Origin of the sequence: Kitasatospora phosalacinea, from assembly GCF_000716545.1 — a bacterium.
GTDB classification, from domain to species: Bacteria; Actinomycetota; Actinomycetes; order Streptomycetales; family Streptomycetaceae; genus Kitasatospora; species Kitasatospora phosalacinea.
Genome location: NZ_JNWZ01000026.1, coordinates 1 through 56,173 on the forward strand (window position 1 = coordinate 1; position 56,173 = coordinate 56,173).

Annotated in this window: 52 protein-coding genes, 2 tRNA genes and 2 pseudogenes (1 of these 56 cut by a window edge); 26 read left to right on the forward strand and 30 right to left on the reverse strand. The window is 74.2% G+C overall.

What is annotated here, in order from left to right:
* A pseudogene (locus OO48_RS39820) lies at positions 1–155 on the forward strand (5'-methylthioadenosine phosphorylase); the annotation flags it as partial.
* Here the strand turns inward: OO48_RS39820 and OO48_RS15105 are convergent.
* Positions 127–534: a hypothetical protein gene (locus tag OO48_RS15105; protein ID WP_033216312.1), complete on the reverse strand. Its 408-nt coding sequence runs from the start codon at positions 532–534 to the stop codon at positions 127–129. The pseudogene OO48_RS39820 and the gene OO48_RS15105 sit on opposite strands and share 29 nt — an antisense overlap.
* A gap of 1 nt (position 535) precedes the next feature.
* On the reverse strand, positions 536–1,711 hold the full coding sequence (locus OO48_RS15110) for a molybdopterin-dependent oxidoreductase (RefSeq protein ID WP_081952146.1): 1,176 nt from the start codon (positions 1,709–1,711) through the stop codon (positions 536–538).
* A 197-nt stretch (positions 1,712–1,908) separates the two neighbouring features.
* On the opposite strand from OO48_RS15110, the gene OO48_RS15115 reads away from it, so the two are divergent.
* Genes OO48_RS15115 through OO48_RS15125 form a run of 3 tightly spaced genes read left to right on the forward strand, consistent with a single transcriptional unit; the run spans position 1,909 to position 4,640 of the window.
* Complete coding sequence (locus tag OO48_RS15115) at positions 1,909–3,246, forward strand: MptA/MptB family glycosyltransferase (RefSeq protein ID WP_051732152.1); 1,338 nt, start codon at positions 1,909–1,911, stop codon at positions 3,244–3,246.
* 52 nt (positions 3,247–3,298) lie between these two features.
* Entirely contained in the window at positions 3,299–4,051 is a 753-nt protein-coding gene (locus OO48_RS15120) for a molybdopterin-dependent oxidoreductase (protein WP_033216413.1), read from the forward strand.
* Positions 4,035–4,640 carry a cytochrome b/b6 domain-containing protein gene (locus OO48_RS15125; RefSeq protein WP_033216314.1) on the forward strand — a complete coding sequence of 202 codons (606 nt, stop codon included), beginning with the start codon at positions 4,035–4,037 and terminating at the stop codon, positions 4,638–4,640. The genes OO48_RS15120 and OO48_RS15125 overlap by 17 nt, the downstream gene beginning before the upstream one ends.
* Before the next feature lie 7 nt (positions 4,641–4,647).
* Here the strand turns inward: OO48_RS15125 and OO48_RS15130 are convergent, their stop codons facing one another.
* The 3 genes and pseudogenes from OO48_RS15130 to OO48_RS39830 all read right to left on the reverse strand — a co-directional run.
* Positions 4,648–5,346, reverse strand: a complete 699-nt coding sequence (locus tag OO48_RS15130; RefSeq protein ID WP_051732153.1) for a methyltransferase domain-containing protein — start codon at positions 5,344–5,346, stop codon at positions 4,648–4,650.
* 56 nt (positions 5,347–5,402) lie between these two features.
* A complete protein-coding gene (locus OO48_RS39825) occupies positions 5,403–6,083 on the reverse strand; it encodes a TIGR04282 family arsenosugar biosynthesis glycosyltransferase (RefSeq protein WP_425338543.1) in 681 nt (226 codons plus the stop codon).
* Positions 6,057–6,713 (reverse strand): annotated as a pseudogene (locus tag OO48_RS39830) (glycosyltransferase family 2 protein); the annotation flags it as partial. The gene OO48_RS39825 and the pseudogene OO48_RS39830, both read right to left, overlap by 27 nt.
* Before the next feature lie 181 nt (positions 6,714–6,894).
* Between OO48_RS39830 and OO48_RS15140 the strand changes: the two are divergent.
* Both OO48_RS15140 and OO48_RS15145 read left to right on the forward strand, forming a co-directional pair.
* A complete protein-coding gene (locus OO48_RS15140; protein ID WP_063830679.1) occupies positions 6,895–7,647 on the forward strand; it encodes a response regulator transcription factor in 753 nt (250 codons plus the stop codon).
* Positions 7,644–8,810 carry a sensor histidine kinase gene (locus OO48_RS15145; RefSeq protein WP_033216316.1) on the forward strand — a complete coding sequence of 389 codons (1,167 nt, stop codon included), beginning with the start codon at positions 7,644–7,646 and terminating at the stop codon, positions 8,808–8,810. The genes OO48_RS15140 and OO48_RS15145 overlap by 4 nt, the downstream gene beginning before the upstream one ends.
* Positions 8,811–8,927: 117 nt before the next feature.
* Here the strand turns inward: OO48_RS15145 and OO48_RS15150 are convergent, their stop codons facing one another.
* Positions 8,928–9,983 carry an NAD-dependent epimerase/dehydratase family protein gene (locus OO48_RS15150; protein WP_033216318.1) on the reverse strand — a complete coding sequence of 352 codons (1,056 nt, stop codon included), beginning with the start codon at positions 9,981–9,983 and terminating at the stop codon, positions 8,928–8,930.
* 191 nt (positions 9,984–10,174) lie between these two features.
* Between OO48_RS15150 and OO48_RS15155 the strand changes: the two genes are divergently transcribed.
* Both OO48_RS15155 and OO48_RS15160 read left to right on the forward strand, forming a co-directional pair.
* A complete protein-coding gene (locus tag OO48_RS15155; RefSeq protein WP_033216320.1) occupies positions 10,175–12,487 on the forward strand; it encodes a molybdopterin-dependent oxidoreductase in 2,313 nt (770 codons plus the stop codon).
* Between the two features lie 68 nt (positions 12,488–12,555).
* A complete protein-coding gene (locus tag OO48_RS15160; RefSeq protein WP_033216322.1) occupies positions 12,556–13,107 on the forward strand; it encodes an EF-hand domain-containing protein in 552 nt (183 codons plus the stop codon).
* 86 nt (positions 13,108–13,193) lie between these two features.
* On the opposite strand, the gene OO48_RS15165 is transcribed toward OO48_RS15160, so the two are convergent.
* Positions 13,194–13,913: a carbohydrate-binding module family 20 domain-containing protein gene (locus OO48_RS15165; protein WP_033216324.1), complete on the reverse strand. Its 720-nt coding sequence runs from the start codon at positions 13,911–13,913 to the stop codon at positions 13,194–13,196.
* A gap of 511 nt (positions 13,914–14,424) precedes the next feature.
* On the opposite strand from OO48_RS15165, the gene OO48_RS15170 reads away from it, so the two are divergent.
* Both OO48_RS15170 and OO48_RS15175 read left to right on the forward strand, forming a co-directional pair.
* A complete protein-coding gene (locus OO48_RS15170) occupies positions 14,425–14,640 on the forward strand; it encodes a hypothetical protein (RefSeq protein ID WP_033216326.1) in 216 nt (71 codons plus the stop codon).
* Positions 14,641–14,892: 252 nt separating this feature from the next.
* Complete coding sequence (locus OO48_RS15175) at positions 14,893–15,405, forward strand: hypothetical protein (protein ID WP_033216328.1); 513 nt, start codon at positions 14,893–14,895, stop codon at positions 15,403–15,405.
* Positions 15,406–15,472: 67 nt separating this feature from the next.
* Here OO48_RS15175 and OO48_RS15180 read toward each other — a convergent pair whose 3' ends face one another.
* Complete coding sequence (locus tag OO48_RS15180) at positions 15,473–16,297, reverse strand: SAM-dependent methyltransferase (RefSeq protein ID WP_033216329.1); 825 nt, start codon at positions 16,295–16,297, stop codon at positions 15,473–15,475.
* Between the two features lie 388 nt (positions 16,298–16,685).
* On the opposite strand from OO48_RS15180, the gene OO48_RS15185 reads away from it, so the two are divergent.
* The 4 genes from OO48_RS15185 (at position 16,686) to OO48_RS15200 (ending at position 20,954) form a co-directional block, all read left to right on the forward strand.
* Positions 16,686–17,234: an RNA polymerase sigma factor gene (locus OO48_RS15185; protein ID WP_033216418.1), complete on the forward strand. Its 549-nt coding sequence runs from the start codon at positions 16,686–16,688 to the stop codon at positions 17,232–17,234.
* Positions 17,231–17,863, forward strand: a complete 633-nt coding sequence (locus OO48_RS15190) for a hypothetical protein (RefSeq protein ID WP_051732155.1) — start codon at positions 17,231–17,233, stop codon at positions 17,861–17,863. Before OO48_RS15185 ends, OO48_RS15190 begins: the two co-directional genes overlap by 4 nt.
* A gap of 528 nt (positions 17,864–18,391) precedes the next feature.
* Positions 18,392–19,582 carry a lytic polysaccharide monooxygenase gene (locus tag OO48_RS15195; protein WP_033216330.1) on the forward strand — a complete coding sequence of 397 codons (1,191 nt, stop codon included), beginning with the start codon at positions 18,392–18,394 and terminating at the stop codon, positions 19,580–19,582.
* 100 nt (positions 19,583–19,682) lie between these two features.
* Entirely contained in the window at positions 19,683–20,954 is a 1,272-nt protein-coding gene (locus tag OO48_RS15200) for a cellulose-binding domain-containing protein (protein WP_081952141.1), read from the forward strand.
* Positions 20,955–21,129: 175 nt separating this feature from the next.
* On the opposite strand, the gene OO48_RS15205 is transcribed toward OO48_RS15200, so the two are convergent.
* The 4 genes from OO48_RS15205 to OO48_RS15220 form a co-directional block, all read right to left on the reverse strand.
* Positions 21,130–21,408: a DUF7336 domain-containing protein gene (locus OO48_RS15205; RefSeq protein ID WP_033216331.1), complete on the reverse strand. Its 279-nt coding sequence runs from the start codon at positions 21,406–21,408 to the stop codon at positions 21,130–21,132.
* Positions 21,409–21,432: 24 nt separating this feature from the next.
* Positions 21,433–21,517, reverse strand: a tRNA-Gly gene (locus OO48_RS15210).
* 14 nt (positions 21,518–21,531) lie between these two features.
* A tRNA-Arg gene (locus OO48_RS15215) sits at positions 21,532–21,595 on the reverse strand.
* A gap of 294 nt (positions 21,596–21,889) precedes the next feature.
* Entirely contained in the window at positions 21,890–22,507 is a 618-nt protein-coding gene (locus OO48_RS15220) for a TetR/AcrR family transcriptional regulator (RefSeq protein WP_033216333.1), read from the reverse strand.
* Positions 22,508–22,571: 64 nt separating this feature from the next.
* On the opposite strand from OO48_RS15220, the gene OO48_RS15225 reads away from it, so the two are divergent.
* Positions 22,572–23,528 carry an NADP-dependent oxidoreductase gene (locus OO48_RS15225; RefSeq protein ID WP_033216335.1) on the forward strand — a complete coding sequence of 319 codons (957 nt, stop codon included), beginning with the start codon at positions 22,572–22,574 and terminating at the stop codon, positions 23,526–23,528.
* A gap of 38 nt (positions 23,529–23,566) precedes the next feature.
* On the opposite strand, the gene OO48_RS38320 is transcribed toward OO48_RS15225, so the two are convergent.
* Positions 23,567–25,060, reverse strand: coding sequence for a hypothetical protein (locus tag OO48_RS38320; protein WP_051732156.1), 1,494 nt, complete (start codon positions 25,058–25,060; stop codon positions 23,567–23,569).
* Between the two features lie 143 nt (positions 25,061–25,203).
* On the opposite strand from OO48_RS38320, the gene OO48_RS34430 reads away from it, so the two are divergent.
* Positions 25,204–25,686 (forward strand): hypothetical protein, encoded by a 483-nt coding sequence (locus OO48_RS34430; RefSeq protein WP_209439488.1) that lies wholly within the window; start codon positions 25,204–25,206, stop codon positions 25,684–25,686.
* A gap of 10 nt (positions 25,687–25,696) precedes the next feature.
* On the opposite strand, the gene OO48_RS15245 is transcribed toward OO48_RS34430, so the two are convergent.
* The 4 genes from OO48_RS15245 to OO48_RS15260 all read right to left on the reverse strand — a co-directional run bounded on the left by OO48_RS15245 (position 25,697) and on the right by OO48_RS15260 (position 31,082).
* On the reverse strand, positions 25,697–26,659 hold the full coding sequence (locus OO48_RS15245; RefSeq protein ID WP_033216338.1) for a glycoside hydrolase family 11 protein: 963 nt from the start codon (positions 26,657–26,659) through the stop codon (positions 25,697–25,699).
* A gap of 447 nt (positions 26,660–27,106) precedes the next feature.
* Positions 27,107–28,129 (reverse strand): polysaccharide deacetylase family protein, encoded by a 1,023-nt coding sequence (locus OO48_RS15250; RefSeq protein ID WP_033216339.1) that lies wholly within the window; start codon positions 28,127–28,129, stop codon positions 27,107–27,109.
* 488 nt (positions 28,130–28,617) lie between these two features.
* Entirely contained in the window at positions 28,618–29,877 is a 1,260-nt protein-coding gene (locus tag OO48_RS15255; RefSeq protein ID WP_051732157.1) for an FAD-binding protein, read from the reverse strand.
* Positions 29,878–30,056: 179 nt separating this feature from the next.
* On the reverse strand, positions 30,057–31,082 hold the full coding sequence (locus OO48_RS15260) for a LacI family DNA-binding transcriptional regulator (protein ID WP_033216341.1): 1,026 nt from the start codon (positions 31,080–31,082) through the stop codon (positions 30,057–30,059).
* Between the two features lie 155 nt (positions 31,083–31,237).
* Between OO48_RS15260 and OO48_RS15265 the strand changes: the two genes are divergently transcribed.
* From OO48_RS15265 to OO48_RS15280, 4 genes are read left to right on the forward strand one after another with little or no spacing between them, the layout of a single operon-like run.
* Complete coding sequence (locus OO48_RS15265; RefSeq protein ID WP_033216343.1) at positions 31,238–32,527, forward strand: ABC transporter substrate-binding protein; 1,290 nt, start codon at positions 31,238–31,240, stop codon at positions 32,525–32,527.
* Positions 32,528–32,538: 11 nt separating this feature from the next.
* Entirely contained in the window at positions 32,539–33,474 is a 936-nt protein-coding gene (locus OO48_RS15270) for a carbohydrate ABC transporter permease (protein WP_033216345.1), read from the forward strand.
* Positions 33,474–34,292, forward strand: coding sequence for a carbohydrate ABC transporter permease (locus OO48_RS15275; RefSeq protein ID WP_033216347.1), 819 nt, complete (start codon positions 33,474–33,476; stop codon positions 34,290–34,292). The genes OO48_RS15270 and OO48_RS15275 overlap by 1 nt, the downstream gene beginning before the upstream one ends.
* A gap of 8 nt (positions 34,293–34,300) precedes the next feature.
* Complete coding sequence (locus OO48_RS15280; protein WP_051732162.1) at positions 34,301–36,667, forward strand: beta-xylosidase/alpha-l-arabinosidase; 2,367 nt, start codon at positions 34,301–34,303, stop codon at positions 36,665–36,667.
* A gap of 206 nt (positions 36,668–36,873) precedes the next feature.
* Here the strand turns inward: OO48_RS15280 and OO48_RS15285 are convergent, their stop codons facing one another.
* The 5 genes from OO48_RS15285 to OO48_RS15305 all read right to left on the reverse strand — a co-directional run bounded on the left by OO48_RS15285 (position 36,874) and on the right by OO48_RS15305 (position 43,920).
* Complete coding sequence (locus tag OO48_RS15285; protein ID WP_033216349.1) at positions 36,874–38,034, reverse strand: endo-1,4-beta-xylanase; 1,161 nt, start codon at positions 38,032–38,034, stop codon at positions 36,874–36,876.
* A 359-nt stretch (positions 38,035–38,393) separates the two neighbouring features.
* Positions 38,394–41,141 (reverse strand): bifunctional YncE family protein/alkaline phosphatase family protein, encoded by a 2,748-nt coding sequence (locus tag OO48_RS15290; protein ID WP_033216351.1) that lies wholly within the window; start codon positions 41,139–41,141, stop codon positions 38,394–38,396.
* Positions 41,142–41,147: 6 nt separating this feature from the next.
* Positions 41,148–42,566 (reverse strand): ABC transporter permease, encoded by a 1,419-nt coding sequence (locus OO48_RS15295; protein ID WP_033216353.1) that lies wholly within the window; start codon positions 42,564–42,566, stop codon positions 41,148–41,150.
* Complete coding sequence (locus tag OO48_RS15300) at positions 42,563–43,531, reverse strand: ABC transporter ATP-binding protein (protein ID WP_033216359.1); 969 nt, start codon at positions 43,529–43,531, stop codon at positions 42,563–42,565. Before OO48_RS15300 ends, OO48_RS15295 begins: the two co-directional genes overlap by 4 nt.
* 149 nt (positions 43,532–43,680) lie before the next feature.
* Positions 43,681–43,920: a hypothetical protein gene (locus tag OO48_RS15305; protein ID WP_033216360.1), complete on the reverse strand. Its 240-nt coding sequence runs from the start codon at positions 43,918–43,920 to the stop codon at positions 43,681–43,683.
* A 367-nt stretch (positions 43,921–44,287) separates the two neighbouring features.
* Here OO48_RS15305 and OO48_RS15310 point away from each other — a divergent pair, with 367 nt between their 5' ends.
* The 3 genes from OO48_RS15310 (at position 44,288) to OO48_RS15320 (ending at position 48,495) form a co-directional block, all read left to right on the forward strand.
* On the forward strand, positions 44,288–46,477 hold the full coding sequence (locus OO48_RS15310; RefSeq protein WP_033216361.1) for an MMPL family transporter: 2,190 nt from the start codon (positions 44,288–44,290) through the stop codon (positions 46,475–46,477).
* Between the two features lie 82 nt (positions 46,478–46,559).
* Positions 46,560–47,807 carry a sensor histidine kinase gene (locus tag OO48_RS15315; protein WP_033216428.1) on the forward strand — a complete coding sequence of 416 codons (1,248 nt, stop codon included), beginning with the start codon at positions 46,560–46,562 and terminating at the stop codon, positions 47,805–47,807.
* A 16-nt stretch (positions 47,808–47,823) separates the two neighbouring features.
* Positions 47,824–48,495: a response regulator gene (locus tag OO48_RS15320; RefSeq protein ID WP_033216362.1), complete on the forward strand. Its 672-nt coding sequence runs from the start codon at positions 47,824–47,826 to the stop codon at positions 48,493–48,495.
* A gap of 4 nt (positions 48,496–48,499) precedes the next feature.
* Here OO48_RS15320 and OO48_RS15325 read toward each other — a convergent pair whose 3' ends face one another.
* The 6 genes from OO48_RS15325 to OO48_RS15350 form a co-directional block, all read right to left on the reverse strand.
* The gene (locus OO48_RS15325; protein ID WP_033216366.1) at positions 48,500–49,159 is read right to left on the reverse strand and encodes a LuxR C-terminal-related transcriptional regulator; all 660 of its coding nucleotides are present in this window, start codon (positions 49,157–49,159) and stop codon (positions 48,500–48,502) included.
* Positions 49,144–50,391: a sensor histidine kinase gene (locus OO48_RS15330; RefSeq protein ID WP_209439489.1), complete on the reverse strand. Its 1,248-nt coding sequence runs from the start codon at positions 50,389–50,391 to the stop codon at positions 49,144–49,146. The genes OO48_RS15325 and OO48_RS15330 overlap by 16 nt, the downstream gene beginning before the upstream one ends.
* 312 nt (positions 50,392–50,703) lie before the next feature.
* Entirely contained in the window at positions 50,704–51,159 is a 456-nt protein-coding gene (locus tag OO48_RS15335; protein WP_033216368.1) for a VOC family protein, read from the reverse strand.
* Between the two features lie 54 nt (positions 51,160–51,213).
* Positions 51,214–51,429 (reverse strand): hypothetical protein, encoded by a 216-nt coding sequence (locus tag OO48_RS37425; RefSeq protein ID WP_033216370.1) that lies wholly within the window; start codon positions 51,427–51,429, stop codon positions 51,214–51,216.
* A gap of 71 nt (positions 51,430–51,500) precedes the next feature.
* A complete protein-coding gene (locus tag OO48_RS15345; RefSeq protein ID WP_033216373.1) occupies positions 51,501–51,710 on the reverse strand; it encodes a hypothetical protein in 210 nt (69 codons plus the stop codon).
* 39 nt (positions 51,711–51,749) lie between these two features.
* Positions 51,750–52,268, reverse strand: a complete 519-nt coding sequence (locus tag OO48_RS15350; protein ID WP_033216375.1) for a hypothetical protein — start codon at positions 52,266–52,268, stop codon at positions 51,750–51,752.
* Positions 52,269–52,413: 145 nt separating this feature from the next.
* Between OO48_RS15350 and OO48_RS15355 the strand changes: the two genes are divergently transcribed.
* Positions 52,414–53,478 (forward strand): Scr1 family TA system antitoxin-like transcriptional regulator, encoded by a 1,065-nt coding sequence (locus OO48_RS15355; protein ID WP_051732158.1) that lies wholly within the window; start codon positions 52,414–52,416, stop codon positions 53,476–53,478.
* 789 nt (positions 53,479–54,267) lie between these two features.
* Positions 54,268–54,795, forward strand: coding sequence for a ferredoxin family protein (locus OO48_RS15360; protein WP_033216376.1), 528 nt, complete (start codon positions 54,268–54,270; stop codon positions 54,793–54,795).
* 107 nt (positions 54,796–54,902) lie between these two features.
* Here the strand turns inward: OO48_RS15360 and OO48_RS15365 are convergent, their stop codons facing one another.
* Positions 54,903–55,109: a hypothetical protein gene (locus OO48_RS15365; protein ID WP_033216377.1), complete on the reverse strand. Its 207-nt coding sequence runs from the start codon at positions 55,107–55,109 to the stop codon at positions 54,903–54,905.
* The gene (locus OO48_RS15370) at positions 55,084–55,818 is read right to left on the reverse strand and encodes a hypothetical protein (protein WP_245194657.1); all 735 of its coding nucleotides are present in this window, start codon (positions 55,816–55,818) and stop codon (positions 55,084–55,086) included. The genes OO48_RS15365 and OO48_RS15370 overlap by 26 nt, the downstream gene beginning before the upstream one ends.
* 111 nt (positions 55,819–55,929) lie before the next feature.
* Here OO48_RS15370 and OO48_RS15375 point away from each other — a divergent pair, with 111 nt between their 5' ends.
* Positions 55,930–56,173, forward strand: partial view of an Hsp20/alpha crystallin family protein gene (locus OO48_RS15375; RefSeq protein WP_033216379.1) — the 5' portion only. It continues 191 nt past the right edge of the window; the window shows 244 of its 435 coding nt (coding positions 1–244); it begins with the start codon at positions 55,930–55,932; its stop codon lies beyond the right edge, outside the window.

Sequence of the window (56,173 nt, forward strand, 5' to 3'; positions counted from 1 at the left end):
CCCACGCCGAAGTGCTCGAAGTCTTCGCCCGCAACGTCGACCGGCTGCGCACCGTCCTGTTCAAGGCCCTGGAGGCGCTGCCCACCACCCGCGACTGCACCTGCTCGCACGCCCTGGACGGGCTCGTCACCGGCCTCGCGGGCGTGCCTTCCTGACGCTCCGCCGGACGAGGGCGGCGAGCGCGGCCGCGGCGGCGGTCACGGCCAGGAACAGCAGCCAGTGGCGCAGGTAGGGCAGCGGCAGCAGGGTCGGGTTGCCGTGGTCGTCCCCGGCCCGCAGCACCGCCGGGACGGCCACCGCGCCCACGGCGGCCGCGACCACCAGCCAGCCGCGCAGCACCGGCCGGCCGGTCGTGGCCGCGCCGAGCGCGCACACCAGCGGCAGCCACAGCCCGTCGTGCAGCGCGACCAGCCCGGCGGCCCACAGCAGGACGCCGAGCGGGCCGGTGACGTACGGGTCGGTCAGCAGGCCCACCAGGCCGCAGGCGAGCAGGGCGAGGCCGCCGAGCAGCAGGGCACCGCGCAGGATCCGCACCTCAGACCGCCTCGATCCGGGCGACCCACTTGGTCTGCAGCACCCCGGGCCGGTTCGGCGCGACGATCCGCGCCGGGAAGCCGTGGTCGGGCGTCAGCGGACGGCCGTCCAGGTCGAGGGCGAGCAGGGTGAGCGGGTCGTCGGCGTACGGGGCGGGCATCTCGGTGACCCGGTAGGGGCCTTCGGCCTCCAGCGAGGTGATCCGCACGGCCGACCCGGCCGGGATCCCCGCCCGGCGCAGCAGGTCGGACAGGCGCACGCCCGTCCACCGGGCGTCCGCGCTCCAGCCCTCGACGCAGGCGATCGGCAGGTCGGCGGTGGTCTGCGGCAGGCCGCGCAGCCCGCCGAGGCCGATCAGGTAGCCGGCCGGGCCGTCGACGGCCAGCCGCCAGTCGGCGGGGACGGCGGTGGTGCCGGCCTGCGCGGCGGTGCGGTTCACGGGGAGCCCGCCGGTGCCGGGGCGGCGCGGGGCGAACAGGTCCAGGGCGCGCAGCCAGGGCACGGACTGGCCCGCGGTGGTGAGGGTGACCGCCCCGACGGCGGCCGCCGTCGCCGCGAGCACCGCCCGCCGCCCGGACGGCGGGACGGACGGCGGGACGGGCGGCGGGACGGGCGGCGGGACGGACGGCGGCACCGCCCCGGCGCGGCGCCAGTGCGCGGCGATCACCGGGGCCTTGACGGCGAGGTGGACCAGCAGCGCGCCGACGGCCGTCCACGCCGTCCAGTAGTGGGTCTGCCGGAACGGGAACGGCCACGGGTACCACTGCAGGGTGTTCAGCAGGCCGGTGAACAGCTCCAGCAGCACCGCCGCGACCAGCAGCGCGATCGACAGCCGCTCCAGCAGGTGCAGGACGCCGCGCGCGGGCGGCCACTCGAACAGCCGCGGGTACACCGTCCACAGCTTCGCGCCCGCCAGCGGGACCGCGGCCAGCCCGGCGATCACGTGCAGGCCCTGGGTGGTCCGGTAGCCGTTCACCGGGCGGGGCGGCAGGTGCGGCGCCAGCCACCCGGGCGGGTCCTGGAGCAGGTGGCTGATCAGCCCGGTGGCGAAGCACAGCAGCAGCGCCGCGCCCAGCCACCGGCCGAGCACCACGGCGGTGCGCGGCCCGTGCGCGGGGGAGCGGAAGGCGCCCGGCCGGAACGGGCCGCGCCGCAGCGCGGCGGGCGGGGCGGGCAGTGGCGGGTCGAAGCGCCGCCGGGCGGGGGAGGGGTCGCGGTCCACGGGCCCATCGAAGCGCGCCCGGCCGCCGCACCGGCGCTGCGACGTGCTTACGGAATCCGAACGGCGCCGCGGCCCGGGCGAACTGCTTACGGAACCCGGACGGCGCACCGCGCCACCGCCGCGCGGGCGCCCGCCGGTGCGAGGGTGGGCCGGTGACCGCACGCCCCGTCCCGTCCTGCGTCCTCGCCGTCACCGCGCTGGCCGGCTGCCTCGCGCTGACCTTCACCACCGGCGGCACCCTCGGCGACCGCCTCCCGCTGTACGGCTGGTACACCGCCGACGCCGCCCTGTTCGCCCTGTCCCTGCTCGCGCTGCGCCGGGTGCCGGACCGGCAGGTGGCCCGGCTGGTGCTGGCCGGCGGCGTGCTGGTCGCCGCGGCCGGGCTGCTCGCCCCGCCCCGCACCAGCGACGACGCCTACCGCTACGGCTGGGACGGCAAGGTGCAGGCGGCAGGCGTCTCCCCGTACGCGCACGCCCCCGAGGACCCGGCGCTGGCCCGGCTGCGCGACCCGGGCCGCTTCCCGGCCGGCGACGGCTGCGCGGGATGGGACGAGCGGCGCACCGCCGACGGGGCCTGCACCCGGATCAACCGGCCCGCCGTGCACACGATCTACCCGCCGCTGGCCCAGGTCTGGTTCCTCGTCCAGCGCCCGTTCGGCGACGGCGTGCGGGTCGCCCAGGCGGCGGGGGCGGTGCTGGCGGTGGCGACCACCGGCGCGCTGCTGGCCGTGACGGGCGGGCGGCGGCGGGCCGCGCTGTGGGCCTGGTGCCCGGGCGTCGCGGTGTGGGCGGTCAACGACGCGCACGTCGACGCCCTGGGCGCGCTGCTGACGGTGGCCGGCCTGGGCTGGGCGGCCCGCGGCCGGTCCGCGGCGGGCGGCGCCGCGCTGGGCGCGGCGACGGCGGTGAAGCTGCTGCCCGCGCTGGCCCTGCCGGGCGCGCTGTCCGGAGTGCTGTCCCGCCGCCCGACCCGCGCCGACCTGGGCCCGCTCGCAGCCGCCGCCGGGGTGTTCGTCCTCTCCTACCTGCCGTACCTGGCGGCCTCCGGGGCCGGGGTGCTCGGCTACCTGCCCGGCTACCTGCGCGAGGAGGGCTACCAGCAGGACCGTCCGGAGCGGTTCGGGCTGCCGCGCCTGGTGCTGCCCGACCGGCTCGCGCCGTGGGCCGGGGCCGCGGTGCTCGCCGTCCTGGTGTGGCGGGTGCTGCGGCACGGCGACCCGGCCCGGCCGTGGCGGGGCGCGCTGCTGGTGACGGGCGGCGCGCTGCTGCTGGCGGCGCCCGCCTACCCCTGGTACGGGTTGCTGGTGGTGGCGCTGGTGGCGCTGGACGGCCGCTGGGAGTGGCTGGCGGTGCCCGCTGCCGGGCAGCTGCTGTACCTGGCGGGCGGCGGCCGGGTGCAGCAACTCGCATACGGAGCTGCTCTGTTGGTGATCGTGCTGCGGGCCGTCCGGCGGGTCCGGGCACCCCGCGCACAGATGACGGAAGTCTGACGGCGGCCCCGTGCCCCTGGGCAACGGGCGCTCCGACTGGTCGAATCACCCCGTGGACGACAACGGCAACGGCAACGGCAACGACAACGACGGCGATAGCGACGACGGCGACGCCCGCGGCGCCCCGGTCGGCCGCCGGGTGGTGCTCGGGCTGCTCGGCCTCGGCGCCGCCGGGGTGGCGACCGGCCCGTGGCTGCAACGGGCCCAGGACGCGGTGGCGCGCAACGACCCGACCGGGCTGAGCGGGCTGCTGCCCGGCGGGGGAGGGTTCCGGTACTACTCGGTGACCGCCTCCGTGCCCGAACGCGGGGAGGCCGACTACACCCTCACCGTCGACGGCCTGGTGGAGCGGCCCGCCACGCTGCGGCTGGCCGACCTGCGGGCGCTCGCGCAGCGCCGCCTCGTCCACGACGTGCAGTGCGTCACCGGCTGGCGGGTGCCCGCCACCCCGTTCGAGGGCGTCCCGCTGTCCGCGCTGCTGGACGCCGCCGGAGTCCGGCCGGAGGGCCGCGCGGTGAGCTTCGGCTGCTTCGACGGCGCCTACACCGAGAGCCTGACGCTGGAACAGGCCCGCCGCGACGACGTCCTGGTGGCCCTGCGGATGCAGGACCGGCCGATCGGCCACGCCCACGGCGGCCCGGTGCGCCTGTACGTCGCCCCCATGTACTTCTACAAGTCGGCCAAGTGGCTGTCCTCGATCACCGTCACCGACACCGTCCGCCCCGGTTACTGGGAACGGCTCGGCTACGACGTGGACGCCTGGGTCGGCCGGTCGAACGGACGCGACGATGAACCCACCGGCTGACCGCCGCCCCCGCTTCGCGCCCGCCCAGCGCTGGGCCCACCGCGCCACCGCCGCGCTGATGCTCACCTGCCTGGCCACCGCCGCCTGCCTCTACCTGCCGCCGCTGGCCCAACTCGTCGGCCGCCGGAGGCTGGTGGCCGGACTGCACGAGTGGTGCGGCCTGCTGCTGCCCGTCCCGCTGCTGCTCGCCCTCGCGACCCGCGCGATGCGCCGCGACGCCGCCCGCCTCGGCCGGTTCACCACCGCCGACCGCGCCTGGCTGCGCGCCGCGCGCCGCCGCCGTCCCGGGCCGCGCCCGGCCGGGAAGTTCAACGCCGGGCAGAAGCTGTACGCGCAGTGGACGCTCGGCACGATGCTGGTGATGCTCGGCACCGGCCTGCTGATGTGGTTCACCGGCCTCGCGCCCGCCGTGTGGCGCACCGGCGCGACCTTCGTCCACGACTGGTTCGCGCTCGCCGTCGCCGCGGTGGTGCTCGGCCACCTGCGGATGGCGTACCTGGACCCGGAGGCGCGGCGCGGCATGCGCACCGGAACCGTCGACCGCGAGTGGGCCGGGCGCGAGCACCCGCAGTGGGTCGAGCCGGACTGACGCCCCGTCAGGCGCGGCGCAGGGCGAGGAAGGCGCGGCCGTGCGAGACCCAGCGCTCGGCCCGCTCCAGCCCGCCGGCCCGGGCGTGCCGCAGCGTCGCGGCGGGCCCGCAGCGCGCCCAGCGGAACGGCGGTCCGGCGCCGTCCGGTCCCTCCACCCGGACGTCCGCCACCTCGTCGACCTCCTGCGCCGCGGTCTCCACCAGCAGCAGGCCGCCCGGGGCGAGCAGCCCGCCCGCCCGGGCCAGCAGGGCGGCCGGGTCGCCGCCGATGCCGAGGTTGCCGTCGGCCAGCAGCACGCCGCCCCAGCGGCCCTCGGCGGGCAGCCGGTCGAACACCGAACGGCGCAGCGCGAGGCCGCCCAGGTGCGCGGTGCGCTCCACCGACGCCGCGCAGACGTCCACCCCGAGCGCGGGCACGCCCGCCTCCAGCAGCGCCGCCACCAGCCGCCCGGGGCCGCAGCCCAGGTCCAGCACCGGCGCGGGCAGGCCCAGGCAGCGCAGCACCAGCCCGTGGTCGGCCCCGGCGGCGGGAGCGCACCAGCGCTCCACCTCCAGCGCCAGCCGCGAACCGTCCGCCCGGCGCAGCCACAGCGGGCCCCGCCCGGCCCGCACCGCCCGCCCGAACGGGTCGTCGACCCAGGGCTCGCCGGTGCCGGTGCCCGTGCGGGTGCCGGTGCGGGGGCGGAGGGCGGCGGGAAGGTTCACGGGCTCACCTGTCGTGCGGGGCGGAGAGGGGGCGTCGAGCCGCGGCGCGGGGCGGCTCACCGGGCCGGGCCGGGCGCGGGCGCGAACTCCCGCAGCCGGGCGGCGAACCGGCTGCCGGGCGCCAGCGCGGCCACCCGGGCGGCGTCCTCCGGTCCGTCCACGTCCAGCAGCGTCGGCAGCTCGCGGACCGCCAGGCCGTTCGACGCCAGCCGGTCCAGGAGGCGGCGGCCGGTGCCGGCGGTCGACATCGGCACGCCGTGCAGCAGCCGGGCGGCGAGGCCGGCCTCCGGCCGGGCCAGGCCGAGCGCCCAGAAGCCGCCGTCCTCGGCGGGGCCGAACCAGGCGTCGGCGCCCGGGCGTTCGGCCGCGGACAGCGGCGCGGCGAGGGCGGCCGGGTCGAGCTGCGGGGTGTCCATGCCGACCAGCAGCGCGGGGGCGCGCGGGGCGAGCCGGGCGGCGTGGGCGAAGGCGGCGGCGATCCGGCGGTCCAGGCCGCCCGCGCACTGCGGCACCACCTCCCAGCCCGGCGGCAGCCAGCGGCCCGGCTCGCCGTCCAGCACCAGCAGGCGCCGGCCGGCCGGGACCAGGGCGAGCGCGGCCAGGGTGTCGGCGAGGGCCGCCTCGGCCAGGCCGGCGGCCTGGCCGGGGGTGAACGCCGGGGTCAGCCGGGTCTTCACCCGGCCCGGCACCGGCGCCTTCGCGATCACCAGCAGGGTCGGCGGCGGGGCCGCGAGCACCCCGCGCATGTCGCGCACCGCCTGCCGGGTGCCGCGCACCGTCCCGGTCACCTTCGAGCGGCCCGCCCGGGGCCGGTAGTCGACCGGCACCTCGGCGATCCGCATGCCGGCCGCCGCCGCCGACAGCACCGTCTCCAGCGGGTAGCCCGAGCGCCGGTCGCCCAGCCCGAGGGCCAGCAGCCGCTCCCGGCGCGCCGCCCGCATCGGCCCCAGGTCGTGCAGGGCGGCGCCGGTCAGCGCGCGCAGCCGCCGGGCCAGCACCAGGTTCGCCAGCCGGGCGTGCGGCGGCCACGCCCCGAACGAGACCGGCCGCCGCCGTCCCAGCACCAGGTCGGCCGTGCCCGCCGCCACCGGTCCCACCACCCGGGGCAGTTGCGCCGGGTCCAGCGACCCGTCGCAGTCCAGGAAGCACACCAGTTCGGCGTCGGCGGCCAGCAGCCCGGCGTGGCAGGCCGCGCCGAACCCCCGGCGCGGCTCCGCGACCACCGTCGCGCCCAGCGCGGCGGCCAGCTCCGCCGAGCCGTCCCGCGAACCGTTGTCGACCACGATCGCCCGCCAGCCGGCCGGCACCCGGCCCAGCACCCAGGGCAGCGCCCGCGCCTCGTCCAGGCAGGGCAGCACCACGTCCACCGAGGACGGGAGAAGAGGAGGAGTCACGACCGCCACGCTAACCACGCCCGGCCCCGCCCCGGCCGAGCCGCGCCCTTACGGAAGTCGTACGGCGCACCCGCCCGGGCCGCGGATCTTACGGAACCCGAACGCGGGCCCGGACCGGAGCCGCCGACGGCCCCGCGCTCGTATCCTCGGGCGGGTGAACCACAGCCCCGCCCCGGCCGAGCCGCCGGCGCCCGCCCGCATCCTGGTCGTCGACGACGACCCGACCGTCGGCGAGGTCGTGGCCGGCTACCTCACCCGGGCCGGCCACCTGGTCGACCGGGCCGAGGACGGGCAGCGCGGCCTCGACCTGGCCGAACGCCACCGCCCCGACCTGCTCGTCCTCGACCTGATGCTGCCCGGCCTCGACGGCCTCGAGGTGCTGCGCCGCCTGCGCGCCCGCCCCGACCGGTCCGACCTGCCGGTGGTGCTGCTCACCGCCAAGGGCGACGAGGCCGACCGCGTGCTGGGCCTCGAACTCGGTGCGGACGACTACGTCACCAAGCCGTTCAGCCCGCGCGAACTCGTCCTGCGCGTCCAGTCGATCCTGCGCCGCGCCCGCACCGCCGCGTCGGCGGCCCCGGAGCGGCCGCTGCGCTCCGGCGACCTCGCCCTCGACCCGCGGGCCCGCCGGGCCCACCGCGCCGACCGCGAACTGGCGCTCACCAGCCGCGAGTTCGACCTCCTCGCGTTCCTCCTCCGGCACCCCGGGACGGTGTTCTCCCGGCAGGAGCTGATGCAACGCGTGTGGGGGTGGGACTTCGGCGACCTGTCGACCGTCACCGTCCACGTCCGCCGGCTGCGCGAGAAGATCGAGGACGACCCCGGCGCGCCCGAACTGATCAGCACCGTCTGGGGCGTCGGCTACCGCTACGACCCGGCCGCCCCGGCGCGGGACGGTGCGGCGTGAAGGACCTGCTGCTGATCGCCCTGTTCGCCGCGCTCGGCGCCGCCGCCGCCGGGCTGCTCGGCCTGGCCGCGCTGCGGCTGCTGCGCCGCCGCTCGCTGGCGCTCACCCTGTTCGCCGTCGCGGGGGTCAGCGTCCTCGCCGTCACCTCCGGGACGCTCGCCGTCGCCCAGGCGATGTTCCTCTCCCGCCACGACCTCGGCGTGGTCGTCACCGTCCTGGCGATGGCCTCGGTGGTCGCGCTGCTCACCGCCGCGCTGCTGGGCCGCCAGGTCACCGCGGGCGGCCGGGCGCTGGCCGTGGCCGCCCGCACCGTCGGCGGGGACGCCGGGTTCACCCCGCCGGACCGGCCGCTCGGCCGGGAACTCGCCGCGGTCAGCGCCGAACTCGCGGCCACCAGCGCCAGGCTGGCCGAGTCCAGGGACCGCGAACGGGCCCTGGACGCCTCCCGGCGCGAACTCATCGCCTGGATCTCGCACGACCTGCGCACCCCGCTGGCCGGCCTGCGCGCGATGGCCGAGGCCCTGGAGGACGGCGTCGCCGAACAGCCCGAGCGCTACCTCGCCCGGATCCGCACCGAGGTGGAGCGGCTCACCGGCATGGTCGACGACCTGTTCGAACTCTCCCGGATCCAGGCCGGCGCGCTCTCCCTCACCGTCTCCCGGGTCTCCCTGCACGACCTGGTCGACGACGCGCTGGCCGGCGCCCACCCGCTGGCCCGGCAGCGCGGCGTGCGCCTGGAGGGGCGCCGCGTCGAGCCCGCCCCCGTCGAGGCCGACCCCCGGGAGATCACCCGGGTGATCGGCAACCTGCTGGTCAACGCGATCCGCGCCACCCCGCCCGACGGCGTCGTCGCCGTCTCCACCCGCCGGGAGGCCGACGCCGTCGTGCTCGCCGTCACCGACGGCTGCGGCGGCATCCCCGAACCCGACCTGCCCCGGGTCTTCGAGACCGGCTGGCGCGGCACCCCCGCCCGCACCCCCCGCCCCACCTGCCCCGAAGGCCCCGGAGCCCCCGGAGCCCCCGACACCGCCGACAGCGGAGCCGGCCTCGGCCTCGCCATCGTCCGCGGCATCGTCGAGGCCCACGCCGGCCGCGCCCGCGTCCACAACGTCGACGGCGGCTGCTGCTTCGAGATCACCCTCCCGGCGTCCCGCCGGGCCTGACGACCCGCTGCGCGCGGGGGGCCGGAGATGGGCGGGGGGATCGGCGGTGGGGGTCCGCCCCGGCCCGTTCGGTCCGCAGGTCTCCCGGCGGCCCGCTCGCCCCGCTCCGGCCGGCCGTCAGGCGCGTTGCGGTGCCACCGCGAACTCGGCCATCCCGGTCTCGAACGCCGTCCCGGGCCGCCAGCCGAGTTCCGCGCGCAGCCGCCCGGAGTCGGCGGTCACGTGCCGGACGTCGCCGAGCCGGTACTCGCCCGTCACCACCGGTGCCGGGCCGCCGTGGGCCGCCGCCAGCACCCGCGCCATGTCGCCCACGGTGCGGACCTCCCCGCTGCCCACGTTGTACGCCCGCGCGCTGCCCGCCGGGCGGTCGGCCAGCGCGGTCAGGGCCGCCGCGTTGGCCGAGGCCACGTCCGCGACGTGCACGAAGTCGCGGCGCTGGCCGCCGTCCTCGAACACCCGGGGGGCCTCGCCGCGCGCCAGCGCCGAGCGGAACAGCGAGGCCACCCCCGCGTACGGGGTGTTCCGGGGCATGCCCGGCCCGTACACGTTGTGGTAGCGCAGCGTCAGGACCCGGCCGCCGCACGCCCGGGCCCAGGCGGACGCCAGGTGCTCCTGGGCCAGCTTGGTCGCCGCGTACACGTTGCGCGGGTCGGGCGGGGCGTCCTCCGCCACCAGCCCGGGCAGCAGCGGCTCGCCGCACACCGGGCACGGCGGTTCGAAGCGTCCCGCGTCCAGGTCCGCCGCCCGGCGCGGCTCGGGCGCGACCGGCCCGTGCGCCCCGCAGCGGTACGCGCCCTCGCCGTACACCACCATCGATCCGGCCAGCACCAGTTCCCGCACCCCGTGCCGGGCCATCGCCGACAGCAGCACGGCGGTGCCCAGGTCGTTGCACCCGGCGTACGCGGGGGCGTCGTCCAGGTCCACGCCCAGCCCGACCATCGCCGCCTGGTGGCAGACCGCCGACACCCCGTCCAGGGCGGCCTCCACCGCCTCGGCGTCCCGCACGTCCCCGTGCCGGAACTCCGCGCCCTCCGGCACCGCGGACGGCACCCCCGAGGGGTGCACCGCCGGCAGCAGCGCGTCCAGCACCCGCACCTCGTGGCCGTCCGCGAGCAGCGCGCCGACCACCGCCGAGCCGATGAAACCGGCCCCGCCCGTCACCAGGATCCTCATGCCGGCCGACGCTACCCACCCGCTCGCCCGGAACCCGGCAACCGGACGGCGGCGTCACCGACCGGTAAGGAACCGGGTGCGCACCGGCGCGGCCCCGCATGGCGGAGCGCCGGGGTGGGGAGACTCGTACGCGGCGGCGCGACGAGTGGCGCACGAAGTCGAACAGCCGTCCCGGGGAACGAGGTTGACGCATGGTGGAACGACGCGTGCCGGTCGCGACGCACTGGGGCAGTTTCACCGCGGTGGTCGACTCCGGCCGCCTGGTGCGGATCGAACCGAGGGACGACGACCCCGCTCCCTCGCCCATCGGGCCCGGCATGGTGCGGGCCGCCGAGGACGGCGCCCGGGTGCTGCGCCCCGCCGTGCGCAAGGGGTGGCTGGACGGGCTGCCGAGGGTGGGGGACCGGGCCCGGGGCGCGGACGCCTTCGTGGAGGTGAGCTGGGACGACGCGATCGCGCTGGTGGGCGACGAACTGCTGCGGGTGCGGGCGCGGCACGGGGACGGCGCGGTGTTCGGCGGGTCCTACGGCTGGGCGAGCGCGGGCGGCTTCCACAACGCGCAGGGGCAGTTGCAGCGGTTCCTGGCACTGGGCGGCGGCTACACCGACTCCCGCAACACGTACAGCACCGCGGCCCTGGAGGTCGTCCTGCCGCACGTGATCGGCGGGCACCCGTGGAGCTACCAGTCCCGGATGCCGATGTGGGACGAGATCGCCGAGGGCTGCGAACTCGTGGTGGCGTTCGGCGGGTTGGCCCTCAAGAACAGCCAGATCAACCCCGGCGGCCTGGCCAGGCACCGGACGCGGGACCTGCAGCGCCGGTGCCGCGAGGCCGGGGTGCGGTTCGTGAACGTCAGCCCGATCCGCAGCGACACCGCCGACTTCCTCGACGCCGAGTGGCTGCCCGTCGTCCCCAACACCGACACCGCCGCGATGCTCGGCATCGCGCACACCATGCTGGTCAACGGCTGGCACGACGAGGACTTCCTGCGCCGGTGCTGCACCGGGTTCGACCGCTTCGCCGACTACCTGCTCGGCGGGGCCGACGGCGTCCCCAAGGACGCCGCCTGGGCCGCGCGGATCACCGGCATCGACCGGGACGCGCTCACCGGCCTCGCCCGCCGCCTCACCGAGCGGCGCTCCCTCGTCATGGTCAACTACGCGGTGCAGCGGGCGGACCACGGCGAACAGCCGATCTGGATGTCCGTGGTGCTGGCCGCGATGGCGGGCTCGATGGGACGGCCGGGCTGCGGCTGGGGCGCGGGCTACGCGACGATGGACGCGACCGGCGTCGCCCCGGGACGCCCCGCCGTGGCGTCCTTCCCCCAAGTGCCCAACCCCGTGGCGGACTTCATCCCGGTCGCCCGGATCGCCGACACCCTGCTGCACCCGGGCCGGACCATCGACTACGACGGACGGCGCCTGACCCTGCCCGAACTCCGCCTGGTCTACTGGTGCGGCGGGAACCCGTTCCACCACCACCAGGACCTGCACCGGCTGGCCCGGGCCTGGCAGGCCCCCGACACGGTGGTGGTCCACGAGGCCTGGTGGAACACCACGGCCAAGTTCGCGGACGTCGTCCTGCCCGTGGCCACCGGCCTGGAGCGCGACGACTTCGCCGCCGGGTTCTCCGACCCGCACCTCACCCCGATGCCGAAGGTCCGCGAACCGGCGGGGGAGTCGCGCACCGACCACCGGATCTTCGCCGCCCTGGCCGCCCGGCTCGGGTACGAGCGGGAGTTCACCGAGTCGCGCTCCGAGACCGAATGGGTCCGGCACCTCTACGAGCAGACCAGGGCCGCCCTCGGCGAGGCCGCCGCGCTGCCGGACTTCGACGAGTTCTGGCGCCGCTCCGGCGTCGAACTGCCCGCGCTGACGGGGCCGTTCCCCGGCAGCTTCGCGGCGCTCCGCGCGGACCCGCGGCGCTTCCCGCTGGCGACGCCCTCGGGCCGGATCGAGGTCTTCTCCGCGGAGATCGACTCGTTCGGCTACGACGACTGCGCCGGGCACCCGGCCTGGTACGAGCCGGCCGAGTGGCTCGGCGGCGACCTGGCGGACCGCTTCCCGCTGCACCTGGTCTCCAACCAGCCCGCCTCCCGACTGCACAGCCAGTACGACAACGGCGGCCGGAGCCTCGCCTCGAAGATCCACGGCCGCGAGCCCGTGACGCTCAACCCGGCGGACGCCGCGGCGCGCGGCATCGAGGACGGCACGGTCGTGCGGGTCTTCAACGACCGCGGCAGCTGCCTCGCCGGCGCGGTCCTGTCGGAGGACGTCATGCCGGGCGTCGTGCAGCTCTCCACCGGAGCCTGGTGGGACCCGGTGCGGCCGGGGGCGGGCGGCACCCTGGACCGCCACGGCAACCCGAACTCCCTCACCGCGGACCGGCCGTGCTCGCGCCTGTCCCAGGGGCCGAGCGCCCTCAGCGCACTGGTCGAGGTCGAACCCCATGGCGACCCGCTGCCCGATGTGCTCGCCTTTGCCCCACCGGCGCTCGAACGCTGATCCGAGCGCCCGGCGCCCCCGGCCCACCCGTTTGCCCCTGCGTGACCGGATGGGTACGGTGCGCAACCGTGACTGCACTTCGAGACCTCAAGTACGGCCAGTGGTTCAGGGGCGCCGACGTCGACGGCGACGGGTTCATCACCCAGCGGGACGTCCGGATGATGAGCGAGCGCTACATCGCCGCCCGCGGCGCCGCCCCCGACTCCGCGACCGCCCGGCTGCTCACCGAGCGGATGGACGGGTTCTGGGCGAACGTGATCGCCCCGATGGACCAGGACGGCGACGGGCGGGTCGACCTGCGGGAGATGACCGAGGGGTTCCGGCGCGTCCTGGCCGACCCCGCCCTGTACCCGCAGCAGGTCGCGCCGGTGACCGAGTGCTTCTTCGACCTGGTCGACCTCGACGGGGACGGCAGGATCGACCGGGCCGAGTTCCAGCTGATGTTCGACGCGGTCGCGGGCGTTCCCGGCGAGGACTGCGCCGCGGTCTTCGCCGCCCTGGACCTCGACGGCTCCGGCGCCCTGGACCGCGCCGAGTTCCACCGGGCGGTCACCGAGTTCTTCTACGGCGACGACCCCGGCGCCCCCGCCAACCACCTGTTCGGCCGGATCCACGGCTGACGCGGGCGGGGCCGTCGGCGGGCGGGGGCGGGCGGCGCGGGGCCGCCGGGCGCGTGCGGTGCCCGGCGGCCTTCGCGGGTCCTCCGTCAGCGCCAGGTGTCGTTGGTGGTGAAGGTGCCGGTGGCCGGGGTGACGGCGGTGCGGTTGCCGCCGTTCTCCCAGACCACGGTGCCGTCGGGGTTCTTGATGAGGTACTTGTACTCGATCGGGGTGTTGGGCGGCAGCTGCAGGCCGGCGGTCCAGAGCGGGTAGTGGGCGCCGTCGGTGCTCAGCGGGACGGCCTTCGCCGGGTCCCAGCCGCCGAGTTCGGCGAGGTTGCCCGCCAGGTAGAGGTTCTGCCCGTAGGCGGTGGTGGCGGTGGCGCGGAAGACCGCGGTCACCGGGGCGCCGCTGCCGACGTTCCAGCGGTCGTTGATCGCGACGGGCACGGTGGTCGAGTGGGTGACCGTGCGGTTGGGGACGCTCTCCCAGGTCACGGCGCCGGTGCTGCTGCGGATCAGGAACTTGTACTGGGCGGTGCTGCCTTCGATGATCTGGATGTAGCCGCTCCAGGCCGGGTACGTCTGGGCGGTGGTGTGCAGCGGGACGGCGGCGGCCGGGTTCCAGTTGCCCAGCTCGGCGGTGTTCCCGCTGATCAGGACGGTGTCGCCGGGCTTGGTCGCGGCGGTGACCGTGACCGGGATGGTCGCCTCGGCGGTGGCGGCGCCCGCGGGCGCGACGGCGCCGAACAGGCAGGCCAGCAGCGCGGCCACCAGCAGGATCGGACGCCAGGCGCTGGCTGCGGTGCGGGGCGGTGCGGTCGTCATGGCTCTTCCCGTCTCTTCGTCATGGGAGCTGACACGGTGTCAGCGCCGCTTGATCACAACACAAAATCAACGGAGTGGGCCGGGAAGGCCGCTTTCTGTCGCTGACTCCTGTCACTTTCAGGTCATTCGAAGGGGCGACACCGAGTTTTGAATTCAAGAGGTGAACGCATGGCGTTGCGTGCTGGTCGCCGGGGCGGCGGGCGGCCCTAGTGGCGGCGGCGTTACCCGGCCGTCAGACGGAGGGCATGCGGATGTCATGAAAGGCGCTCTGCAAGATGGCGCAAAACTTTTCATGTTCAAGAGGGTGAGAGGGGGAGTCCGGAGGGGTGGACCGCGCCGAGCGTGCGCCGGATGCCGAGATTTGCGGAGAATATCCGGTTTGCTAGACCCTGTAGCCACTTGAAAGTTTCAGCAATACTTTCCAGTTGATCGTCCGTGGCGCCAGGTCCGGCCGAGCAGGCGTGGACCGCGCCGTGCCGGGCATCCGCGCGGGGACCGGAAGGAGAGCGCCGTGACCGAACCCGATCGGACACCCAAGACACCCGACCTGCCTCCCCCCGAGGGGGCGCGGGCACCCGACATCACCCCGATCGCCGACCAGGACCGGGAGGACCGGCCCCCGACCGGGGCCCGGACCGGGGCTCCGGCCGACGCCCCCGCCCCCGGGCGGGACCGCCCGGCCGCGGAGACCACCGAGGCGCAGGCCGAGGACGAACCGCCCGACTGACCGCCCGACTGACCGCCCGACTGACCGCCCCGGCCGACCGGGACGATCGGACGGGCATGTCTCGCGGCCGAGCGGGCAGCCGCCCCACCAGGAGGTTTTCACGGCGGGGCGGAGCGGCGGGGCGGCGACCGTCCCCGCCGCCCGGCCCCCGCGTCCGCCCCGTCGGGGCGGAGCCGCGGCCCGGGGACGCCTCCCCGACAACCCGTCCGACCCGCGCCCGACCGGGCGCCCGACGCGAGAGGAGGAGCCGCCATGGCCGCAACGCCCACCCGGCACCACATGCTCACCGTCTACCTGAACGACCACCTCGCCGGCGCCGAAGCCGGCACCCGGCGGGCCCGCCGGTTCGCCGATGCCAGTTCCGCCGCCCGCTCCGATCCGGAGGAGCGGCGGCTGCTGCGGCAGTTGGCCGCCGACATCGCCTGCGACCTGGCGTCGCTGCGCCGGGTGATGCGGGAGCTCGGCGTCCCCGAGCGGCGCCCCTACGCCTGGCTGGGGCGGATCGGCGAGCTGGCGGGCCTGCTCAAGCCGAACGGTGCTCTGCTGCGCCGCTCCCCGCTGACCGATCTGGTCGAGCTGGAGGCCCTTCGGCTCGGGGTGCTGGGTAAGCGGCAGCTCTGGGCCGTCCTGGCCGAGCGCTTCGGCGGCGACTCCCGGGTCGACCGGGCCCGGCTCGACGAGCTCGCCGACCGGGCCGACCGGCAGGCCCGGCTGCTGGAGGAGCTCCGGCTGCGGGCCGCCGGGGTGCTGACCGACCGGCCGTGACCACGGCGGTGCCGGCGCCGCTGCACGGGGAGGCCGGGGCGCGGTCAGACTGGAGGTGTCGGGCGGGTCAGCGGAGTCTGGCGACGGCGGCGTAGCAGGAGGCCTGTTCGTCGGTGATGGCGGGGGTGCCCGGGTCGGGGCGCCAGCGGGGGGTGGAGACGATGCCGGGGTCCAGGAGGTGCCAGCCGTGGAAGAGGGCGGCGAGCTCGGCGTGGGTGCGGGCCTGGGCTTCGGTGCCGGAGCTGCGGTAGACGTGGACGAGGCGGGCGGTAGCCTCGGGTTCGAAGTCGGGGGTGAAGTGGCTTATGGCGAGGTAGCTGCCGGGGGCGAGGCGGGCGGTGAAGGCGGCGACGATGTCGGCGGCGCCGTGGCCGGGGCGGTCGGCGATGAAGTGCAGCAGCGCGTTCATGCTGAGCGCGACGGGGCGGTCGAGGTCGAGCGTCTCGGCGGCGGCGTCCAGGATGGTGCCGGGGTCGCGGACGTCGCCCTGGACGTAGGCGGTGCGGCCCTCGGGGGTGCTGTCGAGCAGGGCCTCGGCGTGGGTGAGGACGATGGGGTCGTTGTCGGCGTAGACGGCCCGCACGGCGGGGTTGACCTGCTGCGCGATCTCGTGGAGGTTCGGCGAGGTGGGGATGCCGGTGCCGACGTCGAGGAACTGGTCGATGCCGAGCGCGGCGATCGCGCGGGTGGAGCGGTGCATGAAGCCGCGGTTGGCGTGCGCGGCGATCCGGGCGTTCGGGAAGGCGTCCAGGGCGCGGCCGGCGGCTTCGCGGTCGGCGGGGAAGTTGGTCACGCCGCCGAGGTAGTAGTCGTACATGCGGGCCGAGTGGGCCCGGTGGATGTCGAGGTTGATCCCGTGCTGCGCTGCCTGCTGGGCGGTGCCGTCGGGCATCGCGTCCCCCCTGGTCGCTGAGTCCTTCGTCGGCCGTGTCGGGCCGGGGGTGGCGCGGGCGGTGGCGCACCCCTGGCGCGGAACTCATCAGATCATGCCCTGCGGAGGCGGCGGGCAACCGGTTCGGCGGCGTGCGCCGGAGCCCGCGCGCCCGGCCGGCGCGGGCCGTCCGGAGCTGTTCGGACGTGCCGTCAACTGTCTTCTGGGTAACGCTTCTTGATCGAAGAGCGTTCGTGGGATTCCGTTTTCATCGGAGGGGCTCGAATGCGCTCCAATATAAATACGAGGGGACGTCAGTCCTCCTCGACGGAGCATCGGCATGCGGTTCGGGGGCGCGGGCCGGGATCGGTCGGCGCGGGAGGCGTGCTCCCGCCGGAAGGGACGTACGGTGGACCCGGATCTCGGGTTGGTGGTGGGGCAGCGGCGTGACCAGCTGACCTTCGACGCGTTCTGCGAGACGCACCAGCGGGCTTGGCTCGCGGCGGCGCGGGCGCGGCGGTTGTCCGAGGAACAGTCGCGTGCGGTGGTCGGCGCCCTGCGCCACTGGCTGCGCGGCGAGTGGCAGATGCTGTTGCGGGAGCCGGTGCCGGCGGCCGAGGCGTGGAAGGTGCTGAAGGTCGAGATCGCGGCGGCGGTGGCGGCGGCCGAGGCGAACGGGGGCGCGGGCGAGCCGCAGGAGCAGTGGCGCCTGGCGATCCGGGCGGCCGCGCACCGCATGCGGCTGACGATGAGGATCGCGGAGGACGCGAGCGGGATCTACGCCGCGATCCTGGCACTGCCCGAACGCCAGCAGGACGTCGTCGTCCTGCACTACGCGCTGGACCTGCCGGAGGAGACGGTGGCGGACTACCTGGGGTCGACGATGGCGACGGTGCGTTCCAACGCCCGCCACGCCAGGAACCGGCTCCGGGAGAAACTGGGACGGGAGGGCGCATGACCGGGACGTTCGCCGCGGTGTGGTCGGTGGGGGCGCCGGCGAAGGTGGTGCTGGAGCGCAACCGGGAGGCGGCGCCCGCGCCGCTGCGGCTGGCGCACCGCCAGGCCCGCCACGAACTGGCGCTGCTGTGCTCGCTGATCCTGGCGAACCCGGCGTCCGCCACGACGCTGGCCAAGCTGGTGGACAGCGACGTGGAGCGGCCCGAGGGGGCGCTGGTGCTGGGGGTGCTGCTGAACCTGGCCGACTACGAGGAGGGCGCGCGCTTCTGGTGGGAGTTCGCGGCCGGCGGCGGCAGCCACCTCGCGGCGTCGTGCCTGTGGTTCTGGCACCAGTCGCGGGGCGAGCCGCGGGACGCGCAGTTCTGGCGGTTCCAGGCGGAGGGGCTGGCCCGCCAGCCGCAGCCGCAGTGGCGGATGCCGTCGTCCGACCGGCCCCTGGTGCCGCGCAGCGTGCGCGCCGACATACTCGCCCGCTGCCGGCAGGGGCTGGCGCCCCGGCTGCCCGCCCGGATGGCGGCGGTGCTCAAGTCCCTGCCGGCGGACGACGACCGCGGCGACTGGCCGGAGGTCCCGCACTGGAGCCCGGACGTCGTGTGCCACCTGAAGGCCGCCGCGGCCGAAGGGCGCTGAACCCGGGCCGCCGAACGCGCGGCCGCCGCCGGGAGATCCGGTGCGGTCGGTACCGGGTGCCCGGGTGCGCGGTACCGGATGCGGGTGCTGCCGGAGGTCGAACCGGCCCGTCGACCGGCCGTCCAGAGGATTCGAGGAAGCCGTGGGGGCGGGCCGCCTCCGGCGCTGCCGCGATCTTGAACCGGAAGCAGGCGCCGTCCGGATCGAGGATCGCATCCGGGGGCGCGTCGTTCCCACCCCCACCCCCGCCCCCGCTCCCACTCCCGGCCCCGGAACGCCGTGCGCGAGCTGCTTCCGGGGGGTCCAGAGCCTGCCCCGGAGCCCGCGGGCGGGAGCCCGTGCCGCGGCGGTCGGGCGGGGCTGGCGGGGGGTTCGTTTACAGGGGCTTGACAGGTCGTTACTTTGGGGCTTGGGAGCGCTCCCAGAAATCCCTCCGCTCATGGCATGAGCATGGCTTTTCCCCAGTCAGACGGCCTGCCCGGCCGGGACGTTCGGGCGGGTCCCTTCCACCGAGGTGGTGAAAGTTTCATGTCTCGACGCAAGACCTCGACGATCGCCGCGGCCCTCGCGACCGCGGCCGTGACGATCTGCGCGCTGCTGCTGGGGCTGTCCCCGGCGCACGCGCACGGTGTGGCGATGGTGCCGGGTTCGCGCACGTACCTGTGCTACCAGGACGCGATCACCGGGAACGGCGCGCTGACGCCGACCAACCCGGCCTGCAAGGCGGCCGTCGCGCAGAGCGGGACGACGCCGCTCTACAACTGGTTCGCGGTGCTGGACTCCAACGCGGGCGGGCGCGGCCAGGGCTACGTTCCGGACGGGACGCTGTGCAGTGCCGGCAACAAGTCCCCGTACGACTTCTCGGCCTACAACGCGGCCCGGAACGACTGGCCCAAGACGCACCTGACCTCCGGGGCCGGCATCGAGGTCGACTACTCCAACTGGGCCGCGCACCCGGGGGAGTTCCGGATCTACCTGACCAAGCAGGGGTGGTCCCCGACCACCCCGCTGGCCTGGGCCGACCTGAGCCTGCTCACCACCGTCGCCAACCCGGCGCAGGTGGGCAGCCCCGGGGCGGACGGCGGCCACTACTACTGGAACCTGACGCTCCCGTCGGGGCGCAGCGGGGACGCCGTGATGTTCATCCAGTGGGTGCGTTCGGACAGCCAGGAGAACTTCTTCTCCTGCTCGGACGTGGTCTTCGACGGTGGCAAGGGCGAGGTGACCGGCATCCACCTGCCGGCCTCCTCGTCCTCTCCGAGCCCGGGCTCCAGCCCGAGCCCCAGCCCCAGCCCCAGCCAGAGCGCGAGCCCGAGCCCGAGCGCGTCGCCGTCCGCGAGCCCGTCCGCGAGCCCGAGCCCGTCGTCCTCGCCCTCGCCGTCGCCCTCGTCCAGCGGTACGACGATGCCGGGCAGCGGCTGCATGGCGACGTACAGCGTGGTTGGCTCCTGGAGCGGCGGGTTCCAGGCGTCGGTCGAGGTGATGAACCACAACTCGACGCCGATCAACTCCTGGACGCTGAGCTGGCGGACGGGCTCCGGCACCACGATCGCCAGTGTGTGGAGCGGGGTGCTGACCGCCTCCGGCAGTGACGTGACGGTGAAGAACGCGGCCTACAACGGCACCATCGGCGCGAACTCCAGCACCACGTTCGGCTTCGTCGCCAACTCCACCGGCAACAACTTCCCGACCGGCTCCATCTCCTGCACCGCCGCGTGACCCCCGCGCCCCGGGTCCGGGCCCGTCGCGAACCGCGGCGGGCCCGGACCCGGGGCCCGCACGACCCACAGACGGAACCGACGACGCAAGGAGGTTCGACATGGTGCGCAACGGAGCGAGAACGTACGGAGCGAGAACGTACGGGAGTCGGCGCGGGCGGGGGGCGCTGCTCGCCGTGCTCGCGGTGGTGCTCGGACTGCTGGCCGGGTTCGGCCACGGGACGGCACCGGCCTGGGGTGCGGGCGGTGCGGCCTGCCAGGTCTCCTGGACGGGCAACGAGTGGACCGGTGGCTTCACCGCGCAGGTGGTGGTCACCAACTCGGGTGCGGCGGTGAACAGTTGGAAGCTGAGCTGGACGTTCGCGGCCGGTCAGCAGCTGACCTCGGGCTGGAACGCGCAGCTGAGCCAGAGCGGCACCGCCGTCACGGCGAGCAGCCTGAGCTACAACGGCGCGGTGACGAGCGGGGGTTCGGTGTCCTTCGGGCTCCAGGGCACCTGGTCGGGCAGCAACCCGGCTCCCACCGACTTCGCCTTCAACGGGGCTTCCTGCCAAGGGGGTTCGGGCACCTCCTCGCCGACACCCTCCCCGACCCCGTCCCCCACGCCGTCCTCGTCCCCGTCTTCATCCCCGTCTTCATCCCCGTCCTCGTCCCCGACGTCGTCCCCGTCCCCCACGCCCACCGCCGGCTGCTCCGGGACCGTGGTCTGCTCGGGCTTCGAGGACCAGAGCGGCAGCACCCTGACCGGTGACTGGACGCTCGCCGCCCCCGACTGCGCGGGCGCCGGTGCGGTGACCGTCGACACCTCGGTCGTCCACGGCGGCAGCCGCGCGCTGCGGGTCGACGGCCGGGCCGGTTACTGCAACCACGTGTTCGCGGCGACCACCAAGGACGTCTCCGCCGTCGGGCCCGTGGTGTACGCCAGGTACTGGGTGCGCCACACCACCGCGCTGCCCGCCGACCACATCGCCATGGTGACCATGGCGGACTCCCGCGACGGCGGCAAGCACCTGCGCCTGGGCGGCCAGAACGGCGCGCTGCAGTGGAACCGGGAGTCCGACGACGCCACGCTGCCCGCGCAGAGCCCGGTCGGCGTCGCGCAGAGCGTGCCGCTGCCGGTGAACCAGTGGGTCTGCGTCCGCTTCGCCGTCGACACCACCAAGCAGTCCATGGACACCTGGCTGAACGACCAGCAGGTCCCCGGCCTGCACGACGACGGCGTCCCCACCGCCGACATCGACCAGCAGTGGCTCAGCCGCACCACCGCCCCGCGCCCGGTCACCCTGTACCTCGGCTGGGAGGCGTACGGCAACGGCGCCGACACCCTCTGGTACGACGACGTGGCCCTGGGTTCCGCGCCGATCGCCTGCTGAGCCGTCGATCGTCGGTCGTCGGTCACTGACCGGCACTCGGCGCAGACGAGTGGACGCACCGCGGTCGCGGACCGCCGCCGACCGGACGACCGGCGGCGGCGGTCCGCGACCGGCCGGGCCGGGCCGGCCCGGCCACCGGACACTCCCGGCCCACCGTCCGGACCTGATCGGAGGTCTAGACCGGCAGGCGGACGAAACCCTCGGTCCAGTGGTCCTCGTCCAGCTCGAACTCGCCGATCTGGAAGCAGTCCGGCTCACCGGCGAAACCCGGCAGGAGGCGCGCGCGGCGGATCCGTTCCTCGGCCGCGGCCTCGGAGGAGTAGACGCCGAGCAGCTTGACGTCGTCGCCGTCCTGTTCGTCGACGAACACGACCCCGTCCTCGAGGTGGACCGTTCCGCCGTCGGGGCCGGCTTCGTTCTGGTGGCCGACGTGCCAGAGGGGGTAGACCTTCACGCCCGCAGGCTACCCCGGGCCCTGCGGAGAGTGCGCGGATCGAACGCGCGCGGGCTTTCACCCGACCACGGCTTGGCAAGCCGCTGCCTTGCCACTCGACCGACTCTCCAGGTGCTGCGCTGCCGGACGAGGATCCGAACCCCGAACTTCCTGATCCGGAGTCAGGCGTGCTGCCGGTTGCACCCCCCTCGCTGCGGGAGGGCGGCAAGCGCGAAGGCCGCCCGGACGGGGAACCCTCCCACGGGCGGCCGGGTGCTGTGGGGCCCGGCTACCGCGAGGGGAGCCCCCGGCGCTGCCGGCAACTCGAAGAACGCTGGTACGACCGGCTGTTGCTCATCCCGCGTTCCTCCCTGCCGGGCGGTGGTGTCGGGCCGATGCCCGTACTCCGCGCCGGGGGCGCGACCGTGGGCGACGGGTTCTCCCGGTCGGCCCCGTCCGCGGGAGGCGGCTGCGCCGGCGTGCCGAGGGGGCGGAACCGGCCTCAGGACGGCCGGGTAGCGGGCCGGAGGCCGTCCATCAGCAGGTTCAGCAGGCGGTCGGCCTGGGCTTCCTGCGCGGGGCGGGGGGCCACCGTGAAGATGCCGATGAGGGCGGCGGCGACGTCTTCGGCCGTGACGTCGGCGCGCAGGTCGCCCGCCGTGCGGCCCGCGTCGAGGATCGTGGAGATGGCGGTCAGCAGTTCGGTCCGGGTCTGCGCGTGGGCGATCCGGCCCGAGTCGACCATCGCCCGCAGCGTGTCGAGCATGCCGTTCTTGGTCGCCGTCCATTCCCCGAACAGGTCCATCCAGCGCCGCAGCGCCGCCGCCGGGGGCAGTCGGCCGAGCAGTTCGCGGGCGCCGCTCGTCAGCCGCACGACCTGGTCCTCGTAGACCGCGTCGACCAGGGACTCGCGGGTCGGGAAGTGCCGGTAGAGCGTGGCGATGCCGACCCCGGCCTCGCGGGCGATCGCGCGCATCGAGGGCTCGTCGTCGGCCGACATGAACACGCGGGTCGCCACCGTGAGCAGCTGGTCGCGGTTGCGCGCGGCGTCCGCCCGCGGCGTGCGGGTCTCCGACCCGCCGGAAACGGAGCGCGCTCCGGTTGTGTTACGGTCGTCCATGTAAACGGAGCGTAGTCCGTTTCGTTGCTCCCTCCACCACGAGGAGACAGAGGAGGCAGGCGCCATGCAGACGCGGAACGATCGATCGCCCGCGGCGGGCGGCCGGGCGGTGCGGATGGATTCCTTCGGCGGCCCCGAGCGGCTGGAGGTCCAGGAGGTCCCGCGACCGCAGGTCGGGCCGGGGCAGGTCCGAGTGCGGGTCACCGCGGCCGGCCTGAACCCGATGGACTGGATCATGACCTCCGACGCGGAGACCGCGGCCAGGTTCGGCCTGGCGCTGCCGGTCGGGTTCGGGACCGACTACGCGGGCGTGGTCGACCGGATCGGCGAGGGCGTGAGCGGCTTCGCGATCGGCGACCGGGTGTTCGGCGGCGCCCTGTCCCGCGCCGTCTCCGACTTCGTGGTGGTCGACTCGTCCGGGAAGACCCCGGCCGACGAGGCCCACCACACGCCCGACGGCGTCGACGACCGCACCGCCGCCACCCTCACGATCGCGGGCCGCACGGCCTCCGCCGCCCTCGCCGCCGTCCCCCTCGGCCCGGACGACACGGTGCTGATCGGCGGCGCCGGCGGCGGGGTCGGCGTGTTCGCCGTCCAACTGGCCCGCATCGCGGGAGCGCGCGTGATCGGGACGGGATCGGCGGCCTCGGCCGACCACCTGCGCGGCCTCGGGGCCGAGCCGGTCGCGTACGGCGACGGCCTGGTCGAGCGGGTCCGCGCCCTCGCCCCCGACGGCGTCACCGCCGCCATCGACCTCCACGGGACCGACACGGTGGACGCGGCCAGAGGACTCGGCGTCCCGGACGGCCGCATCTGCACGATCGCCGCGCAGGTCGGGGGAGTGGCGGCCGCCAACGGGGCCGACGCCGCCCCCGGGGCCCTGGGGGAGATCGCCCGCCTGGTCGCGGAAGGCCGGCTGAGGGTGCCCGTGGCGGCGACCTTCCCGATCGACCGGATCCGGGCCGCGGTCGAGCTGCAGGCCGGCCGGCACGTGAGGGGCAAGGTCGTCATCGACCTCTGAGGCCGGCTCCGCCCGCGCGGGACGGACGGGCGGGCCCCTCAGGGTCGCGGCGTCGGATCGTCGAGCGCCGGGAAGTCGTACTCCACCTCGCCGATGTCGGAGATCAGGTAGCGGCCGTCGGGCTGACGGCGCAGCCGCACATCGGCGACGGTTCCCCTGGGCCGCCGGGACCAGCCGTCCTCCGCGAGGTAGGCGCAGTGGACGGGGACTTCCAACTCGACCACCTCGGTGGTGAGGTCGTGCGGATCGGTGTGGTCCTGCGGCGGCGCCGCCGTCGCCTGCAGGACCACCGACCAGCCCCGGCGCGCGGTCAGTTCCGCGGGCCAGGCCGGGCCGTCCGTCGCGCACGCGTTCAACCCGCCGCCGGCCGCGTACAGTTCGGGCGTCAGGTACGGGCGGACCCGCCCCAGGACGGCGGCCGGCCCCGTGTCGCCGCGGGACGTGTCGAAGCTCCCCGAGGTGACCGACCAGGCGATCGCGACCGACTCCGCGTCGTGGTCGTCGACCGTCAACGGCGGTGTCGCCGCCGACGGCCGCTCCTCGGCAGGGGCCGGGAACTCCGTCGGATCGGCTCCCGGCGCGGAGGCGAAGGTGTAGCCGGGCGGTGCGGCGGCGACCGCGGTGCCCGGGATCTCCTGCTCGTCCTGGTCGAAGCAGGGGTTGCACCGGATCCGCTCACCGGAGCCCGTGCCGTAGGTGGTCTGCCAGCCGTTCCCCTGCGTCGTCAGCTCGGTGCCGCGTTCCGGCCGCACCCCGGAGACGCGGAACGGGCGGTCACCGTCCTTCAGCGTCCAGGTGCGGCGCTCGCCGTCGACCGAGCCCTCGACCGTGAGCACGTAGTCGTAGCTGTGCCGTGCCGCGAGGACGGTGAGGCTGACGAGTTCGGGCTTCTGGTTCTCCAGGTAGACGTACTTGTCGGTGAAGTACGGGGCGAACGAAACCGGTCCGGCGGCCCCGATCAGCGCGACCGGGTCGGCGGAGTCGAGGTCGACGCCCATGTCGATCTTCTGCCCGACTCCCTGTCCGGTGCAGCCCACGACCGTGCCGGGCAGGGGGTCGCGGGGCTCGCCCACGACGGTCGCCCGCACCTGCTCGACCACCACGGTGTGGCCGTTGCCGACCATCGAGATCGAGAGCGGCGACGCTCCGACATCCGTGCCGCCCCGTGCGTGCGACCACGTCCGGACGGTGCTGCAGCCGTCCACGGCGGGGAGTTCCGCCGCTCTGACGGTTCCGGGGACGACTGCGGTGGCGCCCGCGTCCCCGTGCTCGGGGTCGTAGCGGGCGCTGAGTTCCGGCCCCCGGCTCCCTCCTGGCGCCCGCAGCGCCCAGTACGTGAGGCCGGCGCCCAGCAGGGCCATCACGCAGACCACGGCCACCAGCAGGCGCCGGGGCTTCTGCGGTCCCGCCAGCAGCGAGACGATGCCCCCCATGATCACGTTGCCGTGGATGGTGCTGTCGATGATCTTGTTGTGCGTGTCGCCCTGGTTGTCCACACCACCCACCCCGCCCGACAGGTCCGCGTCGACCACAGTGCGGTTCCCCGTCGGAAAAGGGAAGACCGCCGGCCGTCCCCGCCCCGGGAGTCGGCTCCCTGTCAGCCGGTTCGTGGCTGCCGTAGGGTGTCTGGCACTGGTGCTTTCATCAACGGGGGTGCGAAGTGGATCCGGTGTCGGTGGGACTTCTGGCAGCACTGGCGGGGGGCGCCGGCGGCGAGCTGGGCCGGCAGGCGTGGAGCGGGTTGAGCGAGCTGGTCCGCCGCCCGTTCAGGCACGGACCGGCCGTCGCCGAGGACGCGGAAGCTCCGGCGATCAGCTCCGGCGAGGCTGAACTGGTGGCACTGGAGCGGGCGCCGGCCGATCCGGCGCAGGGGCGGTCGCTGAGCACCGTCCTGGCCGTGCGCGCCGCCCTGGACCCGGACTTCCGCGCGGGGCTGCAGCAGTGGCACGAGCGGGCGAAGCTGGTGCGCACCGGCAACGGTGACGTGCACAACAGCATCAGCGGCGGCCACCAGTACGGCGCCGTGGTCATGGGGAGGGACATCTCCGGACTCACCCTCGACTCCCGGGTGCCGCCCCCGGACCGTCAGGCGCCCGGGGAGGGCGCCCCCCGGCGGCCGGACGCGTCCGCCGACGCGTCCGACCGCCGGGGGCGGTGAGGGGCCGGGGTCAGTTCGGGCTGCAGGTGACGGTGGGCCAGGTGGTGGAGCCGTTCTTCATGATGGTCATGCCCCAGTTGTTGCCGGAGCCGTTGGGGGTGGCCACCAGGGTCTGGGCGTCGGGGTAGCTGGCGTTGACGTTCCAGGTGGCGCTGACCTTCTCGGGGGAGGGCACCTTGACGGTGACCTTCCAGGCGCTGGAACCGCTGACGGCGACGTTCAGGTTGTAGCGGTCGCTCCAGGAGTCGCCCGCGGAGAGCGTCGCGCTGCAGCTCCCGCCGGTGCCGCCGCCGGTGCCGCCGCCGCCCGTGCCACCGCCGCCGGTGGAGGAGCCCAGGGTGATGTTGGAGTTGCCGCTGCTCTGGTAGCCCTCGGTGGCCAGGATCTCGTAGTTCATGGTGCCGAGGTTCATGCCGTACCTGGCCCAGGCGTCGAAGTGGTTGCCGACGGTGATGGTGCCGCCGGTGCGCTTGGACTGCCGGACGCTCCAGTACTGGTTGAAGGTCTTGTTGCCCTCGATGGAGGGGGCGTTGTAGCGGGTGGTCTCGTAGATGTCGTAGGTCCCGCCGTCGGTGGTGACGGTGCCCTTGTAGGAGCCGGTGGGCTTGTAGGAGCCGTAGTTCTCGACGACGTAGTACTCGACCAGCGGGTTGGTGGTCCAGCCGTAGAGCGACAGGTAGGCGTTGCCGTTGGTGCTCCAGGTGCCCGAGTACGTCACGGGGTTGCGCGAGCCGGTGCTCCAGCCCTTGCCGGCGACGAAGTTGCCGACGTTGGACCAGGAGGTGCCGTAGTTGCCGCCGCCGTTCAGGGACATCGAGGACGAGCCGTTGCCGTCGCTCCAGAACGAGTAGAAGTACCCGCCGTCGTTGCCGGTCTGGTTGGTGGTGACGGTCGCGGCGTCGGCGGTGCCGGGGAGCAGGACGACGGCGGCGAGGGCCAGCGGGAGGACGCGGGCCTTGTGGCGGATTTTCACGAGGCGATCCGTTCTGCGTGGGGGTGGGTGGGGGTGGGCCGGGTGGGGGTCCGGCGACAGTGTTGGGCGGCGCTTGACGAGCTGTCAACACTTTCGACCGAGGTGCCGAATGCGTCGGTTGTCGGGGAGTTGACTGTCCATCAGTAAAACCGCTGGTCAGTGCCGGTTCCACCGGGTGATGACCTGGAGAGTCGAACGCGAGGCGCGTGCGTTCGATGGCGCGCGGCGGCGCGATGCGGCACAATTTTCGATCAGATGGTTTCGAAAGTTTCGAAGCCTGGCGAGGGCGGCCGGGCGCACGGCTCGGCATTCCGGGGGTGGGAAATCGCCGCGTTCCGGAGGGGGGCGGTGCGCCCGTCCCGGGTCGATGAGTACGTGCACGGCTGACCTGCTCCGCTTTTCCCGGACGTAAAGGGAAAGGCGATTTCGTGCTGCCCGGATTCGGGGTCAGTTCAGGCTGCAGGTGGCGGTGGGCCAGGTGGTGGAGCCGTTCTTCATGATGGTCATGCCCCAGCTGTTGCCGGAGCCGTTGGGGGTGGCGACCAGGGTCTGGGCGTCGGGGTAGCTGGCGTTGACGTTCCAGGTGGAACCGACCTTCTCGGGGCTGGGCACCTTGACGGTGACCTTCCAGGAGTTGCTGCCGGAGACCGTGACGTTCAGGTTGTAGCGGTCGCTCCAGGAGCTGCCGGCGGAGAGCGTCGCGGTGCAACTCCCGCCGCCCGTGCCGCCGGTGCCGCCCGTGCCGCCGCCGGTGCCGCCGGTGCCGCCGCCGTTGTCGGTCGGGGCGACGGCGTGGCCGGTCTGCGGGGAGATCATGCCGGCGCACAGGCCGCGGGAGGCCAGGTTCTGGGCGATCTGCGGGATGGCGGCGAGGGTGTTGGCGGGCCACTCGTGCATCAGGATGACCTGGCCGTTGCCCAGCCGGCCGACGGCCTGGACGATCGCCGCGGTGGTGGCGCCGTTCCAGTCCTGCGAGTCGACGTCCCAGATCACCTCGGTCAGGCCGTACTTGGCCTCGACGGACTTCAGCGTCGCGTTGGTCTCGCCGTAGGGCGGCCGGAACAGCTTCGGGGTGCCGCCGCCCGCGTTGGCGATGGCGGACTGGGTGTTGCCGACCTCGGAGTCGATCTGGGCCTGGCTCTGCTGGATCAGGTGCGGGTGGGTGTAGCTGTGGTTGCCGATCCACATGCCGGCGTCGAGCTCGGCCTTGACCTGGGCGGGGTACGCGGCGGCGTACTGGCCCTCGTTGAACATGGTGGCCCGCAGGCCGTTCTGCTTCAGGGCGTTGAGCAGGGCGGGGGTGTGGTCGTTGGAGGGGCCGTCGTCGAAGGTGAGTCCGACGTAGCCGGTGCAGCCGGCGGCCCGGGCGGGAGCGGGGTCGAGTGCGGTGACGGTCAGTGCGGCGGCCGCGGCGGCGGCGACGGCCAGGGCCGCGATCAGCGGGCGCGGCGAGAGCGTGGTGATGCGCATGGGGGTGCGACTCCTCGTGGTTCGCTGGGGAGCCCGGGAGCGGATGGAACCGGCTACCCGGCTCGACTGTGGTCGGCGAGGCGACGGCCGACTTCGAAGAGTTTTGACCCGGGAAGTTCGAGTGTCAATGTGCAGGTTGAAACTTTCTGCGAACATTCGAAATCTCGCCGAAATGCGGGCCGGAAACGTGCGCGGAGCCGCACGGCGGGAGCGGGAAGGCGATTGCGCGGGGGGCCGACCGGGGACCGATCGAGTTTCGGAAGCCTGGGCCGGCCGTCGGCTGGTTCCGCGCCGTTGCGGGCCGACGGCCGGTCGGCCCGTCCCCGCGCCCGCCCGCCCCGGTCGGGGCGGACGGGCGGGCGGGAGGACGGGGTACCGCGGACCGGGCGTGCGAAGCGGGGTGCCGCCCGGGTGGCGGAGCGAGGGGGAGCGGGATCGACCGGGACCGGTCGGGGAGGGCGCGGGGGAGTCGGGGGGGCGGGGCCGGGTCAGCCCAGGGCGGCAGCGGCGGCCAGCCGGTCGGTGAAGCGGTTGGCGAACTTGCCCGCCGGGTCGACCTCCTGGCGCAGGGCCAGGAAGTCGGCCAGCCGTTCGTGGTGGGCGGCCGCGGCCTGCGGGGTGTGCGTGACCTTCCCCCAGTGGGGGCGGCCGCCCAGCGGCAGCAGGGCGCGCTCCACGTCCGCGAGGACGGGGGCGAGCGCGGCGGGGTCGGGCTTCCAGGTGAAGTGGAAGGCCACCGAGTCCCGCCCGTACGCCGGGCTCAGCCACAGCCGGTCGGCGGCGACCGTGCGCACCTCGGAGATGTGCAGCACCGGCGCCAACCGGGCTCCCAGCGAACGGAGTTCGGCGATCGCGGCGGCGGCGGCCGGGCGCGGCAGCAGGTACTCGGACTGGAGCTCGGCGCCGCTGCTGGGGGTGAACTCGGGGCGGAAGTGCGGCAGTCGCTGGTGCCAGGGGCCGGGGACGCCCAGCTGGGGCGTGCAGTTGGCGACGGGCATGCCGGGCACCGGGTGCTCGGGGGCGCCGGCCGGGTGCGCGCCGGGGACGGTCGCGGCGGGGCTGCCGTCGTCGAGCTGCTTGACCCAGACCCGGCCGGTGTCCGAGCCCCAGTCGGTGAACAGGCTGACGCTGTACCCGGCGGCGTGCACCTCCTCCCACCGCTCGGCGTAGCGGGCCAGCGGCAGGCCGAGGTGCACGTACTGCCGCAGGGCGAAGGCGGGGACGACGTCCAGGGTGAGCGCGGTGGCGATGCCGAGCGCGCCGAGGTGGACGATCTCGCCGGGGTGCGAGGTGGTGCGGGTCTCGCCGTCGGGGCCGAGCAGTTCGAGCGAGCGGACGGCGGCGGCGAGCGAGCGGCGGCCGTCGCCCGAGCCGTGGGTGCCGGTGGCGGTGGCGCCGGCGACGGAGATGTGCGGCAGCGAGGCCAGGTTCTCCAGCGCCAGGCCCGCCGCCTGGAGGGCGGTGGCCAGTTCCGCGTAGCGGGTGGCGGCGGAGACGGTGACGCTGCGGGCGTCCGGGGCGATCTCGATCCGGGAGGGCAGGCCGTCCAGCAGGACCAGGTCTCCGTCGGTGTCGGCGACCGGGCTGAAGGAGTGCCCGCTGCCCAGGGCCCGGACGCGGTCGCTGCGGCGGACCAGCTCCCGCAGTTCGTCCACCGAGCGGGGGCGGTGCACGGCGCGGGCGCCGTAGGCGAGGTTGCCCGCCCAGTTGGTCAGCGGGCCGCGGTCCGCCGGGTGGTCGGTCGTCATCGGTGCACCTCCAGGGGTGGGTGCGGGGCGCCCGGGCGTACGGCCGTTCCCATTTGCAATGGCGAGCTACAAATTAGTCCGCCGAGGTCGGCAGGGCAAGGGGGGCGGGCGCCGAAACTTTCGGCGGGGCGGCTCCGGACGGCTCCGGGACGGCTCCCCGGAGGCCCCGGGGGCGCTGCTCAGCGCGGCCGGGGCGCCACGGTGCTGGAGCGCACCACCAGGGTGGTGGACAGCTCCAGCCGGGTGGGCGCGGCGCTCGCGTCGCCGCCGCGCAGGGCCAGGATCAGGCGGGTGGCCTGCTCGGCCATCTCGCGCAGCGGCTGGCGGACGGTGGTCAGCGCCGGGCTGGTCCACTTGGCGATGTCCAGGTCGTCGTAGCCGACCACGGACAGCTCCTCGGGGACGCGCAGCCCGCAGACCCGGGCGGCCTCCATCACGCCGAGGGCCTGCAGGTCGCTGCCGGCGAAGATCGCGGTGGGCCGGTCGGGCAGCTCCAGCAGCCGCTTGGCGCGGGCGAATCCGCCCTCGGCGTGGAAGTCTCCGAAGGCGATCAGCTCGGGGTCGGCCTCCAGTCCGGCCATCGACATCGCGGAGCGGTAGCCGTCGAGCCGGGCCAGCGAGCAGAGGGTGTCCTCGGGGCCGGTGACGATGCCGATCCGCCGGTGGCCGAGCTCTATCAGGTGCCGGGTGGCGGCCAGGCCGCCGGCCCAGTTGGCCGAGCCCACCGAGGGGATGTCCGGGTCGGGGTTGCCGGCCGGGTCGATGATGACGAACGGGATGGAGCGGGCCCGCAGTTGCCGCTTGATCTCGGGCGGCAGGCTGGAGAGGACCAGCACCACGCCGAGCGGCCGCCGGCGCAGCACCGCGTCGATCCAGCCGGGGCCGGGGGCGTGCCGGGAGCCGCTGTGCGCGACCACCACCGCCGCCCCGTGCTCGTTGGCCACGGTCTCGACGCCGCGCAGCAGTTCCATCGCCCAGAGGCTGTCCAGCTCGTGGAAGACGATCTCGATCAGCGGGGCCTCGCCGCCGTTGCGGGCGGCGCGCTGGTAGTCGTGTTCGCGCAGCACCCGCTCGACCCGGCCGCGGGTGGACACCGAGACGTCGGTACGTCCGTTGAGGACCTTCGAAACCGTCGAAACCGAGACTTCGGCCTCTCGCGCGATGTCCGCGAGGGTGACCCGTCCCAGTTCATCGCCCTTTTCCATGGACGCAGCATAGGGCACGGGCGGTCCGGGCCAACCCCCGGATCACGCTTCAGTAACCCTCGGTACGAGGGGTTGACCCGCAACATGCTCGCAACTTAGCGTCCCGGCCAGGCAGTTATTTCGAGACTCGGCCCGAAACTTTAGGAGACCTCCTCATGAAGAGACGTGCTTTCGCGGTTGCCCTCGGCCTCTCCCTGGCGACCGTCGGCGTGACGGCCTGCAGCAGCGGCTCGTCCCCCGCCGGCGGCTCCAACACCATCCACGTGCTGGTCTACGGCGACGCCAGCAACAAGGTCGAGAAGCAGATCGTCGAGACCTTCAACAAGACCTCGAAGGTCAAGGTCGTCCTGGACACCATCCCCGGTGCCGACTACCAGTCCAAGCTGAACACCATCATCAACACCCCGCAGGCCCCGGACATCTTCTTCAACTGGGGCGGCGGCAGCATCCAGCCCTACGTCAAGGCGGACCTGCTGCTCCCGCTGGACGACATGATCGCCTCCGACCCGGGCCTGAAGAGCAACTTCCTGGCCTCGGTGTTCAACACCGCGGTGATCGACGGCAAGTCCTACGGCATCCCGATGCGCGGCACCCAGCCGGTGCTGCTGTTCAACAACAAGAAGGTGCTGGCCGACGCCGGCCTGAGCGTCCCGAAGACCTGGGACGAGCTGCTCAACGCCGTCACCGTCCTCAAGGGCAAGGGCGTCACCCCGTTCGCGCTCGGCGGCGGCGACCAGTGGCCGACCCTGATGTGGTACGAGTACGTCTTCGACCGGGTCGCCGGCCCCGAGCTGTTCCAGAAGGCGCTGTCCGGCGACAAGAGCGCCTGGGAGAGCCCGGAGTCGAAGAAGGCCCTCGGCATGCTCAAGCAGCTGATCGACGCGGGCGCCTTCGGCTCCAACTTCGACTCGGTGAAGTTCACCGACGGCGGCTCCCCGGCGCTGCTGGCCAAGGGCAGGGCCGCGTTCGAGCTGATGGGCTCCTGGGCGTACGCCACCCAGCAGGACGCCAACCCGGACTTCGCCAAGAACGACCTCGGCTACAGCAACTTCCCGTCCGTGCCCGGCGGCAAGGGCGACCCGGCGGACGTGGTCGGCAACACCAACAACTTCTACTCGGTGCTGAAGAAGACCAAGCACCCCCAGGAGGCCGCGGCCTTCCTCAAGCTCATGTACTCCGACGAGTTCGTGAAGGCCCAGCTGGCCATCGGCAACCTGCCGACCACCACCAACACCGAGCAGTTCCTGAGCACCTCGGCCAGCCCCGAGTACTCGAAGTACCAGTACGACCTGGTCAAGGCCGCCCCGTCGTTCCAGCTCTCCTGGGACCAGGCGTACCCGCCGGCCGCCACCACGCCCATCCACACCGCCGTGCAGCAGTTCTTCAGCGGCAAGCTCGACGTGGACGGCTTCATCAAGGCCATGCAGGCCCTTCCCGCCTCCTGAGACGAATCCACATGAGTGCACTCTCCTCCGTGTCCGCGTCCGGCCGCCGCACGCGGACCGGGCGCCGGAGCGGTGTCGGGGTGACCCGCCCGGGCCTGGTCTGGGCGGTTCCCGCCACCGTCTTCTTCCTGCTGTTCGCGATCCTGCCGCTGGTGCTGGTCGCCGTCCTCTCCTTCACCAGCTGGGACGGCGTGGACGCGCCGACCTTCAACGGCCTGGACAACTGGACCAAGCTGCTGCACGACCCGGTGATGACCCAGAGCATCTGGCTCACCCTGGTGCTCACCGTGGCCGGCGTGGTCGTGCAGACCCCGGTGAGCATCCTGCTGGGCGTCTGGTCGGCCGGGTACCAGCGCAACCGGGCCGTGCTGTCCGCGATCTTCTTCGTGCCGCTGCTGCTGTCCGCCACCGCGATCTCGGTGGTCTGGCGGGCCATCCTCGACCCCAACTTCGGCGTGCCCTCGCAGATGCAGTGGCTGTTCGGCGACGGCAACCTGATGGGCAGCCAGAGCGGCGCCATCGCCGTGCTGACCTTCGTCGGCATGTGGCAGTGGACGCCGATGCACGCCCTGCTCTACCAGGGCGGCGCCCGGGCCATCCCGCAGGTGCTCTACCAGGCCGCGGCGATCGACGGCGCGGGCAAGTTCCGGCAGTTCCTGCACATCACGCTGCCGCAGCTGCGCAACACCATGATCACCTCGATGATCCTGATGCTGGTCGGCGGACTCACCACCTTCGACACCGTCCTGATCCTGACCCAGGGCGGCCCCGGCACCGACACCACCAACAGCGCCTACTACATGTACCAACAGGCATTCAAGAGCTTCGACTTCGGATCCGGCTCGGCCATCGCCCTGGTCCTCGTGGTGGTCGCCACCCTGATCTCGCTCGCCGTCGTCCGGTTCTCCGGCTACGACAAGATGCGCAGCACCTCGGAGGGACTGTGATGCGCAGGCGCCCCAACTACCTGGCCGGGCTGGGTTCGCTGGTCTGGCTGGTCCTGGTCGGCTTCCCGCTGTACGTCCTGCTGATCTCCACCTTCCGGACCCGCTCCAGCTACTCCTCCGAGGGACCGCTCAGCTTCCCCGAGCACCTGACCCTGCAGAACTACGTCGACGACTTCTCCAACGGCTTCGGCCAGGACTTCCTCAACACGGTCATCGTCACCGTGAGCGTCGTCGCGATCGTGCTGCTCGTCGTGCCCCCGCTGGCCTACGCCATCGTGCGCGCCCGGGGCAGGACCATCAGCACGGTCTTCCGGGTCTTCCTGCTCGGCCTGGCGATCCCCGCGCAGGCCGTGATCGTGCCGATGTTCTACGTCATCAGCAAGGCCGGCCTGTACGACCAGCTGATCGGCATCATCCTGCCCACCGCCGCGTTCTGCCTGCCCGTGTGCACCCTGGTGCTCACCGGCGCGATGCGGGACATCACCAACGAGCTGTACGAGGCGATGGCCATGGACGGCGCCAGCCCCTGGCGGGTGTTCTGGCAGCTGGTGGTGCCGCTCTCCAAGGGCGGCCTGTCCTCCATCGTGGTCTTCTCGGCGCTCCAGGCGTGGAACGGCTTCCTGTTCCCGCTGATCCTCACCCAGTCGGAGAGCACCAAGGTCATCACGCTCGGCCTGTACAACTTCCAGACCGAGCACGGCGTCGACGTGCCCGGCCTGCTCAGCGCCGTCGTGCTGTCGATGCTCCCGATCTTCATCGTCTACCTGTTCGCCCGACGTGCCTTGGTCCAGGGCTTGATGGGCGTCGGAGGAAAGTGACCGACAAGATGAACCTGGCCGTTCCTGCCGAAGCCCCCGCCGCGGCCCCCCGCTGGCGCGACCGCGCGCTGTCCCCCGAGGAGCGCGCGGACGCCCTGATCGCCGAGATGACCCTCCCCGAGAAGCTGGGCCAACTGGTCGGCATCTGGGTCGGCGCCTCCGACGAGGGCGGCGACGTCGCCCCGCACCAGCACGACATGGAGGAGCCGCCCGCCCTGGACGACCTGCTCCCCAACGGGCTGGGCCAGCTGACCCGCTCGTTCGGCACCGTCCCGGTCGACCCGGCGCTCGGCGCGCTCTCGCTGGCCCGCAGCCAGCAGCGGATCGCCGCCGCGAACCGCTTCGGCATCCCCGCCCTCGCCCACGAGGAGTGCCTGTCCGGCTTCGCCGCCTGGGGCGCCACCGCCTACCCGGTGCCGCTGTCCTGGGGCGCCACCTTCGACCCCGCGCTGATCCGCAGGATGGCCGAGGCGATCGGCCGCGACATGCGCGCCGTCGGCGTCCACCAGGGCCTCGCCCCCGTCCTGGACGTCGTGCGCGACGCCCGCTGGGGCCGGGTCGAGGAGACCATCGGCGAGGACCCCTACCTGATCGGCACGGTGGCCACCGCCTACGTGCAGGGCCTGGAGTCCGAGGGCGTCGTCGCCACCCTCAAGCACTTCGCGGGCTACTCCGCCTCCCGCGCCGGGCGCAACCTCGCCCCGGTCGGCATGGGCGCCCGCGAGCGCGCCGACGTGATCCTGCCGCCCTTCGAGATGGCCGTGCGCGAGGGCCGCCCGCGCTCCGTCATGCACGCCTACACCGACACCGACGGCATCCCCTCGGCCGCCGACGAGGAACTGCTCACCGGACTGCTCCGCGACACCTGGGGCTTCGACGGCACGGTGGTCGCCGACTACTTCGGCATCGCCTTCCTCAAGCTCCTGCACGGCGTCGCCGGCGACTGGGCCGAGGCCGCCGCGCTCGCCCTGGCCAGCGGCGTCGACGTCGAACTGCCCACCGTCAAGACCTTCGGCGAGCCGCTGCTGCGCGCCGTCGAGGACGGCACCGTCCCCGAGGCGCTGATCGACCGGGCGCTGCGCCGCGTACTGGCCCAGAAGGCCCAGCTCGGCCTGCTCGACGAGGACTGGGACCCCGTCCCGGCCGCGCTGGCCGGCCGTTCGCTGGACGACCCGAGCGCCCTGCGCGGCACCGTCGACCTGGACCGCCCCGAGAACCGCGAACTCGCCCGCGAGATCGCCGAACGGGCCGTGGTCCTGCTCAGCAACGACGGCACCCTGCCGCTGCGCTCCCCCCGCCGGATCGCCCTGATCGGCCCCAACGCCGACACCCCGACCTCGGTGCTCGGCTGCTACGCCTTCCCCGTGCACGTCGGCAGCCAGCACCCCGGCGTCCCCGTCGGCATCGAACTGCCCACGCTGCGCCAGGCGCTGACCGCCGAGTTCCCCGGCAGCGAGATCTGGACGGTCGCCGGGGCCGGCGTCGACAGCACCGACACCTCCGGGTTCGCCGAGGCGCTCGACGCCGCCCGCCGCGCCGACGTGGTGATCGTCGCCCTCGGCGACCGGGCCGGCCTGTTCGGACGCGGCACCAGCGGCGAGGGCTGCGACGTGGAGTCCCTGGTCCTGCCGGGCGTGCAGCAGCAGCTGCTCGACGCCCTGCTGGACACCGGCACGCCCGTCGTCCCGGTGCTGCTGGCCGGCCGCCCCTACGCGCTGGGGCGCGCCGTCACCGAGGCCGCCGCCCTGGTGCAGACCTTCTTCCCCGGCGAGGCCGGGACCGAGGCGGTCGCCGCCGTGCTCAGCGGCCGGGTCAACCCCTCGGGCCGACTGCCCGTCAGCGTCCCGGCCCGGCCGGGCGTGCAGCCCTCCACCTACCTGGCGGCCCGGCTGGCCGGGCCGAGCGAGGTCTCCAGCACCGACCCCACCCCCGCGTTCGGGTTCGGGCACGGCATCGGCTACACCACCTTCGACTGGAGCGACCTGGAGGTGGAACGGGGGACCGCCGGCACCGACGGCACCCTCGAACTCTCCTTCACCCTGCGCAACGCCGGCGAGCGGGCCGGCAGCGAGACCGTGCAGCTCTACCTGCACGACCCCGTCGCCAGCGTGGTCCAGCCCGTCCAGCGGCTGATCGGCTACCGGCGGGTCGACCTGGAGCCGGGCGAGCAGGCCCGGGTCCGGATCGCCGTCCCCGCCGACCTCGCCTCCTTCACCGGGCGCGACGGCCGCCGGATCGTCGAACCCGGCGCCCTGGAACTGCGGATAGCCGCCTCCAGCACCGACACCCGCCTCACCGCCGCCGTCCGCCTCGACGGCCCGGTCCGCACCCTGGACCACACCCGGCGCCTGCACGCGGACTTCCGCACCGCCTGACGCCCGCAGCACCGCCGCGGCCGCGCTCCCCGAGGAGGGGGCGCGGCCGAGGTCTTTCCCGAACTCCCCTGCCCGGCAGGCCCGCTGAGCCGTCGGGACCGCCCGCCCTGCCCGCCCCCTTCCCGGGGCGCGCGAAGGGCCGGCCCGCAGGGGCTCCCCGTGGGGGTGGGGGCTCCTGCGGGCCGGCGGTTCGGGGGTGCGGGGTGCTACTTCCTGCCGCCGTGGTGGGCGGCCAGGGCCAGGTCCTGCTGGAGGGCGTAGTAGGCGGGCTTGGGGGCCATGTTCACGTCGTAGAGCAGGCCGTAGCCGGTGCCGGCGAAGGTGCCGGGGATCCAGGAGTCGCCGTCGTAGACGCCCCAGGCGGTGAACGAGATGCACTGCTCGACGAGCTGGCAGCCCTTCAGCATCTCGGAGAACTCGTACGGCTGGGCGAACGCGGCCAGCTGGCTGGTCGGCACCTGCTCGGTGGAGTTGTTCACGAAGGTGCGCACGTCGGCCTCGGTGACGGCGACCTTCAGGCCCAGGTCGCCGTACGCCTGCAGGTCGGCCTGGAAGCGCTGGGCGTCGAAGCCGTACTGGGTGTCCAGGTGGCCCTGCTCGCCGATGCCGTCGATCGGCACGCCCTGGGCGCGCAGCTTCGCGAAGAAGTCGTGCACGGCCTGGAACTTGGCGTTGGTGCCGTCCTGGCCGGCGATGTTGTAGTCGTTGTAGAACAGCAGCGCCTTCGGGTCGGCCTGGTGGGCCCAGCGGAAGACGTCGGCGACGACGCCCTCGCCCAGGTTCTTGATCCAGAAGTCGTCGCCGTTCAGGCCGTTGGGCAGCGCGTTGGCGTCCCAGGAGTTGGCGAACACCTCGTTGGCGACGTCCCACTGCCAGATCTTGCCGCGGAAGTGGGTGACCTCGTCGGTGACGTGCTTGCGCAGGATGTCGCGCAGCTGGTCCTTGGTGACGGTGCCGTTGTCGACGCCGGTGGTCAGCCAGGACGGCAGCTGGTTGTGCCACAGCAGGGTGTGGCCGCGGACCTGCTGGCCGTGCTGCCCGGCGAAGGCCACCAGCCGGTCGGCGGCGGTCCAGTCGTAGGTGCCCCGGGTCGGCTCCACGGCCTCCCACTTCATGGCGTTCTCCGGGGTCACGACGGAGAACTGGTTCGCGACGAGGTCGGTGTACGGCTTGTCGCTGCCCAGGTGGGCGTCGTCGACGGCGGTGCCGATGCCGAGCTTCTGCTGCGCGCCCAGGGCGCGCAGCGAGTCGGCGGGCACGGACGGCTTCTTGTCCTTCTCGGGGGCGGCGGACGCGATCGCGGACGGGACGAGCATGAGGACGGCGGCGGTGGCGGCCGCGGCCGCGAGCTGGCGGCGTAGCTTCACAACGAACTCCTTGACGCCTGCGGGTGGGGAGGGAAGGAATTTCGAAAGTTTCGAAATATCGATCGAACTTCCAAGAAGCTAGTGCCGAAAATCGGCCGCAGTCAATAAGGCTGCACACACCAGGAGTTGCTTCTTTCCCCGGAGACCACCCCGAGTCGACCGCCGGGACGACCCGACTGGGCAGCGGAAACTCCCGAACCGGCCGGTAGCAAAACTTTCAGGCCCATTGTCGGTAGTTTTCATTGACGGGCCGGTCGGCGGCCGCCTACTCTCCTGCTCGGCGGAGGCCCGCCGACACGGAACCGCCCGCCGCACCTCAGGGGGTGCGGCGGGCGGCCGGGCGGTCGGCGCGGGCCGGGTCAGCCGTCGGTCTCCGCCGACGGGAGGTAGGCGCCGGGGACGTCGGCCGGGGCCAGGACGCTCTGCTCGCCCGGGTACGGGGCGGCCCAGTCGTGGGCCTCGTACCAGGTGAGGTGGTTCATCTGGGCCGGGTTGGCGCGGTCCGCGGCGGCGTCCGGACCTGACAGCCGCTGCTGCTGCTTCCAGTCCGACCACTTCCGCGCGGTGTCCGCCTCGGCGGCCGGGACGGTTCCGGCCGGGGCGGCGGCGGCCGCCGGGTTCTGCGGGGCCGGGACGTCCAGGCCGCAGGAGGGCGCGGTGGCCAGGCCGTTGGTCAGCGAGGTCCGGTTGGGCAGGGCGGTGAACGGCGTGTAGTCGGGGGTGGCGGTGAAGGCCCCGGTCATCGGGGTGGCCGCGGTGTCCTTCTGGTTCATCGGCTTGATCCCGAGGATCTGCTCGATGGTGCGGACCACGTTGATCTGCGAGTAGTAGCGGCTGTCCACCACCCCGTGCCGGGCGTACGGGCTGATGATCTGGATCGGGGCCCGGTGGCCGTCGACGTGGTCCAGGCCGGCCTGGGAGTCGTCCTCGACGACGAAGACCACCGAGTCCTTCCAGTACGGGCTGTGGGTGATCTCGTCGACGATCCGGCCGACCGCGAGGTCGTTGTCGGCGACCTGGGCGGCCGCGTTGGCGGGGCCGCCGGTGTGGTCGCTGGAGAGCCAGAGCATGTTGAGGTTCGCGGGACCGTTGCGCTCGAAGTCCTGCTTCCAGATCTCGGCGCGGTAGACGTCCGGGACGCTGGTGTCGAACTTCGGGAAGGCGGGCACCGACACCGCGTTGAGCGAGGGGATCGGCGAGGAGGAGACCAGCTGGTAGGCCGAACCGGCGCCGGTGGCCTGCATGTTCTTGCTGTCGCAGTACAGGTTCTGCCAGGTCGCGCCGGACGGCTTGGTGAGGAACTGGTGGAACTCGCCGAAGTCCCGCACCGACCTGCCCGCGGCCTGGGCGCCGCTCCACAGCGTCCCGCTGGCCTGGTGGCCGAGCGCGTCGTCCTCGGTGTCGTAGCTGCGCAGGTACTCGCCCGCCGAGGACTCGGTGTACTCCGGGTTGTCGGCCTGCATCAGCCAGTTGTGGCCCTCGGCGGAGTTGGTGCCGATGTCGTACGTGTTGTCGTACAGCCCGAACCGGGCGGCCAGCGCGTGCTGGTTGGGCGTCACGTTCTCGCCGAACTGGGCGAGTGCCGCGTCGCCGTTGCCCTGCGGCATGTCGCCGTAGACCTGGTCGTACGTCCGGTTCTCCTTGACCAGCAGGAAGACGTGCTTAATCGTCGAAGGGTCGCCGATCCGGTCCGGGACGGGCACGGCCTTGGCCTTGTCGCCGGTGGCGAGCTTGGCCGCGTTGTTGGTCCAGTTGTTCTGCGCGAAGACCTTCGCGGTCTGCTTGCGGATCTCCTTGTCGCCGGGCAGCGCGAAGCGCACCACGCTGGAGGTGGTGTCGTGGGTGGCGTGGCCGGCCGCGGCGGTGGGGCGCAGGGCGTCGATGCCTCGGGTGCTGGAGACCAGCACGTCGTTGCCGGAGGAGGTGATCTCGGCGGGGAAGTAGTCGGTCGGCAGCAGGCCGACGTAGCTCGCCGGCTCCTGCGGGCCCGCGTACCGGTAGACCGCGACCGCGTTGGCCCGGCCCAGCGTGACCAGCAGGCGGCCGTCGTCGGTGAGCGTCACCGCGTTGGGCTCGTAGCCGATCGAGGCCTCGGACCAGGGCCGGGTGGCTATGGTCTGCACGACCCGGTCGTTGCGGGTGTCGATCACCGAGACGCTGTTGGACGCGGTGTTGGTGACGAACACCGCGCCGTTCTTCGCGTACACGGCGGTCGGGTGCAGGCCCACGTCGACGCTGCGCGGCGCGGCCGACGGGTCGGCCGGGTCGATCACGCTGACCGTGCCGGTGGTGACGGCGCCGGTCTCCCGATCGGCCGGGACCTGCGTGCCGTACGAGTTGAGGGTGCTCTCGCCGGGCTCCGCCGGGCGGCCGCCCTCGTTGCCGACGTACAGCTTGCCGCCCGCCAGCGCCAGGCCGCGCGGCGCGTTGCCCACCGCCCAGCTCCGCTCGACGGTGCCCGTGGCGGTGTCGATCGCCACCACCCGGTTCTGGCCGTTGACCGCCGCGTACGCGGTCGAGCCGTCCGCCGAGAAGACCAGCCCGGCCACCAGCGCCTGCTGCGAACCGCTCTTGGCGATCTTCACGTACACCGGCCTGGTGACGCTGCCGTCCGGGTCGACGTCGAAGCGGGTGTAGCCGTCGGGCTGCCCCAGCCACAGCTGCTTCCCGTCCGGCGAGTACGTCGGGCCCTCCTGGCCCACGTTGTTGCCGCTGATCCGCGGGACGGAGGCGGCCGCGCTGCCGACGAGCTGCTGCACCTTCCAGTTCCGCACGTCCACGATCGCCAGCGCGGCGCCGCCGTCGGTGATCGCGGCCGCCAGGTGGGCGCCGTCCGGGCTCACCGCGGACGACACGATCTTCCCGTTGGGGATGACCAGCCGCTCGCCGTACGGGTCGACGTACTGGTTGTCGGAGACCAGTCGGCCCCGCTCGTAGACCTGGCCGACCTGGTTCTCGCCGAAGGCGTCGGTGTGCGCGAAGCCCACGCCCGCGCTCGCCGTCAGCACCACCGCGGTCGCGGCGGCCGTGAACAGCGTCCGGCGGCGGGCGCGGGGCCCGCCGCTTCCGGGAGCGTCGTCACCGAGTCGGCGACGTGTGACCTGCATGCTGCGTCATCCCTTCGAAGGAGCGGGGAGCAGCTCGACGTCGCCGTCGAACTGCCAGAGCGGGTTCGGTGCGTCTCCGGTGGGGGTGCGCACCAGGAAGTAGCCGTTCACTTCCTTCGGCCCGTCGCCGTCGGCGACGAACCGCCCGTCGGGGGCGATGTCCAACTGGTAGACCGCCGTGCCGGTCGCCTCGGTGCCCGGCAGGTGCCAGGTCACCGTGCAGCGCCAGTCGTTGCCCGGGCCCTCCGGCTCGACCAGGGTGCTGCCCTTGTCGCACGCCGCGGAGACCCGCAACTCCTCCTCGCCGACGTCCGGACGGTTCAACTCGGCGGTCTGCAACCGGTACAGGTGCGCGAAGGCGGTGGCCAGCGCACGCTGCACCTTCTGCTGCCCGATGCCGGAACCGGCGCCGCCCACCGCCGGGGTCAGCACTCCGGCCGACACCGCCAGCAGCGCGACCAGCGGCAGCGCCCCCAGCAGCACCGCCCGCCGCCCCGAACCGTCGTGCGCCGGAGCGGTGAAGTCCCGCCGCAGGAACAGCGCCCGGGCCAGCAGCGTCGCCGCCACCGCCCACACCAGGCTCACCACGACCCCGACCAGCAGCGGACCGAACTGCGCCGGGCCGGTGAACAGGCCGTTCCAGGAGACGAACGCGTACCCCGGCAGCGCCAGGCGCACCCCGACCGGCAGCGGCATCAACTGCGCCAACTGCACCGCCAACGCCACCAGCGCGGGCAGCAGCAGCCCCATCGGGGACCGCCCCAGCGCGACCGAGCCGAGCAGGCCGATCCCGGCCAGCGCCAGCGTCGGCGCCAGCGCGCACAGCCAGGCCAGCAGCACCCGCAGCGCGGCGTCCCCGGGCGACAGCAGGTGCCCGTCCAGGCCCACCAGCGGGTGGTTCCCCACCGCCAGCAGCCCGCCGACCGCCCCCGACACCGCCAGACCCGCCACCAGCAGCACCAGCACGCCCGCCCCGGCCAGCGCCTTCGCGGCGAAGATCCGGCGCGGCGAACGCACCGCCACCAGCAGGTGCCGCCAGGTGCCGAGCCGGTCCTCGGCGGCGAACACGTCACCCGCCACCACCGAGGTCAGCAGCGGCAGCGCCCAACTCCCCGCGAACCCCAGCACCACCAGCGGCCCGGCCCACCCGGTGGCGTGCATCCACCGGCCGAACAGGGTGTCGGTGGGCAGTGTGTCCTGCTGCGCCACGGCGGCCACGAACAACCCCGGCGCCAGCCAGCAGACCAGCACCAGCAGGCGGATCCGCCACTGCGAGACCAGCTTGACCAGCTCGAACCGGCAGACCCGGGCCACTCCGACCCGGCCGGTGGGGGAGGCTCCGAACGCGGCTCCGGCGACGGCTTCGGCGACGGGTTCCGTCCCGGGTCCGGCCCCGGGTCCGGTCCCGGTGCGGGCGGTGGTCATCGGCGGGCTCCTTCCGGCTGCGGCCGCTGTTCGGTGAGGGCGAGGAAGGCGGCCTCCAACGGCGAGACCACGGGCGCCAGTTCGCGCACCGCGACGCCGTCCCCGACCAGCTGGGACACCAGGGCGTCCAGCGCGGGCACCCGGGCGCGCAGCACCAGCCGCTCGGCGTCCGGGCGCGGTCCGGCGGCCGCGGCCGGGTCGGGGTCGAGCAGCCGGACGCCGGGGGCGCCGGCGGCGGTCCGGCGGGCGGCCGCCGGGTCGGAGGTGAGCAGCCGGTAGTCCAGTTCGCGGTCCCCGGCGGCGAGTTCGCGCAGCGGGCCGGAGAAGGCGACCCGCCCGGTGGCCAGGATGGTGACCTCGGAGCAGAGCGCCTCCAGGTCGTCCATCCGGTGGCTGGAGAGCACGACGGCGGCGCCCTCCGCGGCGAGCCGGTGCAGCACCCCGTGCACGTGCCGCTTGCCCGCCGGGTCCAGCCCGTTGGCGGGCTCGTCGAGCACCAGCAGCCGGGGCCGGGCCAGCAGCGCGGCGGCCAGGCCGAGGCGCTGGCGCATGCCCAGCGAGAAACCGCCCACCCGGTCGTCGGCGACGTCGGTCAGCCCCACCTGGTCGAGCGCGTCCGCGACACCCGCCCGGTCCGCACCCCGGCCGCGCAGGCCGGCCAGCGCGACGAGGTTCTGCCGGGCGGTCAGCGAGGGGTACAGGCCCGGGCCGTCCACGAACCCGGCGACGCCCTCGGGAGCGGCGAGCGCCCGCCCGACCGGCACGCCCAGGATCTCCAGGCCGCCCCGGTCGGCGACCGCCAGCCCCAGCAGCAGGCCCAGCAGCGTCGTCTTCCCGGCGCCGTTCGGCCCGACCAGACCGTGGATCCGGCCCCGGGCCACCGCCAGGTCGACACCGTCGAGCGCGACGACGTCACCGAAGCACTTGGTGACGCCCCGGGCCCGGACCGCGAGGAGCGCGTCCATGAAGTCCCTTCCTCCGTAGCCGAAGGAGACCCTAGGGACTTGTCGCCGTACGATCAGGAGGCGGTTCCTGAACGCTCGTGGAACGAAATGCGATGACCGGCCGCACAATTGACGCCCGCCGACCGGCCCGCCGTGGGCCGCTCACCGGCTCACGCGGGCGGCTCCGGGGCGGTGGCGCAGGCCGGGCGGGTGCGGGCGGCGAGGGCGAGGTGGGCCACCGGCGGGTACGTGGAGTGCGCCTTCCACGGCACGCCGGTGCGGGTCGCCGCCCACCCCGCCTGGACGACCGCGTACAGCACGCCCCAGGCCGCGGCCGCCGCCGGCGCCCGGTCGGGCCAGCGCCGGTGCCAGTGCTGCCGCTGCCGCTGCCGGTGTCCGGGCGCCGGCACCGGGCCGGGGTCCGCCGACGGCCGTGGATCCGCGGGGACTGCCACCCTGACCTCCGTCACACGCTCCGGGCGCGCCGAGCCGCACCCGTCCTCACGTCCTCCCGGCCTTCCGGCCCGCCGGGCCGGGGGCGTCCACCGCTCGGGCCGCCCGGCCTCAACCCGCAGGCGGAGAGGGGGTCGTGGGACTCCGCCTGACGGAGGATCAGCTGCGCGGTCCCCGCCCCGGCGGTCCACGGACGCGGTAGCGGGCGGCGGCCGGGTACCGCGGACGCGGTACGCCGGGTGTCCGCGGACGGGGGACGACGCCGGGCGGGGCCGCGGGGGAGGGTGGGGGAGACCGGGAGAAGGCCGAAAAGGGGAGTCGCGCATGTCCGTCCTCGCACGCTGGTGCCACCGGCACCGGCTCGTCACCGTGCTGCTGTGGTTGGGCCTGCTGGTCGGCCTCGGGGCGGTCTCGGGCGCGGTCGGCACCAAGTACAGCGACAGCATGTCGATGCCCGCCACCGAGTCCAGCCGGGCGCTGGAGCTGCTGAAGGAGCAGATGCCCGCCGCGGCCGGCGACACCGACACCGTGGTGTGGCGCACCGCGACCGGCACGGTGGACGACCCCGCCGTCAAGGAGCGGATGACCGCGGCGCTGGACGCCATCGCGCACAGCCCGTCCGTCGCCTCGGTCTCCGGCCCGTACGCCGAGCGCGGCGCCCGGCAGATCAGCGCCGACGGCACCACCGCGTACGCCCAGGTGACCTTCACCGGCGACGCGCGCGCCGTCCCCAAGGCCGACGTCGAGCACGTCATCGACCTCGCGAAGCAGGCCCGCACCGACGGGCTGGACGTCCAGCTGGGCGGGCAGGCCGTGCAGAACACCGAGACCGAGATGGGCGGCCTCAGCGAGATCATCGGCATCGTCGCCGCGCTGGTCGTGATGACCCTGGTGTTCCGCTCCGCCTGGGCCGCCGCGCTGCCCGTCCTCACCGCCGTCGCGGGCGTCGGCACCGGCGTGATCGGCACCGGGCTGCTCAGCCACGGCATGAGCATCGCCTCGGTCGCGCCCACCCTGGGCGTGCTGGTCGGCCTCGGCGTCGGCATCGACTACGCGCTGTTCATCGTCAACCGGCACCGCAAGGGCCTGATGGCGGGCCTGAGCGTCCAGGACGCCTCCGCGAAGGCGCTGAACACCTCCGGCCGGGCCGTGCTGTTCGCGGGCCTGACCGTGGTGATCGCGCTGCTCGGCATGCTGATCCTCGGCATGGGCTTCCTCAACGGCATGGCGGTCTCCGCCGCGCTCACCGTCGCCCTGACCGTGCTCGCCGCGGTCACCCTGCTGCCCGCGATGCTCGGCCTGCTGAAGCTGCGGGTGCTCAGCCGCGCCCAGCGCCGCCGCCTGGCCGAGCAGGGCCCCGGCGAGGAGCACACCACCGGGTTCTGGCCGCGCTGGGCCGCCAAGGTGCAGGCCCGGCCCACCGGCAGGGCGCTGGTCGCCCTGGTGCTGATGCTCGCCGTGTCGCTGCCGGTGCTGTCGCTGCGCCTGGGCAGCTCGGACGCGGGCAACAACCCGAAGTCCAGCACCTCCCGGCAGGCGTACGACCTGATGGCCGAGGGCTTCGGCCCCGGCTCCAACGGCCCGCTGCTGCTGGTCGCCGAGGCCCCCGCCGCCGCCGACCGGGCCGCGCTGGACAGCCTGGTCGACCGGCTGAAGGGCCTGGACGGCGTCGCGCAGGTCGCGGCCGCGCCGATGAAGGACGGGCAGCGGGTCGGCATCGTCCAGGTGGTGCCGACCACCTCCCCGCAGTCCGCGAAGACCTCCGAGCTGATCACCGAACTGCGCGAGCACACCGTCCCCGCCGCCGAGGCCGGCACCGGCCTGCAGGTGCACGTCGGCGGCGCCACCGCCATCTCCGCGGACTTCGCGGACGTGCTGATCTCCAAGCTGCCGCTGTTCATCGGGATCATCGTCGGCCTGGGCTGCCTGCTGATGATGGTGGCCTTCCGCAGCCTGCTGGTGCCGCTGATCGGCGTCGCGATGAACCTGCTCACCATGGGCGTGGCGTTCGGCGCGATCGTCGCGGTGTTCCAGTGGGGCTGGGGCTCCGAGGCGCTCGGCGCGGGCGCGGCCGGGCCGGTCGAGGCCTTCGCCCCCGTGATGATCATCGCGATCCTGTTCGGCCTCTCGATGGACTACCAGGTCTTCCTGATCAGCCGGATGCACGAGGAGTGGACCCACACCCGGGACAACCACCGCGCCGTCCGGGTGGGCCACGGCGAGACCGGCCAGGTCATCACCGCCGCCGCCGTCATCATGGCCTGCGTGTTCGCCGCCTTCCTGTTCGGCGGCCAGCGCATGATCGCCGAGTTCGGACTCGGCCTGGCCCTGGCCGTCCTGCTCGACGTGCTGGTGCTGCGGATGGTCCTCGTCCCCGCGTTGATGCACCGCTTCGGCGCCGCCAACTGGTGGCTGCCCGGCTGGCTCGACCGCCTGCTGCCGCACGTCTCCGTCGAGGGCGAGCCCGACCCGGCCCCCGTCCGGGAACCCGAGCTCGCGGACGCCCGGCGCTGACCCCCGCGGGCCCGGCCGGTCACCGCCACCGGTCGGGCCCGCTGCGTACGGTGCGTACGGTGAAGGAGTGCGAACGGTGGAGATGCTCAGACGGTGGTGCGGCGGACGGCCGCGACGGACCGACGTGGCGCTGGCGCTGGCCTGCTTCCTGATCGCCGCGCCCGTCACGGCGGCCACCGCCTACCACCGCGACGCCTCGATCCCCGGCTACCTGCTGTTCCTGCTGCTGTCCTGCCTGCCGCTGCTGGTCCGCAGCCGGTGGCCGGTGCAGGTGGCCGCCGCCACCGTCGCGGTCGGCGTGGTCGAACTGCTGCTGCTCCCGCTCTCCCCGGGGCGGCGGCCGGAGTCCCTCGGGATCTCCATGTTCGCCGTCGGCTTCGCGCTGTACGCCGTCGGCACCCGCACCGACCGGCGCACCGCCTGGCGCACCGGCTGCTGCGCGGCCGCCGCGCTCACCCTCACCGCGCTGATCGTCCGCCCCGGCCTGGAGGAACTCCCGCAGAACCTCGGCCTGATCGCCTGGCCCTGCCTGTCGGTGGCGATCGGCGACGCCGTCCGCAGCCGCCGCGAACTGCTCGCCTCCGCCGTCGAACGCGCCGAACGCGCCGAACGCACCCGCGAGGACGAGGCCCGCCGCCGGGTCACCGAGGAGCGGATGCGGATCGCCCGCGAACTGCACGACGTGGTCGCCCACCACATCACCCTGGTCAACGCCCAGGCCGGCGTCGCCCACCACCTGATGCGCACCGACCCCGAACACGCCTACCAGGCCCTGGAACGCATCCGCGACACCAGCCGCGCCGCCCTCGACGAACTCCGCGCCACCGTCGGACTGCTGCGCCACAGCGGCGACCAGGCCGCGCCCCGCGAACCCGCTCCCGGCCTGGCCGGGCTCGACGACCTGCTCGACGCCTTCCGGCACTCCGGCCTGCCCGTCGCCCTGGAACGCTCCGGCGCCCCCGCCGACCTCCCGCCGATCACCGACCTGACCGCCTACCGGATCATCCAGGAAGCCCTCACCAACACCCACAAGCACGCCGGGCCCGCCACCGCCCGGGTCCGCCTCGACTTCGCCCCCGAGCGACTGCGGGTCACCGTCGAGGACGACGGCCGCGGCACGAGCGACGGGGACGGCGCGAGCGAGGGGGGCGACGGGGGCGACGGGGCACGTGCGGGCGAGGGCACCGGGCACGGCATGATCGGCATGCACGAACGGGCCCGCGCGGCCGGCGGCACCCTCACCGCGGGGCCCCGCCCCCGCCGGGGCTTCCGGGTCCACGCCGAACTGCCGCTGCCCGCCGCCACCGGCCGCACGTGCCCCCGACCATGAGAGAGGGCTCCCGCCCATGACCGTCCGAGTCCTGCTCGCCGACGACCAGGCCCTGCTGCGCGGCACCTTCCGGCTGCTGATCGACTCCGCCCCCGACCTGGAGGTGGTCGGCGAGGCCGGCACCGGCCGGGAGGCCGTCGCGCTCGCCCGCTCCCGGCGCGCCGACCTGGTCCTGATGGACATCCGGATGCCCGACCTGGACGGCCTCGCCGCGACCAAGCTGATCACCGCCGACGAGGACCTGGCCGGCGTCAAGGTCCTGATCCTCACCACCTTCGAGAACGACGAGTACGTGGCCGAGGCCCTGCGCGCCGGAGCCGGCGGCTTCCTCGGCAAGGGCATCGACCCGGAGGAGCTGCTGGACGCCATCCGGGTCGTGGCGGCCGGCGACTCGCTGCTCTCCCCGGCCGCCACCAAGGCCCTGATCGGCCGCTTCCTCGCCCAGCCCGACCCCGGCCGCCGCGCCGCGCTGCCCCGGCTCGACGTGCTCACCGCCCGCGAGCGGGAGGTGGTCGCCCTGGTCGCGGCCGGCCTGTCCAACGACGACATCGCCGAGCGGCTGTTCGTCACCCCGCTCACCGCCAAGACCCACGTCAACCGGGCCATGACCAAGCTCGGCGCCCGGGACCGCGCCCAGCTGGTCGTCATCGCCTACGAGACCGGCCTGGTCCGGCCGGGGAGCGCGTGACGCGTCACCGTCCGCCCTGCTCCGCCCCCAGGTAGGCCAGCACGGCCCGCACCCGGCGGTTGGTGTCCTGGTCGTCGGCCAGGCCGAGCTTGGCGAAGATCGCGGTGGTGTACTTGCTGACCGACCCCTCGGAGAGGAACAGCCGGCCCGCGATCGCCGCGTTGGACAGCCCCTCGGCCATCAGCGCCAGCACCGAGCGCTCCCGCTCGGTCAGCGCGGCCAGCGGGTCCGCGCGCATCGGCCGGCCCAGCAGCTTGGCGACCACCGTCGGGTCCAGCGCCGTCCCGCCGTCGGCGACCCGCTGGACGGCGTCCATGAACTGCCCGGCGTCCAGCACCCGGTCCTTGAGCTGGTAGCCGATGCCGCCGTGCCCGTCCGCGAGCAGCTCGCGCGCGTACAGCTGCTCCACGTGCTGCGACAGGATCAGCACCGGCAGCCCCGGCACCGCCCGGCGCGCGGTCAGCGCGGCCTGCAGGCCCTCGTCGGAGAAGGCCGGGGGCAACCGGACGTCGACGATCGCCACGTCCGGCCGGTGGGCGAGCAGCACCTCCAGTGCGGCCGGCCCGTTGTCGACGGCCGCCACCACCTGGTGGCCGTACGCCTCGACCAGGCGCACCATCCCGTCCCGGAGCAGGAACAGGTCCTCGGCTACGACAATTCGCACGGCACCGCCACAGTGATACGGGTTGGTCCCCCGACGGGGCTGTCGATCTCCAGGCGCCCGCCGAAGGCCGCCATCCGGCGCCGCACGCCGTCCAGCCCGGAGCCGGGGGTCGCGGCGGCCCCGCCGGTCCCGTCGTCGCTCACGGTAGCAGTGAGCGTCCGTGCCGCGTACGACAGTTCGACGCCGACGCGCTCGGCGTGCGCGTGCTTGACGGCGTTGGTGAGCAGTTCGGCGACCGAGAAGTACAGCGCCGCCTCGACCGGCCGCTCGGGCCGGGCCGGCACCCGGCTGACCACGTCCACCTCGACCACCGCGTCCAGGGCCAGCGCCCGGACGGCGTCCACCAGGCCGCGTTCCACCAGCACCGGCGGGTTGATGCCGCGCACCAGCGCCCGCAGCTCGGCCAGCGCCCCGGCGGAGTTGGCCCGGGCCTCGGCGAGCAGCCGCTTCGCCGCCTCCGGGTTGCTGTCCACCAGGTGCTCGGCCGCGCCCATCGACATGCCCAGCGCGACCAGCCGGGCCTGCGCGCCGTCGTGCAGGCCGCGCTCGATCCGCTCCAGCTCGGCGGCCTGGGTCTGCGTCAAGTCCGCCCGGATCTCCTCCAGTTCGGCCACCCGCCAGCCCAGCCGGGTCGACGTCACCGGCCCCAGCAGCGGCCGGCCGACCGGCCCGAGCACCCGCCAGGCGAACGGCGCCGCCACCAGGCCGGCCGCCGACAGCGCTGCGCCGAACAGCGGTTGACCGGCGATCAGCACCGCACCCAGGACCAGCGCGAGCAGCGGCAGCGCCGCGACCGGCAGCACCGTCACCGACGCCGCCAGCATCCACACCCCGTCCCAGTGCAGCTGCGGATCGTGGAACCTGGCGTGCACCCGGGCCCGGCGCCGGGCCTCCCGCTCGGACCTGTGGTACTCCTGCCCGTCCCACCAGAACCCGGTGGCCATCCTGGTCACCGGCCTCGGCTCCCGGTACGCCACCGCCGACTCCAGCCCCAGCCAGCGCCCCGCGCACCGCCGGGCCGCCCCCGCCAGCGCCCGGCTGGTGAACGGGTGCACCGTCCACACCGCGACCGCCACCCACACGACCACCAGCAGCGTCTCCCCGAACACCGCCAGCGCCCGCAGCGGCCACGCCGCCGTCATCCCCGCCGACCACGAGTACACCAGCGACGACCCCGCCCACCCCACCGGCACCGCCACCAGCGCGAACAGGCAGGTCAGCCCCACCAGCACGGCCGACCGCCACAACCCGGCCCCGACCGCCGCCCCCCACCGCAGGAGCCCGCCCCCCGACGCCCCACCCGTCCCGCCCGTCCTGCCCGTCCCGCTCATCGACCGGTTCCCTTCACAGCGGTGATCGATCCTGCCGGCCGGGAGCACCCGAACCGCGCGTTCCCGGCCCTCCCGACCCTCCCGACGCTACGGACCGCCCGCCCGCCCCGACATGGGCCTACCCGCACGACCGGGTGGGCCTGGCCCCACCCCGCCCGTCCGCCGGCCCGGCCCCGCCCGTCCGCCGGCCCGGCCCCGCTCGGACGGCACCCCTCAGACGACGTCGAACTCGTTGCCCTCGGGATCCCGCATCGCGGCGGCGTACAGCCCCGAGTCCGGCTCGTCCTTGATCCGCAGCACCGTCGCCCCGGCCTCGACCAGCCGTTCCACCGCGGCCTCGACCCGCCGCACCCGGACCTCCCGGGGGACGTCGCGGCCGCCACCGACCTTCAGGTCGAAGTGCCACCGGTTCTTGCCGGTCTTGGGCTCCGGAACCTGCTGGAACCACACCCGCGGCCCGTGCCCCGCCGGATCGACGATCGACTCCGGGACGTCCCCGGCCCCGGCCGGCAGCTCCTCCTCGGGCACCCCCAGCGCCGCCCAGTAGGCCCGCCAGGTGGCGTGCCCCTCCGGCGGGGGTTCCGGCACGTAACCCAGGGCCTCCGCCCAGAAAGCCACCATCCGCTGCGGGTCGGCGCAGTCGATCGTCAGTTGCAGCGTCGTCTCCATCCGGGCAGCGTCCCAGACGGGTCCGACGACCGACCCGCCGGGTCGCGGCCCTGCTCAACTCCCGTCCGAGCTGCGGGGATCGCCGTGCACCTCGCTCCAGACCAGTTCGCGGGCGGTGCCGTGGTCGCGGGACGGCGGGGAGTAGTCGTGCCCCCAGCGGTCGCCGAGGGCGAGCGCCGCCAGGACGGCCCGGTGGTCGCCGGAACCGCCCGGACCGCCGGGCCGGTTGATCGCGAGGGTGATCCGGTAGCCGGTCGGGGTGGTGGTCAACCGGGCCTCCCCACCGCCGGCTTGCGAGAGCCGCTCGGCGATCTACCAGGCCCGCCGCCGTGACGCGCCGCTCACGAGGCGGCGCCCGGCGTCGGGAGCGCGGTGGGCAACTCGCCACCCGGATCGGCCGGTTGGACCAGCGACTCGGCCGGCTGGTCCAACCGGGCGGCCCTGAACGCCTGTTCCAGCGGATCGGCGGCCTGCTCGATCTCGGTGAACCCGCCGCGCGGGAACCGCCGGAGGACGTCGGTGTCCTCCAACGGCTTTCCGGTGTGGAGCACTTGCTTCCTCGTCTCGGGATCGATGCGGACGGAGATCGATCAGTTCGCCGACCGCCGCGCGGGCCGGGTGATTCCCGCCCGCACCAGGTCCGCGAACGCGGGGTGGCGCACCCCGCACCGGTCGACCGGCCAGGGCTCGCCCCCGCCCCCGTTTCCGACCCCGCCCCCGTTTTCGCCCCCGCCCTTGCCGACGGGGAGGAGGAGCAGTTCGCCCTGCTCGGTCACGCGGGAGAACTCGCCGACCCGCCCGGTCACCGTGTCGACCAGCAACTCACCCTGCTCGTAGGGAAGTTCGATCCTGCTCGTTCCGGTGAACTCCCCGCCGCGCACGGCGTGCACGTAGGGAGCGCCCGTCCAGACCAGGGTGGCCAACTCGCTCGCCACCTCCGGGGTGACGCCACCGAGCTGCACCAGGTACCCGCCGGTGACGGTCCTCTCCACCGCCAGCGACGGCAGCTTCAGGCCCGCCGAGCGGAGGGCCTCCCGTACCGCGTCGCGCACCTTGTGCGCGAAGGCACGGTCCTGCCTCTCCAGCCGGTCGAGCAGGGAATTGCCCATCGATGGTCACCGCCTGTCTCCATGTTCTCGTCGGTGCGTAACCAGCATCGGCGGAAAGCGGTACGGTGAACAGGAGGGGAAGCCTGACATTGGCGGAGTGTCATGATCCATCCGGGGAGCGGAGTTGGCGCGTCGCGCTGGGGAGGTGGGCGAGAGCCCGGCGGACATGACCCCGGCCGCTTTCGGTTGGCTGCTGGAGGTGTTCCGGGAGAAGGCCGGCCTCAAGAAGGCCGGGCTGGCCCGGGAAGTGCACTGCGACCCCTCGCTCATCAGCCGCTTCGAGTCGGGCGAACGGGTCCCGGCCGTGGAGATGGTCCACCGGATCGACCGACTCCTCGGCGCGGACGGGCTTCTGGTCAACGCCTACGGCCGCGTGGGCTGGTACCGGGAGGTGGCGCACCCCGAGTGGTTCCAGGTGTTCGCCGAGCGCGAGGCGCGGGCGGAGGAAGTGCGGCGGTACTCGATCAGTCTGATTCCCGGTCCGTGCCAGGAGCCCGGATACGCGGCAGCGGTTTTCAAGCGGAGGCAGATCAACCCCACTCCCGACTGGATCGAGGCGAGAGTCGCCGCTCGAATCAGTCGTCAGGCTCGCTTCCTGGCCGATGACGGCCCTCTGCTCTCCGTTGTCCTCGACGAAGCGGTGATCCGGCGTGCGGTAGGAGGGCCCCAGGTGATGCACCGTCAACTCGATCACCTGCTGGCCCTGATGCGTCGGCCCAACATCGTGATTCAGGTCGCTCCGCTGGAGCTTGGCGACCGCACTCCTGCTGGCACGTCATTCACCCTGCTGACCATGCCTGACGGGCAGCGGCACCTCTACTCGGAGAGCCTGACTTCCGGGCACTTCACCACTGATCCGGACGAGATCACGTATTACTCCCGCGCCTATGATTGGCTTCGCGGCCATGTGCTCTCCGTTCCGGATTCGGCCGCGCTGATCCGCCAAGTCATGAAAGGACTGGTCAACTCCATGTCCGCACAGCGATCCGACATCGAACCGCTCCGGCCGCTCGCTTGGTTCAAGTCCAGCTCGTACAGCGACCACAACGGCGGAGACTGCGTACAGCCCGCCCTGAACCTGGCGGGTTCGCACGGCGCCGTGCTCGTTCGGGACAGCAAGGATCCGCAGGGCCCCGTTCTGTCCGTCTCTCCCGCCGCCTGGAGCGCCTTCGTCGAGGCGGCCGGGCGTGGAGGGTTCGGCGGGATCTGAGGGTCCGGGCCGAACTGCTCCGTCGCTCGCCCGACTCGAGTCCTGTTCGTGCAGCAGCAACAGCATCGGCGGGAAGCGGTGCGGTGACCGGGCGGAGGGACGTGACTCCGACGGGCTGTCACGTTCCGCAATCCGGAGCCGAGTTGACGCGACGCGCCGGGGAGGCGGTGGCGCGCGCCCGAAGCGCCCTCTGCCGGGGGATCTCGGCGGGCGACGTACCGGTGGCGGCCGGGCGCGTTCAGGGCCGGCCGGCCACGGGTCGAGAACGGACCGGAGATGCTTATCCGAGAACGGATCTGACCGTCGGGCTCACCACCGCCACCCCGTTCCTCGTGACCTCGGGCTCCCGCCCGGTGCCCGCTCCGCAACTCGGGGACGGCCCGGATCCCGGCGAGAGCCCCTCGCTCTGCTGATCAGGTGTGGAATCGCGCCAAGGACAGGGTCAACCGGGCAGGGTGGCACCGGCTTTCCGCGCCTGCGCCCGGGCCGCGCGGAGCCCGCCGTACGGGCCCGCCGAGCGCTGCCGACAGGGCATGATCGGTGCGGTGACCCGTCCGCTGCGGTGCGGCCGGGAGCCGAGCGGTGCCCGGGGCGGGGAAGGAGCGGTGCGGGTGGACCCCGTCGAGAAGGTCTTCTCGCGGGCCCGGCAGGGGAGTTTCCGCGAGGTTCTCCCCGAGCTGTTCCCCGGGCTGGTCCCCGAAGCGGAGCGGCGCGCCTGACGCGGCGGCCGCGCGGCCGAGGCCGGGACGGGCCCGGTGCGGCCCCGGTCGCAGCGGCCAACCTTCCACCGTGGAGCCCTACTTCGACCCGGTTCCCCTGCTCGGCGACGCGCGCGGGGAGTTCCGGGGCCGCTGGGCCGACCGGCAGTGGCTCAACGTGCCCGGCCCGTTCTACGGAGCCGACACGGACAACTGCGGCACCGGCCGCCTGCACGCCCCGGAACTCGTCCTCTACGAGGCCGACCACTTCACCGAGTACGTGTACCGGCAGCCCCGGACCGAACGGGAGCTCCGGCGGCCGGCCGACGCCGCCGAGGCCGAGGCGTTCTCCGGGTACGGCTGCGACGGCGACGACCACTGGACGCCGGCGGCGGTCCGGGAGTGGTGGCGCGACCGGGGACGGATCGGGGAGTACCTGGTGGACCGGCGCGCCGACTGGGAGGACTTCGACGCGAAGGCGCGGCAGGGCGTGGCCGCCGCCGCCGAGGACTACGCCGCTTACCTGGAAGGCGAGTTGGCCGACCACCTCCGGGCCTACCTCTTCTGGCTGGAGGAACGCCGCCCGCCCAGGGCCACGGACCGGCTGCCCCCGCTCTAGACCCTGTCCGGCCGGCACCCCGCGTCCCGCCCGGATCCACCGCAGACCCGGCACCGCCCGCCTCCGCCGGAACCCTCCCCGCCCGTGGCCCGCCGCTCGGCGCGGGGTCAGGGGCGTCCGGCCAACTGCTCGCGCAGGGCGGCGAGTCGGGCGAGTCGGGTGTCGAGGGCGGTCAGGGCGGCCGCCGTGTCGGAGCGGAGCCGGGCCCGCGTCTGCTCCAGCCCGTCCAGCAGTCGCTCCCAGTGGACGTCGGAGGCCCCGGGGACGGCCGGTGCGGCCGTGGCGGGGTCAGGCGCGGCGCCGGTTGCTGGCATCGCGGAGTCGGCCGGTGCGGTCGGCCAGGGCGTCGAGGCGGGTGGCGAGGTGGGCGTGGCCGGCGCCGAGGTGGGGGCGGATGTCGCTGAGCGGGGCGAGCAGGTCGGCGGCGTCGGCGGTGCCGAGGGCGGCGGTGAGCGTCTCCTGGGCGGGGCGGGCGCCCGGGCCGAGGCCGAGCCCGGTGAGCTGGGCGGCCAGGACGCGCAGCTCGGCGGCGTGCTCGCGGGCCCAGGCGCTCACGGAGCGCTCGGCGGCCCGGTGGTCGCGGACGGCCTTGACGCGCTCGGCGCCGGTCTCCGCGGCGAGGGCGGCCCCGGCGCGGCGCAGCCGCAGGTAGCGGTTCTCGGCGGCCTGGCGGCTGGCCACCCCCATCGGGTGGGCGAGGTCGGCCCAGGTGGCGCCGGCGGCGCGGGCGTCCTCCACCAGGCCGGCCTCCCACCCGGCGAGCTGGGTGCGGAGCTCGCGGAGCAGGAGCAGGGCGGCGAGGGCCGGTTCGGGGCCGGTGTCGGCCCCGGGGCCGGACTCCGGGCGCCCGGCGGCCGCCGCCGCTCCGGGCTGCCGGGCGGTGCGGACGGCGTCGTCGATGGCGGCCAGCGCCGCCGCTGCGGCGAGCAGCGGCACCGGCTCGGCGGGCGTACGGCCTGTGGGCTCGCGGCCGACCGGTGCTCGGTCGACCGGCGTGCGGTCGGTGGGCGGCTTTCGAGTCATGTTGTCACCCTAATGACGACACCCCTGTTTTGTCATCCATCCGATGACGTGTTACAACGGATCCAGGTGATGTGCACCGGCACTCTTCGATCCGACTGGAGGTGTTTCGCGATGCTGCTGCGCACCGACCCCTTCCGCGAACTCGACCGGCTGACCCAGCAGTTCCTGGGTTCGACCGGTACCTGGTCGCGTCCGACCCCGATGCCGCTCGACGCGTACCGGGCCGGCGACGAGTACGTGATCTGCTTCGACCTGCCGGGGGTGGACCCGGAGGCGATCGACATCGACGTCGAGCGCAACATGCTGACCGTCAAGGCCGAGCGCAGGCCCCGCCACCAGGGCGACGACGTGCAGT

Coding starts and splice junctions, on each gene's coding strand:
- OO48_RS15180 (WP_033216329.1), bottom strand. CDS start 16,297: ATGCCCGACGGCACCGCCCAGCAGGCAGCGCAGCACGGGATCAACCTC.
- OO48_RS15150 (WP_033216318.1), bottom strand. CDS start 9,983: ATGAGGATCCTGGTGACGGGCGGGGCCGGTTTCATCGGCTCGGCGGTG.
- OO48_RS15315 (WP_033216428.1), top strand. CDS start 46,560: ATGCTCAGACGGTGGTGCGGCGGACGGCCGCGACGGACCGACGTGGCG.
- OO48_RS15280 (WP_051732162.1), top strand. CDS start 34,301: ATGAACCTGGCCGTTCCTGCCGAAGCCCCCGCCGCGGCCCCCCGCTGG.
- OO48_RS15300 (WP_033216359.1), bottom strand. CDS start 43,531: ATGGACGCGCTCCTCGCGGTCCGGGCCCGGGGCGTCACCAAGTGCTTC.
- OO48_RS15195 (WP_033216330.1), top strand. CDS start 18,392: ATGTCTCGACGCAAGACCTCGACGATCGCCGCGGCCCTCGCGACCGCG.
- OO48_RS15320 (WP_033216362.1), top strand. CDS start 47,824: ATGACCGTCCGAGTCCTGCTCGCCGACGACCAGGCCCTGCTGCGCGGC.
- OO48_RS15370 (WP_245194657.1), bottom strand. CDS start 55,818: ATGACTCGAAAGCCGCCCACCGACCGCACGCCGGTCGACCGAGCACCG.
- OO48_RS15250 (WP_033216339.1), bottom strand. CDS start 28,129: ATGCGCATCACCACGCTCTCGCCGCGCCCGCTGATCGCGGCCCTGGCC.
- OO48_RS15335 (WP_033216368.1), bottom strand. CDS start 51,159: ATGGAGACGACGCTGCAACTGACGATCGACTGCGCCGACCCGCAGCGG.
- OO48_RS15260 (WP_033216341.1), bottom strand. CDS start 31,082: ATGGAAAAGGGCGATGAACTGGGACGGGTCACCCTCGCGGACATCGCG.
- OO48_RS15295 (WP_033216353.1), bottom strand. CDS start 42,566: ATGACCACCGCCCGCACCGGGACCGGACCCGGGGCCGGACCCGGGACG.
- OO48_RS15365 (WP_033216377.1), bottom strand. CDS start 55,109: ATGCCAGCAACCGGCGCCGCGCCTGACCCCGCCACGGCCGCACCGGCC.
- OO48_RS15275 (WP_033216347.1), top strand. CDS start 33,474: ATGCGCAGGCGCCCCAACTACCTGGCCGGGCTGGGTTCGCTGGTCTGG.
- OO48_RS15200 (WP_081952141.1), top strand. CDS start 19,683: ATGGTGCGCAACGGAGCGAGAACGTACGGAGCGAGAACGTACGGGAGT.
- OO48_RS15350 (WP_033216375.1), bottom strand. CDS start 52,268: ATGGGCAATTCCCTGCTCGACCGGCTGGAGAGGCAGGACCGTGCCTTC.
- OO48_RS15255 (WP_051732157.1), bottom strand. CDS start 29,877: ATGACGACCGACCACCCGGCGGACCGCGGCCCGCTGACCAACTGGGCG.
- OO48_RS15190 (WP_051732155.1), top strand. CDS start 17,231: ATGACCGGGACGTTCGCCGCGGTGTGGTCGGTGGGGGCGCCGGCGAAG.
- OO48_RS15165 (WP_033216324.1), bottom strand. CDS start 13,913: ATGACGACCGCACCGCCCCGCACCGCAGCCAGCGCCTGGCGTCCGATC.
- OO48_RS15310 (WP_033216361.1), top strand. CDS start 44,288: ATGTCCGTCCTCGCACGCTGGTGCCACCGGCACCGGCTCGTCACCGTG.
- OO48_RS15265 (WP_033216343.1), top strand. CDS start 31,238: ATGAAGAGACGTGCTTTCGCGGTTGCCCTCGGCCTCTCCCTGGCGACC.
- OO48_RS15270 (WP_033216345.1), top strand. CDS start 32,539: ATGAGTGCACTCTCCTCCGTGTCCGCGTCCGGCCGCCGCACGCGGACC.
- OO48_RS15220 (WP_033216333.1), bottom strand. CDS start 22,507: ATGGACGACCGTAACACAACCGGAGCGCGCTCCGTTTCCGGCGGGTCG.
- OO48_RS15155 (WP_033216320.1), top strand. CDS start 10,175: ATGGTGGAACGACGCGTGCCGGTCGCGACGCACTGGGGCAGTTTCACC.
- OO48_RS15290 (WP_033216351.1), bottom strand. CDS start 41,141: ATGCAGGTCACACGTCGCCGACTCGGTGACGACGCTCCCGGAAGCGGC.
- OO48_RS15125 (WP_033216314.1), top strand. CDS start 4,035: ATGAACCCACCGGCTGACCGCCGCCCCCGCTTCGCGCCCGCCCAGCGC.
- OO48_RS15175 (WP_033216328.1), top strand. CDS start 14,893: ATGGCCGCAACGCCCACCCGGCACCACATGCTCACCGTCTACCTGAAC.
- OO48_RS15225 (WP_033216335.1), top strand. CDS start 22,572: ATGCAGACGCGGAACGATCGATCGCCCGCGGCGGGCGGCCGGGCGGTG.